General features: G+C 63.7%; 43 protein-coding genes (1 of these 43 running past the window's edge). 25 read left to right on the top strand and 18 right to left on the bottom strand.

The annotated features are described in order from the left end of the window. The 3 genes in view from AAF358_19515 to rpoE are tightly spaced (at most 12 nt apart) and all read right to left on the bottom strand, a layout consistent with a single transcriptional unit that may run on beyond the window. Positions 1–41: the start of a MucB/RseB C-terminal domain-containing protein gene (locus AAF358_19515; protein ID MEM7707750.1), read on the bottom strand. Its footprint begins 967 nt before the window's first position; only the first 41 of its 1,008 coding nucleotides appear in the window; the start codon lies at positions 39–41; its stop codon lies beyond the left edge, outside the window. A gap of 12 nt (positions 42–53) precedes the next feature. Further along, a complete protein-coding gene (locus tag AAF358_19510; GenBank protein ID MEM7707749.1) occupies positions 54–734 on the bottom strand; it encodes a sigma-E factor negative regulatory protein in 681 nt (226 codons plus the stop codon). Continuing rightward, positions 734–1,327: an RNA polymerase sigma factor RpoE gene (rpoE, locus tag AAF358_19505; protein ID MEM7707748.1), complete on the bottom strand. Its 594-nt coding sequence runs from the start codon at positions 1,325–1,327 to the stop codon at positions 734–736. Before rpoE ends, AAF358_19510 begins: the two co-directional genes overlap by 1 nt. 291 nt (positions 1,328–1,618) lie before the next feature. On the opposite strand from rpoE, the gene AAF358_19500 reads away from it, so the two are divergent. The 6 genes from AAF358_19500 to AAF358_19475 are packed head-to-tail and all read left to right on the top strand — an operon-like array spanning position 1,619 to position 7,252. Next, entirely contained in the window at positions 1,619–2,767 is a 1,149-nt protein-coding gene (locus AAF358_19500; GenBank protein MEM7707747.1) for an aminotransferase class V-fold PLP-dependent enzyme, read from the top strand. Continuing rightward, positions 2,764–4,143 carry a hypothetical protein gene (locus AAF358_19495; GenBank protein ID MEM7707746.1) on the top strand — a complete coding sequence of 460 codons (1,380 nt, stop codon included), beginning with the start codon at positions 2,764–2,766 and terminating at the stop codon, positions 4,141–4,143. The genes AAF358_19500 and AAF358_19495 overlap by 4 nt, the downstream gene beginning before the upstream one ends. A 45-nt stretch (positions 4,144–4,188) precedes the next feature. Beyond that, positions 4,189–4,905, top strand: a complete 717-nt coding sequence (locus AAF358_19490) for a response regulator transcription factor (GenBank protein ID MEM7707745.1) — start codon at positions 4,189–4,191, stop codon at positions 4,903–4,905. A gap of 29 nt (positions 4,906–4,934) precedes the next feature. Beyond that, a complete protein-coding gene (locus AAF358_19485) occupies positions 4,935–5,444 on the top strand; it encodes a hypothetical protein (GenBank protein ID MEM7707744.1) in 510 nt (169 codons plus the stop codon). After that, positions 5,437–6,942, top strand: a complete 1,506-nt coding sequence (locus AAF358_19480) for an ATP-binding protein (protein ID MEM7707743.1) — start codon at positions 5,437–5,439, stop codon at positions 6,940–6,942. Before AAF358_19485 ends, AAF358_19480 begins: the two co-directional genes overlap by 8 nt. After that, positions 6,935–7,252: an Hpt domain-containing protein gene (locus AAF358_19475; GenBank protein ID MEM7707742.1), complete on the top strand. Its 318-nt coding sequence runs from the start codon at positions 6,935–6,937 to the stop codon at positions 7,250–7,252. The genes AAF358_19480 and AAF358_19475 overlap by 8 nt, the downstream gene beginning before the upstream one ends. A 52-nt stretch (positions 7,253–7,304) precedes the next feature. On the opposite strand, the gene AAF358_19470 is transcribed toward AAF358_19475, so the two are convergent. The 7 genes from AAF358_19470 to AAF358_19440 all read right to left on the bottom strand — a co-directional run bounded on the left by AAF358_19470 (position 7,305) and on the right by AAF358_19440 (position 27,878). Continuing rightward, positions 7,305–8,513, bottom strand: coding sequence for an EAL domain-containing response regulator (locus AAF358_19470; GenBank protein MEM7707741.1), 1,209 nt, complete (start codon positions 8,511–8,513; stop codon positions 7,305–7,307). A gap of 650 nt (positions 8,514–9,163) precedes the next feature. Further along, on the bottom strand, positions 9,164–9,991 hold the full coding sequence (locus tag AAF358_19465) for a hypothetical protein (protein MEM7707740.1): 828 nt from the start codon (positions 9,989–9,991) through the stop codon (positions 9,164–9,166). After that, positions 9,988–11,799: an adenylate/guanylate cyclase domain-containing protein gene (locus AAF358_19460; protein ID MEM7707739.1), complete on the bottom strand. Its 1,812-nt coding sequence runs from the start codon at positions 11,797–11,799 to the stop codon at positions 9,988–9,990. Before AAF358_19460 ends, AAF358_19465 begins: the two co-directional genes overlap by 4 nt. Beyond that, on the bottom strand, positions 11,799–13,514 hold the full coding sequence (locus AAF358_19455; GenBank protein ID MEM7707738.1) for a ShlB/FhaC/HecB family hemolysin secretion/activation protein: 1,716 nt from the start codon (positions 13,512–13,514) through the stop codon (positions 11,799–11,801). Before AAF358_19455 ends, AAF358_19460 begins: the two co-directional genes overlap by 1 nt. Continuing rightward, the gene (locus AAF358_19450; GenBank protein MEM7707737.1) at positions 13,511–15,238 is read right to left on the bottom strand and encodes a caspase family protein; all 1,728 of its coding nucleotides are present in this window, start codon (positions 15,236–15,238) and stop codon (positions 13,511–13,513) included. The genes AAF358_19455 and AAF358_19450 overlap by 4 nt, the downstream gene beginning before the upstream one ends. Continuing rightward, positions 15,231–22,583 carry a C13 family peptidase gene (locus tag AAF358_19445; GenBank protein ID MEM7707736.1) on the bottom strand — a complete coding sequence of 2,451 codons (7,353 nt, stop codon included), beginning with the start codon at positions 22,581–22,583 and terminating at the stop codon, positions 15,231–15,233. The genes AAF358_19450 and AAF358_19445 overlap by 8 nt, the downstream gene beginning before the upstream one ends. Before the next feature lie 36 nt (positions 22,584–22,619). After that, positions 22,620–27,878, bottom strand: coding sequence for a filamentous hemagglutinin N-terminal domain-containing protein (locus tag AAF358_19440; protein MEM7707735.1), 5,259 nt, complete (start codon positions 27,876–27,878; stop codon positions 22,620–22,622). A 226-nt stretch (positions 27,879–28,104) separates the two neighbouring features. Here AAF358_19440 and AAF358_19435 point away from each other — a divergent pair, with 226 nt between their 5' ends. The 11 genes from AAF358_19435 to AAF358_19385 all read left to right on the top strand — a co-directional run bounded on the left by AAF358_19435 (position 28,105) and on the right by AAF358_19385 (position 40,926). Continuing rightward, complete coding sequence (locus AAF358_19435) at positions 28,105–30,285, top strand: CHAT domain-containing protein (protein MEM7707734.1); 2,181 nt, start codon at positions 28,105–28,107, stop codon at positions 30,283–30,285. Then, positions 30,282–30,959 (top strand): DUF928 domain-containing protein, encoded by a 678-nt coding sequence (locus AAF358_19430; protein MEM7707733.1) that lies wholly within the window; start codon positions 30,282–30,284, stop codon positions 30,957–30,959. Before AAF358_19435 ends, AAF358_19430 begins: the two co-directional genes overlap by 4 nt. Before the next feature lie 108 nt (positions 30,960–31,067). After that, the gene (locus AAF358_19425) at positions 31,068–31,613 is read left to right on the top strand and encodes an OmpA family protein (GenBank protein ID MEM7707732.1); all 546 of its coding nucleotides are present in this window, start codon (positions 31,068–31,070) and stop codon (positions 31,611–31,613) included. Positions 31,614–31,971: 358 nt separating this feature from the next. Then, a complete protein-coding gene (locus AAF358_19420; GenBank protein MEM7707731.1) occupies positions 31,972–32,142 on the top strand; it encodes a hypothetical protein in 171 nt (56 codons plus the stop codon). Positions 32,143–32,221: 79 nt separating this feature from the next. Then, the gene (locus AAF358_19415; protein MEM7707730.1) at positions 32,222–32,803 is read left to right on the top strand and encodes a flavin reductase family protein; all 582 of its coding nucleotides are present in this window, start codon (positions 32,222–32,224) and stop codon (positions 32,801–32,803) included. A 163-nt stretch (positions 32,804–32,966) separates the two neighbouring features. After that, positions 32,967–34,070 carry a Glu/Leu/Phe/Val dehydrogenase dimerization domain-containing protein gene (locus AAF358_19410; protein MEM7707729.1) on the top strand — a complete coding sequence of 368 codons (1,104 nt, stop codon included), beginning with the start codon at positions 32,967–32,969 and terminating at the stop codon, positions 34,068–34,070. After that, the gene (locus AAF358_19405; GenBank protein MEM7707728.1) at positions 34,070–35,221 is read left to right on the top strand and encodes an acyl-CoA dehydrogenase family protein; all 1,152 of its coding nucleotides are present in this window, start codon (positions 34,070–34,072) and stop codon (positions 35,219–35,221) included. The genes AAF358_19410 and AAF358_19405 overlap by 1 nt, the downstream gene beginning before the upstream one ends. A 62-nt stretch (positions 35,222–35,283) precedes the next feature. Further along, positions 35,284–36,459 (top strand): thiolase family protein, encoded by a 1,176-nt coding sequence (locus tag AAF358_19400; GenBank protein MEM7707727.1) that lies wholly within the window; start codon positions 35,284–35,286, stop codon positions 36,457–36,459. 43 nt (positions 36,460–36,502) lie between these two features. Beyond that, positions 36,503–38,110 (top strand): carboxyl transferase domain-containing protein, encoded by a 1,608-nt coding sequence (locus AAF358_19395; protein ID MEM7707726.1) that lies wholly within the window; start codon positions 36,503–36,505, stop codon positions 38,108–38,110. Positions 38,111–38,113: 3 nt separating this feature from the next. Beyond that, a complete protein-coding gene (locus AAF358_19390) occupies positions 38,114–38,923 on the top strand; it encodes an enoyl-CoA hydratase-related protein (GenBank protein MEM7707725.1) in 810 nt (269 codons plus the stop codon). Further along, positions 38,920–40,926, top strand: a complete 2,007-nt coding sequence (locus AAF358_19385) for a biotin carboxylase N-terminal domain-containing protein (GenBank protein MEM7707724.1) — start codon at positions 38,920–38,922, stop codon at positions 40,924–40,926. The genes AAF358_19390 and AAF358_19385 overlap by 4 nt, the downstream gene beginning before the upstream one ends. A 3-nt stretch (positions 40,927–40,929) precedes the next feature. Here AAF358_19385 and AAF358_19380 read toward each other — a convergent pair whose 3' ends face one another. Then, positions 40,930–41,421, bottom strand: coding sequence for a hypothetical protein (locus tag AAF358_19380; GenBank protein ID MEM7707723.1), 492 nt, complete (start codon positions 41,419–41,421; stop codon positions 40,930–40,932). A 172-nt stretch (positions 41,422–41,593) separates the two neighbouring features. On the opposite strand from AAF358_19380, the gene AAF358_19375 reads away from it, so the two are divergent. After that, positions 41,594–44,821, top strand: coding sequence for an SUMF1/EgtB/PvdO family nonheme iron enzyme (locus AAF358_19375; GenBank protein MEM7707722.1), 3,228 nt, complete (start codon positions 41,594–41,596; stop codon positions 44,819–44,821). Between the two features lie 19 nt (positions 44,822–44,840). Here AAF358_19375 and AAF358_19370 read toward each other — a convergent pair whose 3' ends face one another. The 5 genes from AAF358_19370 to AAF358_19350 form a co-directional block, all read right to left on the bottom strand. Further along, positions 44,841–45,449 (bottom strand): hypothetical protein, encoded by a 609-nt coding sequence (locus tag AAF358_19370; protein ID MEM7707721.1) that lies wholly within the window; start codon positions 45,447–45,449, stop codon positions 44,841–44,843. 185 nt (positions 45,450–45,634) lie between these two features. Continuing rightward, positions 45,635–46,213, bottom strand: a complete 579-nt coding sequence (locus AAF358_19365; GenBank protein MEM7707720.1) for a lytic transglycosylase domain-containing protein — start codon at positions 46,211–46,213, stop codon at positions 45,635–45,637. Positions 46,214–46,337: 124 nt separating this feature from the next. After that, positions 46,338–46,676, bottom strand: a complete 339-nt coding sequence (locus tag AAF358_19360) for a hypothetical protein (protein ID MEM7707719.1) — start codon at positions 46,674–46,676, stop codon at positions 46,338–46,340. Between the two features lie 77 nt (positions 46,677–46,753). Then, positions 46,754–48,859 (bottom strand): bifunctional 23S rRNA (guanine(2069)-N(7))-methyltransferase RlmK/23S rRNA (guanine(2445)-N(2))-methyltransferase RlmL, encoded by a 2,106-nt coding sequence (gene rlmKL, locus AAF358_19355; GenBank protein MEM7707718.1) that lies wholly within the window; start codon positions 48,857–48,859, stop codon positions 46,754–46,756. A gap of 108 nt (positions 48,860–48,967) precedes the next feature. Further along, the gene (locus tag AAF358_19350) at positions 48,968–49,210 is read right to left on the bottom strand and encodes a hypothetical protein (GenBank protein ID MEM7707717.1); all 243 of its coding nucleotides are present in this window, start codon (positions 49,208–49,210) and stop codon (positions 48,968–48,970) included. Between the two features lie 55 nt (positions 49,211–49,265). Between AAF358_19350 and AAF358_19345 the strand changes: the two genes are divergently transcribed. The 3 genes from AAF358_19345 to AAF358_19335 all read left to right on the top strand — a co-directional run bounded on the left by AAF358_19345 (position 49,266) and on the right by AAF358_19335 (position 51,023). Further along, positions 49,266–49,709 (top strand): hypothetical protein, encoded by a 444-nt coding sequence (locus tag AAF358_19345; GenBank protein MEM7707716.1) that lies wholly within the window; start codon positions 49,266–49,268, stop codon positions 49,707–49,709. Between the two features lie 86 nt (positions 49,710–49,795). Beyond that, a complete protein-coding gene (locus AAF358_19340) occupies positions 49,796–50,314 on the top strand; it encodes an RNA polymerase sigma factor (protein MEM7707715.1) in 519 nt (172 codons plus the stop codon). After that, positions 50,301–51,023, top strand: coding sequence for a hypothetical protein (locus AAF358_19335; protein ID MEM7707714.1), 723 nt, complete (start codon positions 50,301–50,303; stop codon positions 51,021–51,023). The genes AAF358_19340 and AAF358_19335 overlap by 14 nt, the downstream gene beginning before the upstream one ends. 21 nt (positions 51,024–51,044) lie before the next feature. On the opposite strand, the gene AAF358_19330 is transcribed toward AAF358_19335, so the two are convergent. After that, positions 51,045–51,275: a hypothetical protein gene (locus tag AAF358_19330; GenBank protein ID MEM7707713.1), complete on the bottom strand. Its 231-nt coding sequence runs from the start codon at positions 51,273–51,275 to the stop codon at positions 51,045–51,047. Between the two features lie 1,204 nt (positions 51,276–52,479). Between AAF358_19330 and AAF358_19325 the strand changes: the two genes are divergently transcribed. Genes AAF358_19325 through cmoB form a run of 3 tightly spaced genes read left to right on the top strand, consistent with a single transcriptional unit; the run spans position 52,480 to position 55,689 of the window. Further along, positions 52,480–53,907: a CHAT domain-containing protein gene (locus AAF358_19325; protein MEM7707712.1), complete on the top strand. Its 1,428-nt coding sequence runs from the start codon at positions 52,480–52,482 to the stop codon at positions 53,905–53,907. 6 nt (positions 53,908–53,913) lie between these two features. Next, positions 53,914–54,648, top strand: coding sequence for a carboxy-S-adenosyl-L-methionine synthase CmoA (gene cmoA / locus AAF358_19320; GenBank protein MEM7707711.1), 735 nt, complete (start codon positions 53,914–53,916; stop codon positions 54,646–54,648). A 45-nt stretch (positions 54,649–54,693) separates the two neighbouring features. Beyond that, positions 54,694–55,689, top strand: coding sequence for a tRNA 5-methoxyuridine(34)/uridine 5-oxyacetic acid(34) synthase CmoB (gene cmoB / locus AAF358_19315; GenBank protein ID MEM7707710.1), 996 nt, complete (start codon positions 54,694–54,696; stop codon positions 55,687–55,689). Here cmoB and AAF358_19310 read toward each other — a convergent pair. Further along, the gene (locus AAF358_19310; GenBank protein ID MEM7707709.1) at positions 55,584–56,405 is read right to left on the bottom strand and encodes a nitrilase family protein; all 822 of its coding nucleotides are present in this window, start codon (positions 56,403–56,405) and stop codon (positions 55,584–55,586) included. The genes cmoB and AAF358_19310 overlap by 106 nt on opposite strands. A 180-nt stretch (positions 56,406–56,585) precedes the next feature. Between AAF358_19310 and AAF358_19305 the strand changes: the two genes are divergently transcribed. Further along, on the top strand, positions 56,586–57,671 hold a 1,086-nt coding region (locus AAF358_19305; GenBank protein MEM7707708.1), incomplete at its 3' end, for a PHP domain-containing protein.

Raw genomic sequence — 57,671 nt, 5'->3', positions numbered from 1 at the left:
CCGCTGCGCACGAGGGCCGAGAATCGGTCCGGACCGGGCATGACTCCCTGCCGTCAGGGCTCGCTCGATGCCTGCGGGTCGGGTGGCGGAGCCTCGGCAGGCTCGGCCGAAAGACTGACGTCGGCGGTCTCGGTTTCGCTGACCATGTAGATCAGCGGCAGCCGGTGTCCGGTCGCCGACACCTGCGTATGGCGAATCAGGTACTTCTGAAGCTGCTCGTTGGTGGATCCAACGGCAGCCGGTACCGCCAGCGACGAGGCGGCTGGGCCAACCCGACCCTCAACGTCAGCCGTCGGATCGTCGATGCCCTGAGACAAAAGCGACTGGGGCGCCGTGTTTCCACCCGGCGCAACCACGTCAGGCTGCCACGCGTTGAAGGCCAGCACCGCTACGCTAGCCGCCACAGCTGCACCGGCTGCCGGCTGGAGCCAGCGACGCAGGCCCGTGCCTGTGGCCTCACCGTGCGCTGGCGATGCGGGATTTTGCTGCGCATCCGGCTCCGGCGTTGGCTCCTGGGCGACGCCAGCGGACACCCGCGCAGCAAATCCGTCCAGCGACGCGCAACGGTGGTCGCGCAGGACGCTGCGCACGAGGTGGTATCGTTCCCACCGCTGCGACAGCTCTTCATCATGACCCAGTCGTCGCAGCATGAACTGCGCTTCGCTGGCTTCTGCTTCGCCGTCCATCAGGCGGCAAAGCGATTCGCACAATTCCCCTGTGTGCTGCTTCTCCATCAACCTCGATCCTCTTTCTGATCCAGCAGCGGCGCAAGCCGCTGATCTATCGCCTCTCTCGCTCGAAAAATCCGTGATCGCACGGTGCCGATCGGGCAGTCCATGGTCACCGCAATTTCCTCGTAGCTCATGCCTTCCATCTCCCGCAGCGTAATCGCCGTTCGCAGGTCTTCCGGCAGGTCCTCAATGGCAGCAAAAACCGTCTGCTCAATTTCGTCTTTCAGCAACTCCCGCTCGGGGGTGTCGCGGTCTTTCAGCCGAGTGTCCAAATCGAACAATTCGGCGTCGCCGGGCTCGATATCGGTCGCCGGCGGTCGGCGCCCCTGCGCGACCAGGTAGTTCTTGGCCGTGTTGATGGCGATGCGATACATCCAGGTGTAGAACGCGCTGTCTCCGCGAAACCGGCCGATGGCCCGGTAGGCTTTGATAAACGCCTCCTGCGCCACATCCTGGTTCTCGCTCGGGTCTTTGACGTACCGAGATATCAGATTCACGATCTTGTGCTGATATTTCAGTACCAGCAGGTCGAACGCTCTCTTGTCGCCCTGCTGTACCCGTTCAACCAGTAGCTGGTCTACCTGTTTCTCGCCCATCCGGGCCAAGCTCCTTCCCCGGAGCCCAGAGGTTCCAGGCGGCGGTCCCACGCCGCTCTTACTCTCTAGACACCAATGTCGATCGATAGTTCGTAACCCGCCAAACGGGTCAGCATGCGGCCTGCGCCGGCGGCGCAACCATAGCATGGCACTCCCACCGGTCAAGGCGCCGCGCCCCTTGTCAGCCGGCCCTTTCAGCATCGCCAAAGCGCCCCGCTACGAACCTCGATTGGATCCGATTCGATCCTGACCTTGGGTTAGAATCGCAGCGACCTCACCGTGCGGGAAATCATGACCAGCCAAGCTCAGACCCAGCTGATCGACCAGGAGTTCCAACAGCAGCCCGGAATCTGGTATCTCAATCACGCGGCGATCGGCCCCTGGCCGCTCCGAACCGTCCAGCGGGTCACCGAGCTGGCCCAGGGGAGCAATACGCGCATCATGGCCAACTGGCTGGACTGGTACGGGGCCGAACAGCGGCTGCGCCAGCGACTGGGTGATCTCATCGGGGCTTCCGACGGCAGCCAGGTCAGCCTGACCAAAAACACCAGCGAGGGGCTTTCGCGGATCGCCGCCGGACTTGACTGGCGAGACGGGGATCGCGTGCTGGTCCTCAGCGAGGAGTTTTCGTCCAATCAATGGTGCTGGGATCACTGCACGCCAGCCTCGGTCACCGTCGATTCGGTGAAGCGACAGCCAGGCCAGCCGGTGCACGAGGCATTGATCGAAGCGACCACGCCACAGACCCGCTTGATTTCGGTCAGCACCGTTCAGTACGCGAACGGTACGGCGCTGCTGCTGAAGGAACTCAGCCAGCATTGCCGAGAACGAGGCATCCTGCTGGTGGTTGACGCCATACAGAGTCTCGGTGCGTTTCCGCTGGACGTGACGGACTGTCCGGTCGACGCGGTGGCGTGCGGGTCCCACAAGTGGCTTCTCTCAGCCGAGGGCGTCGGGTTTCTCTACCTGAGCGACTCGCTGCGCCAGGCCCTCAAGCCGACCCAGGTCGGCTGGCGCATGGTGAGCGAGCCGTTCAAGTTTGCCGGCGCGCTCAGCGAAACGGCGAGCGACGGCCGAGGACTGGAGGCCGGCACCCTCAATACGGTGGGCATTGTGGCGCTGGAGGCCAGCCTGTCGCTTTATCAGGAACTCGGCGCCGACAGCGTGGAACACATCATCCGCGGCCACACCAAGCGCTTGCTGGGCGGCCTGGCCGACCTGGGCGTAGACGTCCGGACACCCGCAGATTCGGCGCAGCACGCCGGTATCGTCGCCTTCAGCCTCGGCGATGAAAACGCAACCCGCGATGCCTACAACGCGCTCAGCGAAAAAGGCGTGTTTTGCGCCGTCCGCGGCGGGCTGCTGCGCCTTTCACCCCATTACTCAACGCCCCCACAGCATATTGACGACGTGCTGAATATGGTGGCTTCGGTCCTGTGAGTCGCGCGGGCCACACGCTGGTCATCGTGCTCGCGGCGCTGCTGCTGGCCAGCTGCGGCACGCGCGCCAGCCGACCGGATCTTGCCCGTCTCTACGGCTCCGCCACCGCCGGCGGTGATCAGCCGCCGGTGGTGCTGATCCACGGCATTCTTGGCTCTCGGCTGCGCACCGCCGATGGACTTCAGGAAATCTGGGTCGGGCAACTGCGCAAGCTGCTGTTCAGCAACTACAGCGATCTGGCGCTCCCGATTGATCCCGCCACGCTCGAGCCGGTCAGCGACGGACTGGAGCCCTATGCCATCTTCGACCGCGCCGCCGGCACCGATTTTTACGGCCGGGTGATCGAGGTGCTGACCGAGGCCGGCAAGTTTGAGCGCGGCGAGCCGGGGCGGCCGGTCGCCATGGGCGCGAGGCGGTTCTACGTCTTCCGCTATGACTGGCGCCGCGACAACGTGGAAAACGCCGCGCGGCTGGACGCGTTTATCAACCAGATTCGCGAGGACTATTGCCAGCCAGAACTCAAGGTCGATATCGTGGCGCACAGCATGGGCGGGCTGCTGACGCGCTATTACCTTCGCTACGGCCCGACCGACGTGCTGGACGACAACGAGTTTCCGGTCAATCTCTGGGGCGCCAGCCGGGTTCGGCGGGTCATCCTGCTCGGCACGCCCAACATGGGGTCGGTGAACTCCGTACGCGGCTTCATCGAGGGGGTAAAGCTCGGCTTTGGCCGCATTCCCACCGAAGTGCTGGCCACCATGCCCAGCGTCTACCAGCTGTTTCCCCATCCGCTAGCCGGCGCCTGGCTGATTTCTGCGAGCGGGGAACAGCTGGAGCGGGACCTGTTCTCCGTGAGGATCTGGCGGCGCTTTGGCTGGTCGATTTTCGATCCGGCGGTGCGGGAGAGGATTCTCGCCGCATTCGACGATCCGGCCGCAGGCGAGGCCCATCTCGAGACGCTGGAGCGCTATTTTGAGAAGCATCTGGAGCGGGCTCGCCGCTTCGTCTGGTCGCTGACCGTGCCGCTGGAGGAAACGCCATGGCGGCTCATCCTGTTCGGCGGGGACTGCGAGCTGACGCCGGCACGGATGCTGGTTGAGGAGGTGGAAGGCCGATCCGTGCTGCGCCTCGAACCGGATCGGATTGCCAGTCCCCGACCGGGCGTGGACTATGAGCGACTGATGCTCGAACCCGGCGACGGCACGGTGACCAAATCGTCGCTGCTGGCCAGGAATTCCCTTGACCCGACGGTCCCGCGCCATCGCTACATCTTCTTTCCGCTCGACTACTCGATGTTTATCTGCGAATCACACGATCAGCTGACCGGCAACATTACCTTTCAGGACAATCTTTTACATGTGTTGCTCAGTCGTTAGCACTGGTAAACTAGTGTCCACGCGACGGCAATGGGGAAAGCCACTTTGAAGATCGCCTTTTTAGAAGACGACCATGACCAGGCTGAAGTTGTCAAAATCTGGATGGAGGACGCCGGCCACGAGGTCGACTGGCACGCGCGGGGCTCGGACCTGATCAACGCGGTGCGCTCGGACCGCTTCGACATGGTGCTGCTCGACTGGCAGGTGCCGGAGCTCGACGGCTATTCGGTGCTGCGCTGGATTCGGCAAAACATCGACAGCAAGCTGCCGGTGATTTTCCTGACCGCCAGAGACGCTGACGAGGATATCGTCAAGGCGCTGGAAAGCGGCGCGGACGACTACTTGACCAAACCGCTGAGCCAGCCGGTCACGCTGGCGAGGATCGACGCGGTGGCCCGGCGCAGCGGCATCGATTCCCCCGACAACGATGCGCGCAAGGAAGTCGGCCCGATCGCCTACGACACCGACCGGGAAGTGATGACCCTGAACGGCGAGCCTGTCTCGCTGACCCGGCGCGAGTTTGCACTGGCCGTCTATCTGATTCGCAATCTCGGGCGCATTATTCCGCGCGAGGTGTTGCTCAAAGAGATCTGGGGCCTTAACGCTCAGGTGGTGACCCGCACGCTGGATACCCACATCAGCCGTCTGCGGAAGAAGCTTAGCTTGACCGAAGATTCGGGCTGGAGCCTCAAGAGCATTTACCATCACGGCTATCGGCTGGAGCGCCTCGAAGACGCCGGCGCTGCACAGGGTGCACAGTAAGCGGCGTTTGAGCCTGTCGCCAGAAGGCCATGTCCGCTCCAAACCCCATCAAAATCTGCGTCCTCGGTGAGGCGGCTGTCGGCAAGAGCGACTTCATTGGTGCCTTTTCCGGCCGCGACGCCGAGAACGTACGGCGCATTCGCTCCGGTGCTCAGGTTGAGGTGGGGCAGATCGAAGCTGACGGCGTGACACGCGAACTGGTGGTGTGGGACATCCTCTGCGCTGATGGGGGCTTTGTACTTGAGACCCCGTATCTCACTGGCGTGCATGGGTGCATCGTGGTCTGCGACCGGACGCGCCGGCCGACCGTCACCGCATCCCGAGCCCTCATATCGCGTCTCGAAGACAGCTTTCCCGGCGTCAGCTGCCTGCTGGCGGTGAACAAGTCCGACCTGACCGACCGTGCTGAAGTCTCGGCCGCAGACCTGGAACGCATTCGCGCGAGCGGGCTGCGGGTGATCGAAACCAGCTCGCACACGGGTAACAACGTGAAGCGCTGCTTCGAAGAAATCACAACGATGGTGACCGGCCATGGATGAGACCGGCCAGCCGTCCACCATCTCCAGCTCCCTGCCCGCCTCGCTGGAACTCAACGACCTGGCGGAGCCGCTGCTCGTTCGCACCGACGCCGCGTTCCGGGTGCTCGACTGGGCGGGTGACCCGGCCGTCTACGATTTCTCGCTGGAGGCGGGCCAGGACATCCGTCAAACCATGAAGTTTCTGGCGGGTCTGGACGGCTTCAAGTCGGTCACCTTTCCGATGATGTGGTTTGACGGCAACCGACCCATCCATGTCTCGATCATGGCGCAGCCCCAGCACGCGCAGGCCTATGTTCTGCTGACCGACGCCAACGCTTCTGACATGGCGGACCTGCATCTGAGACGCCAGGCGGAAAAGACCGATATCGTTGAGTACCGCGCCTCGCAGCTGGAGGTTGAGCTCGAGGAAGCGAAGCGGGAAGCAGCCCGGGCGAGCGAGCTTAAGAGCCGCTTCATCGCCGGCATGTCGCACGAATTTCGCACGCCCGTGACCTCCGTTCTCGGCTACTGCGACCTGCTGGAAAAAGACTACGGCCGCGACGATCGTCGCCTGCAGGGGATTCGTCGTTCCGCTACGCACCTGCTGTCGCTCGTCGAAAACCTGCTCGAACATGGCCGGGTGGTTTCCGACCGGATCGAACCCGTCGAAGAAGAGGTCAATCTTCGGCGTCTGTTTGAGTCGATGAATCTCATGTTCGAACCGCTGGCACAGCAAAAGGAGCTGGCGTTCGAAATTGTCGAGCAGGGCTGCGCCTGCGAGGAGATTCGCACCGATCCCGTCAGGCTGCGGCAGATCATCGTCAATCTCATCTCAAACGCTTTGCGCTACACCGAGTCCGGCTCGGTCAAGGTCACCTGGAGCCAGGCCAACGATCGCCTTAAGGTGGCGGTCATCGACACCGGCCCGGGTATTCCGGAGGGCAAGCGCAAGCAGATCTTTCAGGCGTTTTCGAGCCTGGAAGACGAGAAGACCCGCGCCAAGGGTCTCGGTCTCGGCCTTTCGATCAGCCAACACCTGGCGGACGTGCTCGGAGGTGACATCGAGCTCGAGTCAACCGTGGGCCAGGGGTCCACTTTCTCGTTCGAAGTTCGCGGCGCCGGAGTGCTGTCCGCAAACCTCGCGCCCAGCGACGCGCACGAAGGCCAGCGCCGGGTGCTGATCGTCGAGGACGACATGGACGTTCGCGAGTTTCTGGCCGTGATCCTGGCCGACCTGGGCTACTCCCCGACCCTGGCCATCAACGGTCAGCAGGCGTTGGACAAGCTGGCCAGCGCGCGACCGGACGTTGTCTTGAGCGATTTTCACCTGAACGACATCTCCGGCGAGAAGCTGATTCACGACCTGCACGCGAGCCAGATTCCGGTGATTGCGATGAGCGCGTCCAACGCTGAAGAGGACCGCAACGCCGCGTTTGGCGCGGGCGCAAGCGCTTATCTGGTCAAACCGTTCGACCTGGACATCCTGGGCAAAGAACTGGAAAAGGCGGTCAATGGCTGAGCTTTCTGACCGCGCACGTGAGCTGCTGGCCAAACAGCGCGAACGCTACCTGGCTTCGCTAACCGGCAAGCACACGGAGCTGGCCACGCTGTGGGAACAGCGGACGCATCAGGAGCTGGATCTTATCGATGCGGTGCACCGAATCGCCGGATCAGCGGGGCTGCACGGCCTGACCGAGCTGCAGTCGGACGCGGTGCATGCCGAACAGACGCTGCGCGACGAAAACGCGAGTGAAGCCGACCGAGAGGCGGCGGTCAGCAAGCTGATGAGCGAGCTGCAAGCCAACGCCAGTCCTGCCGCTGACGACTGAACGCCAGCGAGACCTCCCGCCGCGACCGGCGACGCAAGCCAAAAAAAAACGATTAGGGACGGATGGACGACGCGCGTGACGGCGGGCCCGCAAGCCCCAGTTCCGCCAGCTGCTCTGGCGCACGGTGCAGGTAGTAAAGCGCGCCTTCAAACTGTTTGTCTTCGCAGAAGAAATGCCCCTGAAAACGTGTCAGACCAAGATCCAGCAGCAGACCCAGCTCCTCGGGTGACTCAACGCCGATAGCGGTGACCGGAATGTCCAGCACGTCCGCATGATTGACGACCGAAATCAGCAGATTTCGGCGGGAGTCGTCTTTGATGCAGTCGCGCACCAGGCTTGGGGTCAGCTTGACCTCGGCCAGGGGCAGGTTTTCCAGCTGCATCTTGGAAAACACTTCGCCGCCATACTCCAACGAGACCGAGCATCCGCGCAGCGCTAGACGCGTCAGGTTGCTCTGGACGGGAATCAGGTTGCGGTGCAGATCGTTTTCGCTGATCTCGATGGTCAACTGGCTGAGCAGAAAGCGCTGCTGCCGACAGAGCTTTTCCATGCGGTCGGCAAAGTCCGGCTGCTCCAGCGTCTCGGTGCTCAGGTTGACCGACATCGGCAGCCGGAAACCTTTTTCTTCAATCCGCTTAGCGTCGTCGAGGGCCTGTTTGGTCAACCGTCGCTCGAGCGCCGCGGTGATGCGCAGCCGCCGAGACCAGCGCAGAAACTCCATCGGGGCAATGATGCCGCTCTTGGGGTGGTGGAAGCGGGACAGCGCTTCGAGCCGGATCACCCGGCCGCGCTGGACGTCGACGACCGGCTGGTAGTGATTCACGATCCGCCCCGAATTCACCAGGCGCCGCAGCTCGGCGGTGCCCTGCTCTTCCCGGCGCAGCGAACTGGTCAGGCGGAGCACGTCCTCTTTGTAGAACGGCTTGCGGAGAAAGCCCAGAACCTCGAAGTTGAGCATCTGGGCCACGGCTCGGGCCGAGCGCAAGACCTCCTCGCTACACATGCTCACCACCAGCACCGGGCATTTAACGTCTGCCTTGGCCATGTTGTGAAGCACCTGGATCCCGTCTTCGCTGGGCATCAGGAGGTCGACCACAATCAGATCGGGGAGCTGGTTGAGCTTGGCGACCAGGTCTTCGCCGGGCCGGCGAATCATGAGATCAAAGCCACAGTCTGAAAAGACAACAGAGGCGTACTCCAGTACGTCCGGATCGTCGTCAATAATCAGTACCTTGCGCTTTCTGGCGGATGCGTCAGTCATGGCTGCGCAGCTTGACCCCTACCTTATCTTCTGTCCCCCGCGTCTCAACTTTACCCTAAATGCAGGTGCGGAACCGGCCGGGTAGAGGGGGAGGCAGAACCCAGGCCGGTTACCGCGGGTGCGGCATACGCCGCGCAAACGCCCGTAGTCATCCGTGATCGCGTTTCCGTGTCACCTCGCGGCGACCTTCCAGCAGACTAGTGCCTTGGGGTTTTGAGCACTACTGCCGCCCTCTAGCTTTAAAGATTGTTGACAAATAATTCCCGATAAACGCCCCTGCGCCGGCGGTGCATTAGGGTAATTATTGTCTTTGAAACAGAACGTTACAGACAGGCAAACAAACGTTAACACCGGCCCGCAAGGGCCTGAAAGCCGGTTATGCTGGCCGCCTGGCCGTCAATCACGGAGCGAGACGACCGGCCAGTTGGGAAGGAAGGAGTTCAACGTGTTTTTTGAAGGGTATGTAATGACCGGCGTTTGCGCGCTCGGCGTATTGGCCTACGGGTCGCTGGTTTGGCTGGTGACCAAGCGCGAAAACTAAGGTATCGACGGGGTCAACCCCACAAAACGCAAAACGCCGGTTGGGCTACCCCAACCGGCGTTTTTTTGTGTCTCGCCGCTAGCGAACCAGACGCGCGCTGCCCGTAAATTCAGCCACCGGCGCGCTGGCGCAGAGCGAGGTCTTCGGGCCGCTGGCGGCTGGCCATCTGCCAGTAGCGTCTCGCCTCTTCCACGAGCTCGTTCTGCTCCAGCCACAGCGCAAACACGATAATCCGGGAGACGTTGGCCTCGTCGGCGGGCCTGAAGCTCTCTACCCGGCTGATCAGCGCATCGTCAGCGATGCTGAAGCCCGCGTAGCTGGAGAACTTTTTGCCATCGGGCAGGCGGCTTTCGAGCGACCAGGAATAGTAATCCCCCGCGGCGAGCGTAATGTGGCTCGGCACCTTAAGCTCGTTGCCCGTGACCGTGGTCTCAAGCAGGCTGCGCCCCTCACCGTCGGTCAGCTCAAAGGTGTACCCCACCCCTTCAGCGAGTTCGCGCCAACGAAACGTGTCCGGGCTGCCGAGCAGCACGGTGTCGACGGGAAACACCTGATCCAGGCGTTTTTCAGACCCGCCGGCACGCATCACCATGGCGGCCTGAGCCAGACCCACGGTTGAGATCGAGCCTTCACCCTCCGGCACGGCTGACCCATTGCTGGGATCGTTGCCGGAGAGTGTTTTGGGTGCGTTCTCCCCAACCTCAAAGGCTGCCGGGCCCATGTACACGAACTCCGCGCCATCCTGGTAGTAAACGAGACTGATGCTGCCGGCGTCGGCAACCATGATCTGATCACCGGTGCTGACCTCAGACAGGATCTCCAGCGCTTCGCCGTTGAGGCTGTGGTCACCGAGCGCATCGGTGACAATGGCCACCGGATCCGCCGATACCGTCAGCGCCACGCCCCACAAAATCATCCCTGCAAACATCTTCTTCATGATGCTACCTCGCTCCTGACAGCCTCAGCTGCCTCCTTCCCTGGCCGGAGCTCTCCCCAGCCGAAAACCTTGATCGCCGAGTGGCCTTTGATCTGCTGTGGCCCGAAAGGCTCCAGCTCCTGCTGGTCCTCGACCCTTAGCTGATTGGCGACGTTCTCGCTCAGCGCAATGCGGCAGTTCAGGTGCCGCGTCAGGCCCTCGATACGCGCCGACACGTTCACCGCGTCGCCGATCGCCGAATATTCGAAGCGAGACTGGGCGCCGACGTGGCCGACAATCGCCTTTCCCAGACCCAGCCCGATTCCGGCCTGGATCGGCGGAATCCCCTCTGCGGCGAGCTCGACGTTGAACTTGTCCAGCTCGTTCAGCATCATCCGCGCCGCATCGAAGCCCGCCTGGGCCGCGTTTTTGTGGGGTTTTGGCGCGCCGAAGAACGCCATGATCCCATCTCCCATGTACTTATCGAGCGTACCATCAAAGGTGTGAATGGCGGGTGTAACGCGATCAAAGTACCGATTCAACAGGGTTAGAACATATTCCGCGTCATTGGTTTCGCTGAGGGTCGTAAAGCCAATCAAATCGCAGAATAACAGGCAAATTTCCCGGCTCTCGCCGCCTAACTCCGGCGACAGGTTGCCCTCCAGGATTTCATTCAGAATCTGTGGACTGACGTAACCACCGAACGCCGAACGCATCCGCTGCTTGTCCCGCAGGTTTGACCAGGCGTCTCGGACCGCCCCTGCCAGCCAGGCTGCAAGAGCGGTGACCACCATCGGCACCGCGCTAAGGCGCCAGCCCTCCAGATAGGCAACCGTCGACCCCGCCGCCGCCGCAAGCACGGCAACCCCGAGCACAATCAGCGCCGTCAGCGGCCGGTCGCGTAGCAGCACCAGCAGGGCCATCACGAGAAGCGAACTGGCGTACCAAACACCGCCCACCCCGCTGAGAATCCGGTCGCTTGCCAGCGACCGGTAGGCCTGCATGTGGATGAGCACACCGGGGGCGTAACGGTTGGCTTCCCAGTCCGCCAGGACCAGTGGCTGGGTGTGGCGATCTTCAAACGGCAGGACGCCGCCGACAAACACCGCTTTGCCTTCAAACGCCTGTTGCAGAGCGTCGACGTCTCCCGCTGCCTGCCACTGGATCACCTGAGACATCGGGACGTAGCCGATCGGGTCGCCGACCGCGTAGTCGATCCAGCCGTTGCGCACCGTGACGTCGGTCTGGCGGGCCATCTGCCCGACGAGCGTGCGCAGCTCAAGCGCATCTTCGTAGCGGTCGTCGTAGTAGCGCCGCACCACCGCGTCCATCTCCTGCACCTGCAGTACCATGCCGAAACCGTCTTTGCCCAGAACCGCCTTAAATTTCGGCAGGACGTCATATAGCCGGCCGCTGGCGCTCAGCGTTCGGCCAAACACCACCGGCACGCCGGCGCGGCGGGCGCCGAGGATGGCCTGCATCAGCGGCTGATCGTTGGCCCGGCCAAGAAACTCGTCAAAACTGCGTTCCGGCAGGACAAGGTCAAAGCCCAGGACCGCGGCCTTGGCCGACGCCATGGCGGTAATGACCTGCGCCAGCTGCTGGTGCCAGAGGGCCATGGGGGCGTCGATGGCCTGTACCGTGCCCTCGTCAATGCCGATCAGCGCCACCTCGGGGCTGGCGCCAGGCTGCGGCACGTACTGGCGCACGAATCGCTGCTGGATATCAAAAACCTGAAGCTCGAGGCGCTTCACAAAGGGGGTCACCGACACCAGCGCCCCAAACGCGCTGACGGCCAGCACCAGCAGGCTGCGCCCAAGCCAGCTCATTAGAAGATGTCGTAACGAACCAGGAGGTGGATCCCGTCGTCCTGCGGATCGCTGTCGCTGAACTCGATGTCTTCAAAGCCGTGGGCGAGGTAGAGCTCGGTGTGCAGGCCGGGCAGTGGATCCCACAAGAATCCGGCCCCGACGCTGGCGATCGACTTAGGCTCCGGCGTATCGAAATCCTCGTTCCACCCGCGCCCGATGTCAGCAAAGACCGACCACTGGAATTTGCTGCGGCCGTTGCTGTCACGGAACGCCGGCATGCGAAACTCCGCTGAGGCAACCCAGCCGTTGTCGCGCACCATCAGATTCTGACGATAGCCGCGCACGCTCGTACGCCCGCCGATCGACAGCTTCTCCAGCGGCAGCAGGCCGTCGAAGGTTTTCTGCAAATCGCCGCGCAAAATCAGCTGGTTGTCGTTTTCACCGAAACGGCGTGACCACTGGGCCTGACCGAGGAAGGTCACAAACTCGCTGTCGGGCAGATTGCCGTCGTTGATCGTCGAGTCGAGGGCATCGAGCCCTACGCTAATTCGTCCCCGCAGCGCAAAAACCTGGTTGGCGCGTCGGTCGGTCCAGTCCGCGGTCAGCCGCGCGGCGGTAACCTCAGCCCGACCGTTGTTCACGCCCGGAGAAAAGGAAAACGGAATGCCCAGCAGGCTTGTATTGCTTTCCCGATGATCTACACCGGCGATAAAGGTCAAACGACGGGCACCGAAGCGTTTCCAGGGGACAACCACGTCCAGGGCCCACTCCTCGCTGTCGCTGCGGATATCGATGCGGCTGAACGGTTCTTCGACAATTTGTGCGTCGCTCTGCGCGTAGCTGACGCCCACCGTGATCCCGCTTCGGGTGACCGGCACCGCGTAGCCCAGCTGGTAGTCATCCAGGCCGTCACCGGTCCCGTACCGCAGCTCTGCGCGATCGCCAAAACCGAGCAGGTTGCGATGGACAAAACCGAGCTCCACCCATTCGCTGCCGACGCTCGGGGCCCGATTGTTGTGGGCCGTCAAAAACAGGCTGTACGGGCGGGCCTCCTCGACGTCGACCACCAGCCTGGCTGAACCCCGCTGCTGCGTCGGCAGCAGCCGGCTATCGACCCGTTCGATCAACGGATCAGCGTGCAGGATGCGGAGCTGCTCACGCAGATCCACCACGTTCAACGGCTCGTCGCCCCCACCCTGAAGCCGTGACTCCACGTAAGAGGGGCGGAGTCGTCCGCTGGTGGAGACCTCCAGCGCCTCGAGCCGACCCTCAACCGCCTGATAGCGGACCGTGCCGTCACTGATCCGCTGATCGGGCAGCAGCACGCCGGACGTGATGTAGCCCCGGTCGACATAGAGCTGAGTCAGCTCCGCCCTCAGCTGCTGCAGCTCCTCGGCGCTGACGTTTCGGTCCAGGTAGGCGGCGCTCACCTCGCCCACGTCGGTGGCGGTCAACTCCGTGGCGTCCGTGAGCTGCACCTTCTGGAGATAAACCAGCGGGGCGCCCGAGAGCGTGTCTTTGGGGATCGCCAGCGATTCGATTGCCGGCAGATCCAGCGGCACGTCCTCGCGCTCGTCGAATTCCGGCAGCTCGGGGCGCTCGTTCTCCAGCCCGGGACGACGCTGAAGGCCGCGCTCCACGTCGTCACTTTGGGCGAGCGCTGAGGGCAGCGGCAGCAACAGCCCCGGCAGCGCTGCCAGCAAAACCCAACGACCGATTGTTGTCTGTTTCATTCCTTATCCCCCCTGTCGGCTCCGCCGCGGGCCGCCCGGTTCACGCTGTCGGTGGTGATCAGCGACAGTTGCGCGACGGCCCTCAGGTCGTCGCGGCCGGCCAGGAGCTGCTGAAACCGGGCGAGCGCATCGCTGCCGGGATCCAGCGTCTGGCCGAGAAACGACCCAAGACCTTCGGTTGAAGCTTGCCCCGCCGCCTCCAGCGGGCGCCCTAACCCCACCGCCACAATCTTGTCCATGCCAAACGGTGGTACTACTACTATATCTTCGATCTTGGTCAGGCGCCCGGCCGGCTGCCGCGCCTTCTCCTGTCTGTTGATGGGATACAGCAGGCTGATGCCGCCGTTTGACTCCAGGTCGAACACCAGCAAATGAAGCGGCAGCGACGGGCGCATGACAAAACCCAGGTCGTCGCCGCGTACGGCGGTCACCCCCATCGCGGGATCTGTGTACTGCAGCACCAGGTTCTGATTCGCCCCTTTGGCTACTCCCCGTGAGGCCAAGCCGCGCACGAACAGCTCCCCGCGAATCCGGTGCCACGGGTCAGCGCTGGCCGGGTCAAACACCTCAGAAATGAGATCACCCGACGCGTTGAGCAGGACGCTACGGTCGGACTCACGCAGCAAAATGAGATCGGCATCACCGTCGGTGATCTCCAGACCGCTCAGACTCTTGACGAGACGGCGATCCGCTTCACTGGGGTTGATCCATTTGAGCCGCAGCGGCTGATCCGGTTCGGGTGCGGGCTGCACAAACTGGGGCTCGCCGGGCAGGTCAAAAATGATGGCGGTGCTGGGGTCCACCTGCGCCTCATCGATCGTCGGCAAAAACTGCGGGCTCTGCGGATAGCCACGTTTTTCCATAAAGCCGCGCACGGATTCATACAGCTCAAGGTAAGACACGCGGCCGTCACCGTTCGCATCCGTGCCGGGGGTGAGGCCCTGCATGGCGCGCAGCAGAGCGTCAGTAAACGCCCCATGAGGCTGCCCGTCGAAGGTGGGATACCAGCGCAGCAGCTTGTCGGTGATCTCGCCGGCGGGCTCGTGTTCACCGGCGGCCGAAAGATAGAACACCTGCGAGTAAGGGTATGCCTCTTCGCTGGGCGGCGCGGGCGTGGCCTGCACATCCGGCGGCAGAATGTCGGCGGCGCGCACCGGCAGGGGCGGACGCCCGGTGTGCTCCTGGCCGGCGCCACGGACCGTGTTGCCAGAATAGCAGGCGTCCACCACAAAAAAGACTTCGCGGCCCGCGGCATCGAGCTGCGCCAAGATCGGGCGAATATCGCGCCGCCCGATGATCAGCGATTCGGCGATCTCCTCCGGCGTGCCGTGCCGATTGAAATCGGCGGGGATCAGCGCGCCCGAGGTATGGGGCAGCGCCGCGGCGACGCTTAAGTCCAGCGCGCTGGTGCCGTGGCCCGCGTAGTACACAAACACAAAGTCGCCGGGTTCGGTGGTGAGCTGAAGATTGCGCAGGGCGCGCAGGATCCCCTCGCGGGTCGCGTCACCGTCGAGCAGGCGGGTCACGTTGGTGGGCTCAAAGGCCCACTTTTCCAGCAGGGTATTTTCGACGGCCGTTACGTCAAACCGCGGCGCCAGCAGCGCCGACACCGGGTCATCGTAGCTGCCGACGCCGATGAGCAGCGCGTGTCGCGTCGCCGCGCCGGCGCTCCCGCAGAGCACCACCGCCAGGAGCAGTAGACCTTTCAGGCGCAAGCTATTCATCTTCAAACCCATCGGCATAAATCTGATCGGCCCCGCGACAAAAGTCCAGCATAGCGCTGAGTACGGCGGCCTGCTCGGTGGCACCCGGAACCGCGGCCAGCGGGAAACCCAGGTAGAGCGTTCGGTAAACCGGAGTCAGTTTTTGTAGACCTGCCGTCCGGCCCTCACCGCTGAAAGACGCTGCGGCGGTGCTGTCTTCGGCCAGCTCGTCAGCCCTGTCCTGCAGAGCAGCACTCGCGTAGTCCAGCACGTAGCTACCGCTCGCTGGCAGTCCTGCAAACTCAACAGAGACGCCGGCCACCTCAGCGGGCCCCGCGTCGCTGGTGCCGCCGCTGACGCCCAGGTAGTCGGCCATCAGCGGAGTCGGAACGCTGCCGTTAGCGCGCACAGTGAAATAATCTTGAGCCGAGACCGCCAGGCATCCACCGCCGTTCAGGTACGCTCCCAGCGCCTCCTCACTGGTGGAAGAAGGGCCGGTGCCAACTTCGGCGTTATTGCCGGTAAACCAGATGACGGTGGAATAGCTCTCCAGCTCAGCCTGGCCGGGCTCCGCGTCCGCCCCGTTGGTGTTCCACACGTCGAAAGCAAAACCCAACGTGTCGAGCGCGCCGCTGTAGGTGGGCAACACGTCGGGCACGTTGTCGTCGTCGTCCACCAGGAGGATCCGATCACAGGGGTTGGTCGTGAACGTCAGCGCCGCACCGAAGGCGGTACCCGCCGCGTTGGTTGCCTGGACCCGGAACTGGTACTCGCTGTTACAGACCAGGCCTGTCAGCACCACGCTCACCGGCTGGGTGTCGCTGCCGTCGAGCGTCACGTCCAGCGCCGCCGAATCGGTGAACACGCCGCCCCGGCCAAAGTCGAAGCTCACCTGGGTCTCGGACCCGTTCGGGTTGACGGTTGCGTTGAGCGTGGCGGACGTCTGACTCACCGCGTTTGCCGCAACGCTGGTGGTCTCGGGGAAGTCAGCGGGACACTCGGTGGTCATAAAACTGAGCTCAGCCCCTTCGGTTTGACCACCGGCGTTGCTGGCCCGGAACCGATACCGATAGCTTCGGCCACAGTCCAGGCCACTGACCGGCGCGACCACCGTGGTCGACTCGGTGATCGTGGTTGCGGTCAGCCAGGGACCGTCCGCTTCGCCGACCGCCGCAAAAACATATTCCACCAGCGTACTCGCACCGTTGGGGTCGACAGCCGCCCGCAGGTCAGCGCTGGTTTCGGTGACGCTCTGGGCGGCGAGCGTGGTCACCACCGGCGGCGGCTGCGGACAGGCTGCCGTAGCAAAGCTTGCGAAGGCGCTTTCGACCATGCCGCCGCTGTTGCTCGCCCGGGCGTGCAGGTCATAGTTCGTACCGCAGGTCAGATCGGCGACGTCCAGCGTCGCCGTTTGTAAGCCGTTGCCGGTCAGGACCGGGGATGAATCGGTGTAGACGTTGAACACACCGCCGACCGGCCGCCAGCGGAACGCCGTGGTGGTATCGCTACCCATCGGATCAACCTGCACGGTCAGGGTGGCGCTGCTATCGGTGATCGACTGCGCCTGCGGCGTCCCGACGGTGGGCGGCGTGACGCAGTCCGCGGTGGTAAACGCGACCAGGTTGCCGTCGCTGGTGCCGCTGGCGTTGGTAGCGCTCACTCGAAATTGATACCCGGTTTCACACGTCAGACCCGACACCTGGGCGGTAACGTCCGACAGCGGCGCTGCCGCCGCCAGATCACCGGGCTGAACAATCCCGCCGGCCGCTGGCTGAACCGAAAACAGCACGCTGGTTGTCTCGCCGTTGGGTGAGACCTGGCCATCGAGGGTGACGCTCGTTTGACCAATATTGTCAGCCGTTCCGGTAAACACGGTCGGCGCCACCCCGCTGGGGTCTAGCTGCAGCAGGCGCCAGGTCGTCAGGCTTTCCACCACTGGCACCGCCGCTTCCACCAGGCCGTCATAGCCGGCCGGCGGAATCACGGTCAGATCGTAGCTGCCCGGGTTTTCCACTAGCTGAAACTCCCCGAGCGGATTGCTGGCGGCAGCCACCGTGCCCCCGGTGCTGATCAGCGCGCCAACCACGGGCAGCCCGGTCTGCGCGTCCACCACTGAACCGCGGACCAGGCCCGTCAGCAGCACGTCGGGTCGGAAGACCCGAACCTCGTACTTTCCGCGCTGTGTCGATGACAGCGCGCTGACTCGGACAAAATACTCCCCTTCCCCTTCGTCATAAGCGGCGTTAGCCGGTGGCCAGGTCAGTGACAGGCTTCCGCTCAACCCCCCGCTGGTGGTCGCGAGCGGCGTTCCCAGCGGCGTGGTGGGGCCGAACAGTTCGATCCGAAGATTGAACGCAGCGCCGGAAAAATCGTCGATCTCGGAGACCTCAATCTGATAAGTCTGCGCGGGATTGCCGGGCCCGGCCGGCGAGTTCACCGCGGTGAAACTCATCACGTCGGCGTCGCTATCGACATGAAACGTGTGCGGCTGCGCGTCGAGATCGTCCACAAAAATCACCGAGGCCGCAGCGCGCGTGGCGTCGGGCTCATAGCCGTCCGGCCCCGCGGTTTGTTCCACCCGCAGGTTCTCCTGGAACGACACGTTGCCGCGGGCGTCGCGTGCATAGACAGAAATGCTGTAGTCGCCCGCGGCGAAGCCGCCGCCCGGCAGAGGTCCGAAGCCGCCGTAGGTGCCGGTGTATTCGCCGTTGCCGTCAGCATCGACGTTGGTTGGTGCAAACGCGAAGCTGTCGGTAAGCTGCTGCGGCGGTGGCGTTGTGACGACACCAAAAACTTGATCCACCGATCCGGTGCTCAACACATCATTGACGGTGATGTCTGCGGTCGTCACGCCCCCGGACAGCACCACGTCCGGCCCCGTCTCGCCAACCGTTGGTCCGTTGGCATCCTGCAGGATCCCGGTGCCGATCGAGTACGCGCTCGCCAGCAGCCCGTCCTCAGCGTCGTTGCCCTCACCGTTGCTGTTATCGTCGAGCTGAGGCGTCTGCCCGCCGGCGGAAAAGCTGATGGCGTCGCGCGCCGCTTCAAACGCCTCCAGCACCGAGTCGCCATTCAGCACCCGATTCCAGAAGAACTGCGAAAAGCTCAAGGTCCCGTCCAGCAGGAAACTGGCGTCCTGCGACGCGGCGGCGCTCGTGATCAAGAGTCGACGATCGTCGCTGGCCGAGGCGAGACGGGGAAGAAACGCACCCGATCGGTTGCCGTCATAGAGCACCACAAGCCGGCCGCTGATGGCGGCCTCCAGGTTATCCAGATAGTCGGCGAGCTCGCTGACGGTGAGCCGATCGCCGCTCGCCAGCCGCAGCGCGCCGCTGCGTACACCGCCCACGAGATACACCACGACGTCCTGCGCCTGCGTCCCGGCCCAGGCGAACCCGTCAGCCACGTTGGCGCTGCCGGCGGCGCCGTCGACGCCCTCGCCACCGCCGTTGGACAGATACCGCACCGTCTCGAGGCCAAGATCGCTGTAGCCCTGCGCGCTCAACGCCGTAAACGCAAACGATCCGTTGGCACTGTAAGCCGACCAGCGCGGATCAGTGGTCTCGCCGCCGACAATCAGCAGCGCTTTGCGCAGCTCCGGATTGCCGACGGTAACCGTTGTGGTAGATGGCGAGGAAACGTTGCCGAACCGGTCCTGGGCGTAGACGTTGATCACATAGACGCCTTCGATGGAGAACTCGTCATAGATCAGCGTGTAGTCCACGCTGCCGCGGCTGTCCGGCTGCAGCTCAAAGCCGGGAAACTCTCGGACCGGCTGGTCGATGTCCACGTCTTCGAAGTCAGGAGGAATGATCTCCGCATAAACCCGACTCACGCCGTCCGCATCGCTGACGCCGAACGCGCTGATCTGCGCCGTGTTCCCGCTGGCCAGCGTCTGCGGTGCCGTAACGCTGGTGATGATCGGCGAACCCGGGTCAAAGTCGGTGCCCGCCCCGACAAAAACGCCGGCTAGCGCAGCCAGATCTTCGATCGGCTCATTGCTGCTCCCGTCTCCATCGGCGTCGGCTTCAGGCTGCTGGTCGGTAAACGATGCCGTCATCACCTGAGACGCTGTGCTGTATGCATCAGCGAGGTCCGAACCCGAGAAGATCTGCGTCCAGAACTGGTTCGAGAAGCTGAGGATACCGTCAGAGACAAATTTGGCGCTCTGCGCTTCGCCGGTGCTGGCCAGCACGATCCGGTTGACGGAGCTGTTCGCGAGATCGTCGACAAAGCTGCCGGCCCGGCAGGCCTCGTAGATCACCACGGCCTGGCTCACGCCGTCCGGACCGGCCTGGACGGTATCCAGCGCTGACGCGAGCTGGCTTGCGCTCAGCGTGTTGCGAGGGTTCAGCCGAAAGACGTCCTCCGAACCGTGATCGGCCAAATAAACCACCAGCTGATCAGCGTCCGCGCCCCAGCCGGTAATCGCGTTGTTGAGCGCGCCGGGCGTGGCGGGTGCGTCGACGTCCGACACGCCGTTGCCGTCCAGATCCTCGTTTTGGTTGGACGACAGATACATGATCTCATCGCCGCTGAGCCCCTGATAAGCCAAAGCAAGGTACGCGCTGTTGGTGAGCGCCTGGGTCGTTTCCCAAAGATTGTTGCCGACATAGGGTCCACCGCCGGCCACCACAATCACCTTGGTCACCTGACTCGGTGGAACCGGGTCAAGCACCTGTACGTTGTTGTTCGCGCGATCGGTGATGTAGAGCAGGCCGTTGGGGGCAAAGTCGAGTCCTGACGGGGCGGCGAACGAGCCAGGGAAATACCCGTACTCCCCGACCGACTGCAGAAGAACGCCATCCTGGCGAAAGATTTTGATCCTGGGCACGTCCGGCGCCACGTCCGGGATCTCGCCAAGCACAATCTTGCCGTCGGTGGCGATGGTCAGGGACGCCGGCGCGTTGAACGCGGCCGGCAGGAACGCGACGAAGTTGCCGAAGCGATCGAAGATCTCAAAGCCGTCCTGCGACGGGCTTTGCACCGTGAAATAGATCAGCCCGTTGGGTGCGATCGCTACCTGCCGGAACTCACCGCCCGACCCTTCCGACTGCCAGCCTGCGAGCACGGTGCCGTCCGGCGCCACCTTAAGCGCGCTGCCCTGTTCTGTCACCAGAAACGCGTTCCCGCCGCTGCCGATGACCATGTCCACGTAGTCCGCTCCGCTGGGCAACGTAATCTGGTCGACAAAATTCAGCTGGTTTTCGAAACGCTGGATCCGGTACTCGGTGCCCGTGTCGTCGAGCACGCTGACGCGAAATTGTCCGAAAGCGGTGCCGGCATCGAGCGCAATCATGCGGCTGAACTCACCGGGCCCCGTGCCTTCGCTGCCGAATCCGTTCTGCAGATCACCCTGCGGACTGAACTTCTGGACCCGGAAGTTGCCGGCGTCAGCGATATACATGTTGCTGTTCGGCCCGGCGGCGAGATCAACCGGCTGTCGGAAGAAGCCGGGGGCGTCGTCAGCACTCGAATAAGGGGTGGAGAGATTTAATGTCGAAGCGCCCGCTTCGACGTCTCCAACCCGGCGGAAACGGACCACCTGGGCCAGATCGTTGGAGGCAAACCCAAGGTTACCAGGCCCAAACTCCAGCCGGCGGATGGTCCTGGCGGGATCGTTGGCCTGGTATTCATCCAGCACCGCGCCGAGCTCGTCGAAGACCTGCACCCGGTTGGCGTCGGCGACATAAACCCGCCCCTGACGATCCAGGGTCAGGTCGCTCGGCTGCTGAAACTGACCCGGATCGGTGCCGCTGCTGCCGACCTCAGTCAACAACGTTGGCGGCGTGCTGATCGCATCACCCGGCTGCGCCCGAAGCACGATCAGCTGGTCCTCAGCGGCGTCGGCCAGATAAACAAAGCCGTCTTCCGACGCGCCCAGGCCACCCAAGGTCTGCACGGTGCCGCCGCCGCAGGGTGCGCTGCTGCAAGCCCCGAAGCTGGTCAGGAACTGGCCCTGCTCGCTGAATTTCAAAACGCGATCGGGCAGACCCACGAACACACACCCGCCGAGTCGCCGGCAGCCGCGCTCCGTCACCGCCAGAAACTGTGGCACCTGGCCGCCCAGCTCCGAAGCGCCGAACTTGCGGATCAGCCTGCCTTCCGGATCGAGCATATGTATCTGAGGGTCCAGATCACCGACCGTGTAAACCGCCTTGCGGCTGGCCGCGATCACGCGCGGTTTGCCAACGGTACCGGCGCCACCCGGGCCTTCAATAAACAAATTGCTGATCAGCAGTCCCAGCTGCGTAAATCGCTGGATGCGGGAAAAATCGGCGTTGGCGACAAACAGCGCTTCGCCGGCGAACGCCACGTCAGGCGCCCCTGACCCGAAGTACCAGGGCTGCTGCAGCACCGGCCACAGCCGCCGGAACCGAAACTCGGACACCTCGTTGTCTGCGACCACCAGGCTGAAGGTGTCCAGGGCGGTTTCACCGTCCTGGTCAGTCACCGAAACGTCCACCGTGTAGGGGCTGCCCGGGATGTCGGTCTGCTGCAGGGTCCCGCTGATGCGTCCGCTCACCGGGTCCAGCGCCAGGCTGTCGGGCAAGCCGTTGGCCTGGAAATTGAGCACGTCACCGTCCGGGTCGGCGAAGGCGCTGCCGACGTCCATCAGAAAGCTGGTGCCGGCGCTGGTGAACTGATCCGCCAGCGAGTCGCGCAGCGTCACGTTGGTGTTACCCGACAGTCCGAAACACAGCGAGTTTTCCTGAGTCACCGACGAGCACTGATCGCGCGGCAGCCAGTCCGGACAGCTGATGCCGGTGCCGTCCAGATCGGCGGAGGCGCGCATCCGCCAGCTCACCATGCTCGCATCCGTCGATTGATCCCAGTACCAATAACGACCCTGCGATGGATTGCCGCCGATCGAACCGTTAAAGACCACGGATAGCCAGTAGCGGCCCGCCGGCAGCTCGCAGGCGGAGGCCGGCTCCTGGGGCAGGTTGATTTCGAAGTTGCCGCTGCTCGCCTGCGGCCCCAGCTGCGACAGCGCCACGTTGAAGCTGCAAACCTGGGCGTCCGGAGCGTTTTGGGTTTCGCTGTTTTGATAGACGCGAACGTCCACGCCTTCCGGCGACAGCTCAGAACCGTTAAAGCTGCCGCGAACGCGCAGCTGGTCCAGGCGCCAGGCCGGACCGTCGGGTACCCGAAAGCCGTCAGCGCTTTGCACGACAAACGCGGTACCGGGCGGGTCCGCGTTGTGGCTCAAGCCCAGCAGCGGAGACGACAGGCACGCGCTCGTGCGGTCGATTAGATTGAGCGTCTGAGCGGCTGCTCCCGTGGCGCTAAGCAGCGCTAAAGCCCCCGTCGCCAACAGGCGCGCGAGCGTTGCGCGGCCAGGCCAAGAACCGGCGCGCGGCATCAGGCCGGCCGAATCACCCCGGTGCACCGGCGGGTCTCAGCCATCCTGGCGACAGAGGGTGATGTTGGCCGCAAGCCTGGTGGGGCTGTCATCCTGTGCGGCGTTGGTGGAATCGCGGGCCACCCAGTTGTCCTGGGGCGCCAGCGGTACGGCGGAACCGTCTTCGATCACAAAGCGGCTCTGCGGGCCACCCGGGCGCCGCTGACACTCGCGCGTTGACAGCACCTCACCCTGGGCAAAGCCACCGGGCAGCGTCTGCAGGCTGGCACTGAGGTCGGTCTCCGGCGCCACGATCCGGATTTCCCCGTCGTTGGAGAGCACCGAGCTTGCGGTCACCTGGCTGTCGGCCGACGGCACAAACTGATCCGGGTCCAGCGTGATGTTGCCGCCGGGTCCGCCAAACGCGTTGGCGCTGATGATGGTGCCGTTCAGAATCATAAATTCCGGCTGCGCGATGGTAATGTTGCCGCCGGCGCCTAAACCGGTGCCTACCGCCGTGGTGATCGACGTGTCCTGCAGGAAGAAATCGCCACCCATCTGAATCTCGATATTGCCGCCGTCCGCGGACACCGCCTGGGTGCTGATAGTCGCGCCTTCGGTGTCGATACCACCGACCACCTGCAGGCGAATGTTGCCCGCGTTGCCGGTGCCGGTGCTGCTGGCGGCAATCCGCGTTCCGTCCGCCAGCGTCAGGCTGGAAACGTCGACCAACACGCTGCCACCTGTGCCTGCACCACCGGTAGCGGCGCTGATCAGCGTTCCCCGGATCTCGCTGCGCTGGCCGCGCAGCACCACGCTGCCGCCCGGGCTTGCGCCGGCAAACACCTGAGCCGAGATGCTGCTGTTCGTTAGCACCAGGTCGCCGCTGGCTGAGAGCGTCACGCTGCCCCCGGCGCCGCGGTTCGCAGTGCTGGCCAAAGAGGCGTCCGTAACCGTCAGCACGCCCGCGGCGTCGACCAGCACGCTGCCGGCGTCCCCGTCCGCGGTGCCGGCAGCCGAAACGATGGCCCCATCCGTCACCTGTACATCATCACCGGCGAGGGCAATGTTTCCGCCGCGCCCGCTGCCTGATGTTGTCGCATCGATACGTGCGTTGCCGGCCAGCAGAAGGTTTTCAAACGCCAGCACAATGACGGAACCACCTTCACCCGCGCCGCCGGTCGCTGCCTGTATGATGCCGCCATTGATCGTAACGTTATTCGCCTGCAGGTCGACATCGCCGCCGGTGCCTGAGCCGGCCGCCACGGTCGCCGTAACGTCGGCATCGGATAGCATCATGTCGCCGCCGGCAGCAAGCGAAACTGAACCGCCGCTCCCCGTGTTGGCGGCGCTCGATACGATGGCGTCCGAAGCGATCAGGTCACCCGCTGCATTCAAACTTACGCTGCCCGCGTCACCGCTCGCCGTACCTTGTGTCGTGACGGATGCACCATTGCCGAGACTGATCTGTTCGGCGGTTAATTGAATACTTCCCCCCGAGCCTTGCCCACCGGTTGCCGCAGTAACCGCACCACCGGTCATGGAGAAATCACCCGTTGCAACCGTGATGTCACCACCGGTTCGCCGGCCACCTAGAACTGCCGCAGTAATCGACGCGTTGTCGAGCGTGATGGCCTGCGGAGCGATAAGGGAGACCGTGCCGCCACGTCCGGCGAATGCCTGTGATGACACCTCTGAGGCGGACAGGGCCAACGTGGATTCGCTCAACAGCTCTACGCTGCCTGCGTCACCCAACCCGCTGGTGGCGGCGCTGATGGAACTATCGTTGATCGCCAGAGCGCTTCCCGCGACGCTTACCGCGCCGCCGCTGCCGTCCTGCGCTTGGGCCGTCAGACTGGCGCCAGCCAGGCTGGCACTGCCGCCTGCAGTCAAAGACACATCGCCGCCGGTCCCGGCGCCACCAACCGTTGCGGTGAGGCTGCTATTGCTCACGGTCACATCACCAGGGGCCGACACCAGCACGGAGCCACCGCTGCCGGTGTTCGACGTTGCGGCTAGGTTGCTGTCGGTAATCGCCAGCGCCCCGCCACTCATCACGCTGACCGAACCTCCGTTGCCGGAGTCGGTTGCCGCACTGATTTGGGCGTTCGTGAGTGTCGTGTCTGCGGTCGCACCCAGCGTCACCGATCCGCCCTGCCCACTCTCGGCGGACGAACTGATGACCGCGTTACTGACCGTGAGCTGCCCGGCAGCCGCGACCGATACGGAGCCGGCGTTCGCGCTACCGGTGCCGGTTGCAGTGAGCTGAGCGCCATCGCTGACGGTCAGATTAGCGGCACTGACAATGACGTCACCACCCTGACCCGAACCGACCGCGTTGGTACTAAAGCCCGCGCCCGTCCCGGCGATCACCAGGTCGTTGCGGGTGGTGACGTTGATCGTACCGCCCTGCCCCCCGCCGCCGGCGCTGCTGTCTACACGCGCGCCTTCCATAAGCATCAGATCGTCGGTGTCAAAGCTGATTACGCCGCCGGTGCCCGTGCCGAAGGTGGCTGCCTCGATCGAACCGCCCATGACGCTCAGCTTGCCGGTGGTAAATGTCAGGTCGCCGCCGTCACCGGTGCCGCCCAGCACCGTCGCTGAAACGAGCGTATCGTCGAGCGTGATCATGGTCGGGGCCGTCAGCTCAATCGCCCCACCCTGGCCGAGATTGGCCTCGGTGGTGATCGCGCTGTCCGCGGAGGTAATGCTCGTATCCGACCGGAGCACCACGGAGCCCGCGTCACCCAAACCGCCAGCGGTCGCTGAAGTCTCACTGCCGCTCAGGCTAATGCTGCCGGCGGTCAGGCTGACCCCGCCAGCGTCACCGTCACCCGAAGCAACGCTCGAGATCAGCGATTGATCGATTGTCAGGTCGCCACCGCTATCGGTGTCCTGGCCTTCCAGTCGGCGTTCGTTGGGCTGGGCGCCACCGCCGACCGTGATGGTTACGGTGCCCGCGTCGCCGGTGCCGCCGGTGGCAGCCGTGATGCTGCTGTTGGCGATGCTCAGTGCATCCACCGCGGCAATGCTGACCGACCCGCCGTCACCGGCACCGCCGTCCACCGAGGCCGAGATCAGCGAGCCGTTGATGTCGACCCGATCCGCCGCCAGGTTGACGTCCCCGCCGTCACCGCGCACGGCAGACGATGCAATTTCGCTGTCGCTGACGGAGAGCTGCGAGGAGCCGCTCAGCGCCACCGAACCGGCTGATCCGTTGCCGCTGCTGCGTGATGTGACCTCCGAGCCGTTGCTCACCAGCAGCGTGTCTCCGCTGATTTCAACATTGCCGCCGCTGCCGTTGCCACCGGTGGTCGCGCTGACGGTACTGCCGTCGACCAGCATCTGCGGTGCCGCCAGGGTCACCGTCCCGCCCTGCGGCCCAGTCGACACCGCAGCCGTAACGTTGGCGTTGGTCAGCGCCATGGACTGGCCGGCGGCCAGCGCCACGCCGCCTCCCCGCGAACCGTTGGCTGACGCGGTGACCGTGGCGCCGTCGATCGACAGCTGCTCGTCGCTTCGGATATCCACATCGCCGCCGTTACCGGTCGACACCGCACGGGCGGTCACGCGGGCGCCATCGCTGATCGCGACATTGCGCGCGTTGATGCTGACGTTGCCGCCGCGGCCGGCGCCGGCGGTGGCTGCGGTAATCTCGGTAGCGCTCCCGCTGATAGCGAGATCATCAGCGTTGATGTCCACGGATCCACCGCGCCCAGCGCCGCTGGTCGCGCTGTTGATCAGCGCCCCGTTGCTGGCCACAAACGAGTCGGTGTTGATGCGGATGCCACCGGCATCGCCGGTGGAGCTGCTCTCCGCCGAGATTTCCGCCCGGTTGTCCACCACCACAGAATCGGCGTCGATCGAAATGGAACCGCCGTCGCCGCTGCCGCCCGTCTGCGTGGTAATCAGGACGCCAAAGTCGCGGGCCACCAGCTCGCCGGTGTTGATGTCGATGGAACCGCCGTTGCCCGAACTGCCGCCGAACGTTGAGGCGTCGATGGTGCCTTCGTCAAACAGGACCAGCTCGGCGGAGTCGACAACGATGTCGCCAGCGTTGCCCGACCCAAGCGCAACCGAGCGCACCGACGACTGCCCGTCCATCACAATAGTGCCGGTCGCGGTCATCGTGATGTTGCCGCCTCGACCCGAGTCGAAGGTGTTGGAAAACACCTTGCCCCGCTCGTCCATAAATATGTTGTCTGCCACCAGCGTGACGTCGCCGGCGTCGCCGGCGCCCTGCGACTCGGTGCTGATGCTGGCGTTGTCGACCACCACCAGCTCACCGGCGCGGATTATTACATCGCCGGCGTCGCCGGCACCGAAGAAGCTGGATGACAGCACCTGGGTGTTGCCGGTCAGGTTAGCTTCACCGGTCACCTCGATAACGGTGCGACCCGAGTTCTGGTCGCTGAACGATACGGAGTTGAAGAAGCCGCTGTCGCTGTCCAGCGAACCGCCTCGAACCGTAATATCGCCCGCCTGCGTGCCGGTGAACAAGCCACCGCTGACGTCCAGATTGCCCGTGACCGGCAGCCGTGAGGTGTTTCGAAAAATGTCGATATCCCCGAGCGCTGAAAACCCGCTGACGTCAATCCCGTCGGCCGTCAGCGGCGCCTCACCCTGGGAGGCTACCGAGATCACCTGTGCGTGCCCGGCGGGCGCCTGGAGCCTCGCGTCGTTGATCGAAATGTCGCCGCCGACGAGAGCAAACGTATTGCCTTCCGGAATCGAGAGCACCGCTTCGTTCATGGTGATGCCGGCCGGCGCCCCCATGAAGCCAAAGCTGGCGACAGGCGCGGCGGAAAGTGTCGACGGCCCTCCGGCTCCCCCGGCGGAAAAGGTAGTGCCGTCGGTAAACCGGAGGTAGTCCGCGGTGCTGAGATAGAGCGAACCCTGCACATCCAGCGAGGCATTGGCGCCAAAAACCACCCCAGCCGGGTTGATCAGCCACAGGCTGACCGGCCCTGGTGCGGCCGTGCCAAGCTGCCCGTCAATGCGCGACAGGCCGCCGCCGGTCACCCGAGCGATAATGTTGTCGAGCATCGAAGTCGAGGAGAACGTTGCCGACTCGCCGGTACTGATGCTGAAATCGGAAAAGCTGTGAAAAAGGTTGCCCCCCTCCAGCCGACCACGCGCCTGATCGATGAGATAGGCGGGGCCGTTCAGGGCGCCCGGGGCGCCGAGTGAACCATCAAAGACCACCTGGGCCTGGCTCCCCGCGCTCGCCGCCAGCATGATCGCTAGCGCGAGCCGGCGGTGCCGCATGCCGGACACGAGCGTCCGAGCAAGCGAAGAAGACTGTGCTTTTTTCATCGTGTTGCCGCTTCCCTGTTCACTGCCAGCCGAAACCGCTAAGCGGACCGGCGGCGCTTCCCCACCCCTACAGCATCGCCGAGATTGAACCGCGCACCCCGCAGAAACAATCGCGGCGCGTTGTAAGAAAAACCCTCGACCTGCTTGAGACTAGCACATTCATCTGGCCCCGGCGGCCCGCGGGAACTAGTATGATGTGAGAGGGATTTACGGGGAAAACTGTCGATTGAATGATCTGACACCAACGACCAGGCAGGGCACGCTCTGGGCCAAGGCTTTTGCACTGGGCACCGCGCTTTCCGCCGCGCTGACGGGTTCTATTTGTCTGGCGGCGGCCGATGCGGGTTACCGGCTCCTCGAAGACGGACAGTTTGCGGCAGCACGGGCCGCGTTCCAGGCGTGCGTGAATGAGGCCAACCAGACGCAGCAGCGCTCGGACGCAATTGACTGTCTCCTGGGTCAAGGCGCAAGCACCATCATGCTCGGCGACCTAAGCAGCGCGCGCAGTGAGCTGGAGCAGGCGTTGACGCTGGCCGCGGACGCCCCCGTCAGAGCGCGCCAGGCTCAGCTGTCGCTGGGCAGGCTCGCCACCTACCAGGCCCGATTTAATGAAGCTGAGCAGTTTTTTGATGACGTGCTGGCCAGCGCCGGTGCGGTCGATGACTCCAGCGACGCGGCCCGCGCCTGGCTGGGCAAAGCGGAGAACGCCCTCGCCCAGCTCAACCGTCCGGCCCTGCGCGACGCGCTGGAAAAAGCACTGGAACAGACGCTGCTGACCGCCGACCCGGCGCTGCGGGCTCGTCTGGAGGTAGCGGCCGCCGACACGCTGCTCCGGTCCGACGAAACCCTCAAGCTGCAAAACTGGGACCTTAACCTGGGTGCGCGCACGGCCGCCGGCGCGCTGGAGCTGGCGAGGCAAATGTCCAGCCCGCGCCTCAGCTCGCAGGCCGCTGGCTTACTGGGCGAATTCTATCTGCGGGCGGGTCGCGCGCAGGAAGCGTTGGAGCTGGCTCGCCTGGCCACGTTCGAAGCTCAGAGCGTTGGCGCCACCGACCTCACCTATCGCTGGCAGTGGCTCAGCGGCCGGGCGCTTCGCGCGTCGGGCGATCTGCCGGGCGCCCAGGCCGCCATGGAGCGCGCGCTCACCGACCTCAGCGAAGTCCGATCCAGCCTGCTGACCGGCATCCGCGGTCGTCGGGAGCCGTTTCGCCAGCGGGTCGGCCCGCTGTTCCAGGACCACGCAGACATTCTTTTGACCCAGGCGGCGAGCGCCGCGCCGGACCGTCAGCAGCAGCTGCGGCGGCGTGCAAGGCAGGTAATCGAGGCGTTCAAGAGTGCAGAACTCCAGGACTACTTCCTGGATGAGTGTGTCGTCGACCTCGATATCGCGGATACCGCGCTCGACAGTCTGGACCGCCGCACCGCCGTCCTTTACCCGGTGCTGCTGAACGACCGCAGCGAGATGCTGGTGAGTATCGGCGGTACGATCCATCAGTACTCCGTGCCCGCCGGCGCCGACCAGATCGGTCGGGTGGCGCAGCAGTTTCGTCGCTCGCTCGAACGGCGCAGCTCGCACCAGTACCGCGTCCAGGCCAAGCGCCTTTACAACTGGCTTGTCCGCGATGCCGAACCGCTGCTCAAAGATGCTGGGGTCGATACCCTGGTGTTTGTGCCCGACGGCAGCCTGCGCAACGTGCCGCTCGCTGCTTTTCACGACGGGAAACAGTTTCTGGTCGAGCGGTTTGCGATCGCCACCACCCCAGGCCTCAGCCTCACCGATCCGCAGCCCATCGCCCGGCAGCAGCCCAGCTTTCTGCTGAACGGGCTGACCGACGCGGTGCAGGGGTTTCCCGCGCTGCCCTCGGTTGAGGCCGAGCTGGCGTCACTTGGCGAGCTGTTCCCGGACCGGGTCACGATGCTGAAGAATCAGAGTTTTGTCGCCGGCAACGTTGAACAGGAAATGACTCAGCGGCCCTACAACATCGTGCACTTTGCGTCGCACGGTGAGTTCCAGGCGGACGTCAGCCAGTCTTTTCTGCTCACCTACGACGACAAGCTGAATATGGACCAGCTCGACGACTTCATGCAGCTCCGTCGCTTCAGCGACGAGCCCGTCGAGCTGCTGACGCTTTCCGCCTGCCGCACCGCGGCCGGTGACGACCGCGCGGCCCTCGGCCTCGCGGGTATCGCCATCCGGGCTGGCGCCCGCAGCGCGCTCGGGACGCTGTGGTACATCAACGACCGCGCCACCTCGGAGCTGATCACCGAGTTTTACGGCGAGCTGGCACAGGGCGACAGCTCAAAAGCCGTGGCGCTCGCCAAAGCGCAGCGCAGCCTGATCGCGGATCGCCGCTATCAGCATCCAGGCTACTGGGCACCGTTTCTGCTGATTGGTAACTGGCTTTGAGCTCGGCAAAGAAAATCTCACGGCGTCCGGGTCGCTGGCTGGGTCCAGCGCTGCTGGTACTGGCCGCACTGCCGCTTGCCGCCTGGGCTCAGGCAGGCTCCGGCGGCGGGACTATTCGCTACCAGCCGCCCGACCCCAATGCACCTGCTGCAACCGTCGGCGGCAGTATCCGGGGCAGCGAAAACGACCTGTCGCTGACCGTCATCGCGCCGCCGGGACTGGCGGCGACGATCAGCCCGCGGCCGGTGATCTACTGGCACGCATCCAACCGCATCAACGTGCCGGTGGAGCTGGTGTTGATCGAAGAAGGGGGCGAGGAAGCGCTCGCAGAGGTCCGTCTCGACCCACCGCTGGATGCGGGAATGCAGGCTTTCGAGCTGCCCGACAAAGTCAGCCTGGAGCTGGGTAAGGTTTATCAGTTTTCCGTCGCCGCCGTCGCGGACGAAAACGTCAGGTCAAACGACGTGTTTGCCAGCACGCTGCTCCAGCACGCTATGGCGCTGACGGCGGATCCATCGGGCGGGCCGCTGGTCCAAGCAAAAGAATTGGCCGCAGCCGGCGTCTGGTATGACGCGCTGGCACTCCTTGAGCAGGAGGCTGAGAATTCAGCGGCGGCACGAGCGCTACGGGACGAACTGCTGCGGCAGGCCGATCTCGAGCAGGTGCTCAACTAGCGGTCTGATCGATCGGTATGACAATCAGGCCAGGACGAAAGCCAGGACAGCAACAAACAGACAGGGATGCGGCCGCTAGCAGGGCCGCGGGAAGTTAAGGAGAAACACATGAACATCAAAACTGGGATTTATACGCTGGCGCTGTGGGCGCTGCTCGCGGGCAGCAGCCTGGCTCAGGAGACCGACTATGAGGTGATGGAGCTCGACGCCGACAACGCCAGCGAGCAGGACATCATCGACGCGCTGACGCCGCCACCCCCACTGGTGACCCGAAGCCTCGACGGCGAGGCGCCGGAAATGAAGCTGCGGGCGATCCCGCTGCGAATCCGGTTCGAGCTCGACTCCTACGAGCTGACAGAATCTGCGCAGCAGACGCTTAATCGCCTAGGTTCTGCCCTCACCTCCGACTCACTGTCCGAATTTCGTTTTCGGGTGGAAGGCCATACGGATGCGCTGGGAGACGAGGACTACAACCTCGACCTGTCGCGGCGGCGAGCGGACGGTGTACGAAACTACCTGATCAACCTATTCGAGATGGAGGCGAACCGGCTGGAGACGGTGGCGCGCGGCGAGAGCTCGCTGCTCAACCCGGACAATCCCAACGGCCCCGAAAACCGGGTTGTGCTGATCGTCAATCTCGGCCCACAGAACTAACTCAGCGGAACCGCGCTACGCGGCCGAATCGTTCGCCTGGCGATTTCAAGGCAGACGATAGGCACATGGCCTCACCGCAGGCGTCGCGTAGCATTCAGGTTGACTGGTGTCGCCGGCAACGTCCCAATGCCTGAGGCCAGTTTGAAGCCAACGCCAGCCGGTTGTCCCAAGTCAACCGCCGGCGATGGCCCCGTGACCGGTTCCGTCCCCTGCGGAACCTCAAACCGGCCCCGTCCCAGGGCCGGTTTTTTTTCGCGCGTACTTCCTACATGCATGTAGGAAATCCCCCATAAGGCTCGCTGCGCCGCTGGGCTATCCTGGTTCGGCTGCTGAGACACTGACGCACGGGAGGCGACGGATGGAGCAACGCAAAGAGCAACTGATTAGCGATATCCGGAGTCTCTACCGGAAGCTGCCCCTGTCACGTGCTGGACAAAGCCGTGAGTTCAAACATGCGCAGTTTGTGCTGGAAAGTGTCCTTGCCATCAAAACCGCAGAGCTCAAGTCTTTAGGCGGCTGCTGGCACTAGTCTCCCGTTACGCGCTCTCGCTGTTGCAGCGCGGGGGCATTGGTTACAATGGCGGATTGCCTGACTTCCGGACAAGTCAATGGACGACCCAACGCCGGGCTCCGATAAATCCGCTGACAACACCGCTGCGACTTCCGCTCGAACCGACGTCGATCCAGGCCGCGACCTAAGCGAGGCTGCGGACGGTGATCGCACCTTCGATCAGAAGACCTTTCGCCAGGCCGTCGGTCAATTCGCTACTGGCGTCACCGTTGTCACCACACTGTTTGAGGGCTCACCCAAGGGCCTGACGGTGAACAGCTTCACGAGCGTTTCGCTGGCCCCGCCCCTCGTGCTATGGAACCTGGGCGAAGGCTCCGATTCGCACCGTGCATTTATGGATAGCGATGCGTTTGCGCTGCATATCCTGCACGCGGGCCAGGAGGCCCTGGCCAAGCGCTTTGCGACCCGCGGTGCCGACAAGTTTGGTGAAACGCCCTGGCGAAGCGGCCCCGCCGGCCTGCCGCTGCTCGACGACTGCCTGATCAGCCTCGAATGCCAGGTTGAGCACCGTTATCCGGGCGGCGACCACGCAATTATTGTCGGCCGTGTCGGCGCCATTCACCACGGCGAAACCGGCTCACCGCTGATTTTTCACGGCGGCAGCTTCCTGACGCCCTGACCTCGGCCTTGCCGCCTTGCGGCGGTGTGCCGGCGATCGAAAGCCCCAACGCCGCTTCCGACGCCAATTGATTCCCAGCGTTTTCGGGCCTACCGTAGCTGGATCACACCCACATTGGCGTCCTCCGGGAACCGCGCGGAGCGCCGGGAAGGGGAACCGCGCCATGCTGTTTGAAACGCTTGCCCACTCAGGCCACGAAGAGGTGGTCTACTGCCACAACCCCGACGCGGGGCTACGGGCCATCATCGCCATTCACAACACCACCCTGGGTCCGGCCCTCGGCGGCCTGCGTATGTGGCCCTACCCCACTGAGCAGGAGGCCCTGGACGACGTGCTGCGGCTGTCGCGCACCATGACCTTCAAAGCCGCCGTCGCCGGGCTGAACCTTGGGGGCGGCAAGTGTGTCATCCTCGGCGACCCGGCCAGCGACAAGTCCGAGGCCCTGTTTCGCAGCCTCGGGCGATTTATCGAATCGCTGAACGGTCGGTACATCACCGCTGAAGATGTCGGCATCGACGTCAGCGACATGGAGTACGTCTTTCAGGAGACCGACAACGTCGTTGGCGTCCATCAGGTCCACGGCGGGTCGGGTGACCCGTCACCGTTCACCGCTTACGGCACCATCCAAGGTATTCGAGCGAGCCTGCAGCATCAATTCGGCAATGAAAACCTCGCTGACTACAGTTTCGCCGTGCAGGGGGCCGGTCACGTGGGATTTGAGCTGGTCCGTCAGCTGAGGGCTCAGGAGGCCAAGGTGTTTGTTACCGATATCCAGGCGTCGTCGGTCGCCCGCTGCGTTGAGGAGCTGGGTGCTGAGGCCGTAGCGCTGGACGACATCTACGACGTGGACGCGGACGTGTTCTGTCCATCAGCACTCGGTGGCGTGGTGAACGCGGAGACGATCCCCCGGTTCCGCTTCAAAATTATCTGCGGCAGCGCCAACAATCAGCTGGCGGACGATGAGTCCGGTAACGAATTGAATCGTCGAGGAATTCTTTTTGCACCGGACTACGCGGTAAACGCCGGTGGGTTAATGAACGTGTCGATCGAATTTGAAGGCTATAACCGCGAGCGCGCCAAGCGTATGATGCGCACGATTTATGACAACGTCGGGACCATCTTCGAGATCGCCCGGCGCGACGGCATCCCCACCTGGCTGGCGGCCAACCGGCTGGCCGAACAACGGATTGACGCCATTGGTAAAATCAAATTGCCCTACCTGGGCCATCACCCCCATCGGTTTCCCGGAAGGAAGCGCGCCAACTGATGCTTGAACTCAACCAGGAACTTGAGCTGCTCCGCGAGACGGTGCAGCGCTTCGCCGCGGAAGTGATTGCGCCGCGGGCTGCGGAAATCGATGTAACCAACGATTTTCCCCGCGACCTTTGGCCCCAGCTCGGCGAGCTGGGCCTGCTGGCGCCGACTATCGACGAAGCCTACGGCGGCAGCGGGCTGGGTTTTTTGGCCCACCTGATCGCGATGGAGGAGATTTCCCGGGCCTCCGCATCGGTTGGCCTGTCGTACGGCGCCCATTCGAACCTGTGCGTGATGAACCTCTACCGGCACGCCAGCGAGGAGCAGCGGGCCCGTTACCTGCCTCGCCTGGCCAGCGGAGAACATGTCGGCGCGCTGGCGATGAGCGAACCTGGGGCCGGTTCCGACGTGGTTGGCTCGATGCGGTGCCGCGCGGTTCGGCAGGGGGACCACTGGGTCGCCAACGGCTCGAAAATGTGGATCACCAATGGCCCCGATGCTGACGTCCTGCTGGTTTACATGCGGACGGCCGATCAGCCCGACGCGGGCTCCCGCTGCATGACCGCGTTTATCGTCGAAAAGGGCATGCCAGGTTTCTCCACGGCTCAGAAGCTGGACAAGCTGGGGATGCGAGGCTCCAACACCTGCGAGCTGGTGTTTGAGGACTGCGAGATCCCCGACAGCCAGCGGCTAGGCGAGGTCAACCAGGGCGTCAAGATCCTGATGAGCGGGCTGGACACGGAGCGGCTGGTGCTGTCCGGTGGACCGATCGGCATCATGCAGGCGGCCCTGGATGCGTCGGTGCCTTACGTGAATGAACGAGAGCAGTTTGGCCGACCCATCGGCACGTTTGGCGTAATGCAGGCCAAGATTGCTGATATGTACACCGCGCTGCAGTCGTCGCGGGCCTTCAGCTACCGGGTGGCTGAGGACTATGATCGCGGCGTCAGCTCGCGGATCGACCCCGCTGCCTGCCTGCTGCTGGCATCAGAAAATTCGGTTCAGGTGTGCCTGCAGGCGATTCAAGCCCTGGGCGGCAATGGTTATATCAACGAATACCCGGTAGGCAGGCTGCTGCGTGATGCAAAGCTGTACGATATTGGTGCCGGCACCAATGAGATTCGACGAATGCTGATCGGTCGCGAGCTGCTGGGCGCAGGCTGAATCCAACCCGCCCTGGTCGCCCATGACCAAAGATATCTATCTACATTAAGAAAGGATTCAAAGTGACTGAAATTGTTATTGTTTCTGGCAAGAGAACCCCCATTGGTTCGTTTCAGGGACAGTTTGCGAACGTGTCCGCAGCCCAGCTAGCCAGCGCCGCCATTCGCGCCGTGCTGGAACAAACCGCCCTGCCCCCGGCAGACGTCAGCGAAGTGATCATGGGCAACGTCCTGCCGGCCGGCCTCGGCCAGGCTCCGGCTCGCCAGGCGGCGCTGGACGCCGGCCTGCCGACTTCGGTGGGCTGCCTGAGCGTCAACAAGGTCTGCGGCTCAGCCATGAAAACGCTGATGCTCGGCCACGACATGCTGCGCGCGGGATCTGCCTCGGTCATTCTCGCCGGCGGCATGGAGTCGATGACCAACGCACCCTACGTGCTGCCCAAAGCGCGAAAAGGCCTGAGGATGGGTCACGGCGAGGTGATCGACCACATGTTCTTTGACGGCTTGCAGAGCCCCTTTGACGGCAAAATGATGGGTGCCTTTGGAGAGGCGACCGCAGCCCGCTATGAGTTCAGCCGCGAAGATCAGGACGCTTTTGCCGTCGCCTCGATCGAGCGGGCGCTCAGCGCCGCTGACGCCGGCTACTTCGACGCTGAGATCGCGCCGGTCACGGTCAAAACTCGGGCCGGTGAGCAGGTGATCCTGCTGGACGAGGAGCCCCCGGGCTGCCGCATCGACAAAATCCCCGGCCTTCGTCCCGCCTTCGCCAAAGACGGCACGGTCACCGCCGCAACGTCCTCGAAGATCTCAGACGGCGCGGCGGCGGTCCTGATGATGACCGACGCGGAAGCCGAAAAACGCGGGCTAGCGCCGCTGGCTGCAGTTGTCGGGCACGCAACCTACGCCCACGAGCCGGAGTGGTTCACCACCGCGCCGCCCAAAGCCTGCGAGCGGCTGCTCGATCAGCTTGGCTGGCAGGTCAGCGATGTCGACCTTTGGGAAATCAACGAGGCTTTTGCCGCAGTCACGATGGCCGCAATGAAAGATCTCGGTCTGGATCACGCCAAGGTGAACGTCAACGGCGGCGCCTGCGCGCTTGGCCACCCGATCGGGGCCACCGGGAGCCGCATTGTCGTGACCCTGATGCACGCGCTGCGTCAGCGCGGGCTGAAGCGCGGTGTCGCCGCGCTGTGTCTGGGTGGCGGCGAAGCGACGGCGGTTGCGCTGGAGGTCCGCTGATCGTGGACCCCACAGCGGAGCTGGCGGCACGAGGTTTGACGCGTTGAGCCGCATCGAAAACACGATCGACCCGGCCAGCGAAGGTTTTCAAGCCAACGCCGCCCACCTCGAGGGTCTGGTGGCGGATCTAAGAGCCGAGCTGGCCAAGGCCCAGGAGGGTGGCGGGGAAAAGTCGCGGCAGAGACATCTGGACCGCGGCAAGCTGCTGCCTCGCGAACGCATCAACCGGCTCCTGGATCACGGTAGCCCATTCCTGGAAATCTCGCCGCTGGCAGCACACGGACTCTACAACGGCGCCGCGCCCTGCGCGGGCGTCATCGCCGGCATCGGCCGCGTCCAGGGTATGGAAGTGATGGTGGTTGCCAATGACGCCACCGTCAAAGGCGGCACCTACTACCCGCTCACGGTCAAAAAGCATCTCCGGGCGCAGGAAATTGCCCTGGAAAACGAACTGCCCTGCTTCTACCTCGTCGACTCAGGCGGAGCTTATCTGCCGCTCCAGGATGAGGTATTTCCCGACCGGGATCACTTTGGCCGGATCTTCTACAACCAGGCCCGCCTGTCGGCGCGAAATATTCCGCAGATTGCTGTGGTAATGGGCTCCTGCACCGCCGGTGGCGCATACGTGCCGGCGATGTGCGATGAGTCGGTGATCGTGGCGGACCAGGGGACCATCTTTCTCGGCGGCCCTCCGCTGGTGAAAGCCGCCACCGGCGAGGAGGTCGACGCGGAAAGCCTCGGCGGCGCGCTCGTCCACTGCAGTCAGTCTGGCGTGACCGACCACTTCGCTCGGGACGACAGCCACGCGCTGGAACTGGCCCGGCAAATCGCCGGCACCCTGAACCGGCGCAAGGCCATGCCGCTTGCGGTGCGGGCGCCGGTCGAACCCGCCTACCCCGCGGAAGAGATTTATGGCGTGGTACCGAGGGACACCCGCTACCCGTACGACGTGCGACAGCTGATCGCCAGGTTGGTCGACGGCTCAGAGTTTCAGGAATTTAAGGCGATGTATGGGAAGACCCTGGTGTGCGGCTTTGCGCACCTGATGGGCTACCCGGTGGGCATTGTGGCCAACAACGGCATTCTGTTTTCAGAGTCCGCGCTCAAAGGCGCGCACTTTGTCCAGCTCTGCAACCAGCGCAACATTCCGCTCATCTTTCTGCAGAACATCACCGGCTTTATGGTCGGCAAAAAATATGAAAACGCCGGTATCGCCAAAGATGGGGCAAAGATGGTGACCGCCGTTGCCTGCAGCCACGTGCCCAAATTTACCGTGGTGATCGGCGGCAGCTTCGGCGCCGGCAATTACGCCATGTGCGGCCGAGCTTACCAGCCGCGGATGTTGTTCATGTGGCCAAACGCCCGGATCTCGGTGATGGGCGGCGAGCAGGCCGGGGCCGTGCTGGCGACCGTCAAGCGGGACGGCCTGGCGCTGCGCGGCGAAGACTGGCCGGAGGATGATGAGGCGGCTTTCCGTCAGACCATCGAGGACCAGTACGAGACCCAGGGCCATCCCTACTACGCCAGCGCAAGGCTCTGGGACGATGGCGTTATCGACCCCGCAGACACCCGCCAGGTGCTCGGTCTGGCGCTCTCGGCCGCCACCAACGCGCCGATTGAGCCCGACCGCTTCGGCGTTTTCCGGATGTAAATGATGACCGATACCCCACCACTCACCCAGCTTTCTCAGGACGATCGTGGCGTTGCAACCATCACTCTGAATCGCCCTCAAGTACACAACGCGTTCAACGCCGCGCTGATCACCCAGCTGCATCAGGACATCGTCCGGCTCGACGAAGACGCATCGGTTCGCGTGCTGGTCCTGACCGGCGAGGGCCGTTCGTTCTCCGCGGGCGCGGATCTGAACGGCATGAAAGAGATTGCTCAGGTCGACGAGCAGTCGAACATGGCTGACGCACTCGCGCTGGCCGACATGCTCCGGCGGCTGGCCTACACCAAGACCCCCACCGTGGCGCGGGTGAACGGGGCCGCCTACGGTGGCGGCGTGGGACTCATCGCCTGCTGCGACGTGGCCATCGGATCGGACGACGCGCGGTTTGGCCTGACCGAAACCCGTCTGGGGCTGGTTCCTGCGGTCATCTCGCCGTACGTCATCAACGCCCTTGGCGCACGCCAGGCTAACCGGCTGTTCCTGACCGCCAGAATCTTTTCGGCCCACGACGCTGAGCGGCTCGGCCTGCTGCACCGCAGCGTTCCGGCGGCGGAGCTGGACGCGGCCGTCAACGAAGAAATCGACCTGCTCATGAAAGCGGGCCCCCAGGCACTCTTCGCCGCAAAGTCGCTGGTCGGCGCCGTCTCGGGACGCACCGAAGATTCCCAGAAGGCGCTGGATCAGGCGACCGCAAAGCTGATTGCAAGCCTGCGGGTATCCCCCGAAGGCCGAGAAGGCATCACGGCGTTTCTGGAGAAGCGGGCCGCCAGCTGGGTGCCGCCCAAGTCATGATTCGGCGCCTGCTGATCGCCAATCGCGGCGAGATTGCCTGCCGCATCATCCGCACCTGTCGACGCCTCGGCATCGAGACGGTTGCGGTGTATTCCGAGGCAGACGCCGGCGCACTGCACACGAAGAGCGCCGACCAGGCGGTGCTGCTGGGGCCGGCCGCCGCCGCTGAATCCTATCTCAACATTCCCAAGCTGCTGGCTGCGGTGGCATCCACCGGTGCGGACGCTGTCCACCCCGGCTACGGATTTTTGAGCGAGAACGCAGACTTTGTCGCGGCTCTGGAGCGCGCGGACTGCACCTTTGTCGGACCCGACGCGCGAACGATTGCCCTCATGGGGTCAAAGGCAGACGCCAAGGCCACCATGGAAAAAGCCGGCGTGCCGGTGGTTCCCGGCTACCACGGCGAAGAGCAGTCTACCGAGACCCTGCGGGAAGAGGCTGAGCGGGTGGGTTATCCGCTGATGCTGAAAGCCGCCGCCGGCGGCGGCGGCAAGGGCATGCGAATTGTCAGGAGCGGTGGCGAACTGCCACAGGCGCTCGACTCGGCACGTCGCGAGGCGCTGGGAGCCTTTGGCGACGATCGGATGATCCTGGAACGCTATCTCGAAACCCCACGCCATCTGGAGGTGCAGATCTTTGGTGACGGCCGGGGTAACGTGGTGCATCTGTTTGAACGCGACTGTTCAGCCCAGCGCCGCTACCAGAAAGTGCTGGAGGAATCCCCTGCCCCCGGTCTGAGCGACGAGCAGCGGCTTGCCCTTTGCAGCGCGGGCGTCGAGGCAGCTCGCGCAGTCGACTATCGCGGCGCCGGCACCGTGGAGTTTATTGCCGACTCGCAGGGCGAGTTCTTTTTCATGGAGATGAATACCCGACTGCAGGTTGAGCACCCGGTCACCGAAGCGGTTACCGGCATCGATCTGGTGGAGTGGCAGCTTCGGGTGGCTGCCGGCGAAACCCTGCCCCTGCCGCAAGACCAGATCCGCTGCCAGGGCCACGCGCTCGAAGCCCGGATCTACGCCGAAGACCCCGACGCCGGCTTTCTCCCCGCCAGCGGCACGCTAAGCTGGCTCCACTTTCCTAGCGGCGCGCGGGCCGACGCCGGCTTTCAGGAGGGTGACGAGGTGACGGTCCACTACGACCCCATGCTCGCCAAGATGATTACTCACGGGTCTTCCCGGCGAGAGGCGCTGACCCAGATGGAGCAGGCTCTCACTGAAACACGTCTCGCCGGTCCGCGGACCAATCTGGCGTTTCTTGCCCGGCTGATCCGGCTGCCCGCTTTTGTCGAAGGCGCTATGCATACCGCGCTTCTCGACAGCGAACTGCCGGCCGGGGCACCAGCTGAGGTGTTGACCCAGCACCTCATCGCTGCAGCCGTGACGCTGGACCTGGATCGATGGAGCGGCAGTGCCGAGCGAAACGGCACGGCGGATTGCTTCAGCCCATGGTCCGCTCTTAGCGGCTGGCGCGTGGGACAGGCCGCGTGGCGGGAATACCACCTCGGCGATCGCGACGCGCGGCACGTGGTTCGACTTCGGGGTACCCCAGCCGCGGGTTACGACGCCAGGCTGGACGACGAGCCCGAGCAGCAGCTCAGCGCAGTCCAACGAGATGCCAACCTCTTGTCCTGGCAAACAGATGGGCGACGCCAACGCCTCGTTGCCGAGGCTTCGGGCGCGCAGGTTCATGTGGCCGGCAGCGGTTTCATTCATCTGTTTGAACACGTTGAGCACCAGGCCGGCGGCGAGCTCGACACCGCTGCTGACAGCCGTGTGCTGGCGCCGATGCCCGGCAAGGTGGTGACCATCCGGGTGAACGAGGGTGACCTTGTCGAGCCCGGTCAGGAGCTGATGGTGATGGAAGCCATGAAGATGGAGCTGAGCCTGAAGGCGCCGGCGGGCGGCAGCGTAAGCGCCATCAACTGCTCGACGGGAAGCTTCGTCGAAGCCGATACCCTGCTCCTAGAGCTGGAACTGGCCGAAGCTGAGGACGAAACCGACTGAGCGTTAACCGAGCTGCGCTTTGGGCTGGCCTTTGCAATATTCGAGAGACAGGCTGAGAAACTGCTGGAGCTTGGCGTCCACGTTCTCAGCGCTCAGGGAATCGAGGCCGCGGAAGTCGTACTGATTGCTCACCCGCGGGTTGCTGCGATTCTGGAAATTCATCATGTGAGCCACGCGCCGCGCGCCCATCTGCAGCACAATCTTGTAGCAGCAGGTCTCAAGCGCCAGGGGCGTCGCCTCCGCGCCCGAAATCCCCAGCAGATAGATGCGAACGGCCCGCAGGCGGCCCTGAGCGTCCTCCTCCCGGGCGACCGTGGCCGGGAAATCGTGCTCGGTGGCTTCAACGACAAATCCCTCGAAGGCCGGCCAGACAACCTTGTCTACCTGGACCTCAAAATCCCTCCGAAACGCGTCACGAGCGTTCTCTAACGCCTCACCGTCGTCTCCCTGCTGCTCCCGCTGATGGTTTTCTACCTGGTGATCAAACCAAGACATCTCTCAACCTCGTCGTGCCCCATTAAGCTAGCTTACCCCCGGCAGGCCCATCTGTCCCGTTGCGCCGGTGCGTTGGCGGGTTAAACTTAAGCACTTGCAGGGAAAGGCAGCCGAAGCAGCCGCCTCAAATCCAGGTTCTTCAGCTTCGGCGCAACAACAAACGGGGTCAGACATGGCGTTGATCGAGCCGGGCCAGATGCTCGGCAAATACGAGATTGTTCAGCAGATCGGCGTCGGCGGCATGTCCGAAATCTTCGAGGCCATCGACACGACGCTACAGCGGTCCGTAGCGCTCAAAGTTCTGCCGCCAGAATTTTCCGCCGACAGTGAGCACGTGCAGCGCTTCCGCAAAGAGGTGCTGGCCGTGGCGGCGCTGGATCATCCCGGCATCGTCACCATCTTCGACGTCGGCAGCGCCGACGACCTGCAGTTTTACGCGATGACGCTGCTGCCCGCCGGCAACCTCAAAACACGGCTGGCGGGCGATGCGCTGGCGCCGACAGAAGCTCTCTCGATCACGCGAGCGCTGGCAGGAGCGCTGCAGCATGCGCACGACCAGGCCATCATCCATCGAGACATCAAGCCGGAGAACGTGCTGTTTGGCAAAGACGGCGCGCCGGTGCTCGTTGACTTTGGCATTGTCAAAGTCCTCGACTCCGCGTCGAAGCTGACCCAGATCGGAACATCGGTCGGCACGCCCTACTACATGAGCCCGGAGCAGGCGCAGTCGTCCTCCAACGTCGACGCCCGCAGCGATCTGTACAGCCTCGGGGTGATGCTCCACGAAATGCTCACGGGCGCCGTCCCGTTTGACGCTGCCACCTCGGTGGGTATTGCGCTGCAGCACGTCAATCAACCTGTCCCATCTTTGCCGCCCTCACTAGGCGCGCTCCAGCCACTGCTCGATACGCTGATGGCCAAACAGCAGGACGCGCGTCCCGCATCCGGTCGGGCGTTGCAGGAGCTGATCGACGCCGTCGCGCCAGAGGTGCACGGCCTGCCGCCGCTCTCTGCGGACGCCGCGCCAACCGAGGACGAAGGCGCTGGCGAAGACAGCGAGGAGTCGGCGGCCGAAGAAAGCCCGAAAGCTGAGCCGCAAGACAGTCCGCAAGGAGCGGTTGCGGACGATCAGGCGGACACCCAGTCTGCTGAGCAGCTTGATCCGTCAACGGTTGTGGGCGCCCAGCCACGGCCAGCCGATCCCGCGACCGAGTTTGAGCTGATGTCCGTGACGCCAGCTCGAAATCCGGCTCAGGCCTCCGAAGAGGTCACCAGCTCGGAGGCGCCACCTGCAGCCAAACGTGAGGCAGAGCCTGACCAGGCCACACCGGAAGCCGAGTCGGCAAGTGCGGATCCGGCGGGCACAGGCCCTGAAGCCGAACTCCAGATCATGGTGCCCACGGAAAAAGGCCGCGCGACCGAGCAGGCCGAAGAGACTGTCGAGGAGCCCCAAGATGCTGACAGTACGGGAGAGCCAGCCGGGCAGGACGAGGCCGTAGCGCCGGAGACTCCGCCGATCCCGGCCAGCGAACCGCCGCCCGCTGCCGCAGGTCCGAAGGAAGAACTCGCACAGACGACCCTGGCCAAGGAACAACGCCCGCCGGCTGCCGCCGCGCCGCCTGTGGCGGAGGCCAAGGCCTCGCACCTTCGCGAAACCACGCTGATCCCGGCGGTCAAAGCACCGGGCAACGCCAAGGCTGATCCGCAGGCGCCACCCGAAGTGGACAGCGGCCCCGAAGCGGAGCGCTGGAAGGTGGACGACCTCTACCAGAAGCCTCCGCCACAGTGGCACCGCAAGCCGGCCGTTTGGGGCGGCGGAGCCGCAGGTCTACTGGTCATAGTCCTGGCCGTTGTCCTGTCAGGCCGCGGCAATGATGAGGCGTCACCGCTCGAGCTGGTGACCGGCGAAGGTAGCGGTGCCGGTATCGGCCTGGGCAACCAGGCGCGCGAACGCGATCCCGAGGAGCCGGTACCTGAGCGAGTTCCCCAGCCCCAGGGCCAGCCGGAAAGCACCGAGGCACCTCCAGTTGAGGCGGAGCCCGAAGAAAACCTCGACGCGCTGCTGGCTGAAATGCTGTCCGAACAAGCGGCAGAGAGTGATCCTCCCGAGGAAGCAGCAAGCACTAAGCCTCCCCCCGTATCCGAGGCCGCCGTGGCGGTTCAAGAGGCCCCGCCAGTCGAGCGGGAACGCCCGGTCGAAGAGCCCCAGCGCGAAGAGTCGCAAGCACCGAGCGCAGCGCCCGCGACAGCATCTTCTTCTGAGACCGCTGGCGATCCCAAGGTGGCACAGCTGCTGCTGGACGCTGAGCTGTTGATTGCGGCGGACCAGCTGACCCTCCCAGAGGGGGAAAACGCCTGGGAGGCCTACCAACAGGTTCTGGATCTCGATCCGAGCAACCGCGAGGCGCTGCGCGGCCTGGCGCGGCTCCAGCGCACCTACGTCAATCGCATCAACGCCGCGCTCGATGACGGCGATCGATCAGCCGCCCGCCAGCTCACGGAGCGTCTGCGCTTTATTGATCCTCTCCACCCGGACCTGAATCAGTTTGATGAGCGGCTCGGCGAAAGCTCGGGCGCAACCCCGTTTCAGGACCCGCTTGCTACGGGCGGCACCGGGCCACTGCTGATTCCGGTGCCCGCGGCGACGGTGACGCTCGGCGATGCGGCTGACGACAGCTCGGGCACAACGGTCACGGCCTCGTTACCCGCCTTTGCGCTCGCGGCCTACGAGGTTACGGTCGGGGAGTATCGGCAGTTCGCCGAAGCAACGGGTCTGGCAGCGCCGAGCAGCGCTGACGAAGGCTGCAACTACTGGTTGTTTAACTGGCGCCAGCGGGCAGACAAATCCTGGGACTCGCCGGGTTTTACGCAGTCGGAGTCACACCCGGCGGTCTGCGTCAGCTACAACGATGCGCTGGCCTACACCCGGTGGCTGAGCGATCAGACCGGTTTCAGCTACTCGCTGCCGACCGAATATCAGTGGGAATACGCTGCGGCGCTGGATGCGACGACGGGCGTGTACTGGACCAGCAGTCGGGATGCCTGCGATCTGGCCAACGTTTCCGATCTCGACCGAGCAGAACGTCACAACCTCGAGGTATCCACGGAGAACATTTTTGGCTGCCGGGATCGTCGCGTAAACACGGCGCCGGTGGGGAGCTACACCCCGACGGCCGCCGGGATTTATGATCTGCTGGGCAACGCGGGGGAATGGACGCTGGACTGCTGGCGCCAGGACTACGGCGCAGCCAGTACGATAAGCGGCTGCGAGGCCGGCGCGGTGCGCGGCGGGTCGTGGTTTGAACGACCTCGGGAGGTCTCGGTGCGGCACCGACTGAGGCTCGAGCGCAGCGCCCGGTTCAGTCACGTCGGGTTTCGGGTGGTTCGAGACCTCGAGTAGGTCGAACGTTCTTGGGGGGTCAGTCGATGGCCCAGTAGTACTGGGAGTCGAGGACCGGGACCTCAACAATCTTGGCGTCAGCCATACCGCCAGCGCGGCGCTCACAAAACACCTCTTTGCGGCCGCTGTCTTTGAGTCGCTGCCGCTTACAGCTGATGCCTGTCGCTTTGGCGCCGTAGAGCGGCTTCCATTCCTCCGCCAGCTCCTCCGCAGCCTTGACGGCCTCTTCCGGCAGCTGCGCCTTGGCCTGCTTCAACACGTCCAGATCAGACTTCCGGCGCGTTTTAGCCGCCAGCTGAATCCACGCCATACCCTCAACCAGGTCCACCTCCGTGCCTTCGCCAGACAGCAGCATGATGCCGAGCTGCCGCTGGCAGTCGGGTTCACCCCAGCGGGCCGTGAGGTTGTAGAGCGCCAGCGCCTCTTCCATGCGCCCGGACCGATAAGCCTTGTGAGCCTTGTTGATCGTCTGGCGGTACTGGGCGAGCCCCATGCGCTCGAACTCCAACGCCCTGGCAGGCAACCCGAGACTCAGCCCCAGCAGAATGACGGTGACCATGGCTGCCGGCGTGAGTTCGGACCTGAGGGCCCGTAAGGATGGCTGGGACGGTCGCGACTTACTGCTCATAGCTCTGAAATCCTGGTCGAGGTCAGCGGGCATAGAGACCTAAAAATAGAACTCGGGGACCATTCGCGCAAGTGTTGCGTAAATTGCTCCGACGCAGCAACGACAGCCCGCCGTCGCCACCCTCGACTCTGAAGGGCAACAGGATCGGGGTAAGACCGCAGCGTTGTGTCGCCGGAAAACAGGGTTCAGGACGAGGCTCGGCGATACCGCTCCCGCAGGATGCCGACCCGCTTCACAAAATTCTCGGTTTCGTTGTACGGCGGGATCCCGCCAAAGCGTTTGACCGCGTTTTCGCCAGCGTTGAAGGCCGCGCTGGCGAGCCGGTAATCGTCTTCAAACATGTCGAGGAGCTCGCGCAGGTACCGCACGCCAGCGTCGATGTTCTGCGAGGGATCGAACGGGCTTGTGACCCCAAACCGCCGCTGCGTTTCAGGCATCAGCTGCATCAGGCCCTGGGCGCCCACGTCGGAGACCGCGTCCACCACAAACCAGGACTCGGCGTGTATCACCGCCCTCACCAGCGCCGCGTCGACCGCATGCCGCTGACTTGCGGCAGCAATCTCCTGGGCAAAGTCGCCGGTGTTGAGCGCCACCGTCCGCCAGTTCACGGCCTTGTGCCAGCCGCAGCCGCGACACTTCATCCGGATCACCGAATACTTTTTGCCTTCAGCAGGCTTACGATCGGTGTAGTGCAAAATGCCGTCGTCGTCGACGTACTTGTAAACCTGGGCCAGCGCACCGCTCAGCGGACACAGCAAAATCATGAAGCAAATCCATCGCATGGCGCTGATTATTAACCAGAAACCTCACCCGGGCCAGCTTCGACTCGAGCGCCGTGATCCGTCTCACAAAAAAAGACGGCACATCCCTGTGCCGCCGGTGTTGTGATCAGCGATAGAAGCGGTCGCCCCGTGGAAAGTAGCCGCGACGTACCGGACAGTAGTAGTAGCGCGGTTCCACAAATACCGGTCGCGCGTTGGCGCGCGGGTAGTAGCCGTAGCGCTTGAAATGTCGCTGGCCGCGACGCCAATGCCGCCGATCAAAGGGTCGGGGCGCAAAGCGCGGGCCGCGAAAATCATTGCGAAAGCGGCGATCGACCGGATAAACCTGCACACCAAAATCGTCGTAGTAGCCGACGTTAACGCCGCGGTCCGCTACGGCGGGGGCAGCCAGCAGCACGCCGGTGCTGAAAATCGCCAACATCAAAGCCCGGTTAAGCCGTTTCATCAGGGACCTCCTTTCGTTTCAGGTTGGCCTCTAAGATACGGCGGCGTGATGAACCCTCGCTGAACCGGATATCAGCCTTATTTTTTGATGAGTCTCCAGCAATGATGCGGCGGCCGGCGCGAGAAATCCGGTGGCACCGTGGACCGGGTGATTTCGGTGATCTGGTAGCTGTCGACAAGAGCCCCTTCGTCCAGCTTGAAGCGTCGAGCATTGGTGGAGAACAGGAGCGTCCCTTCCGGCGCCAGCCGCGATCGACAGAGTTCGAGGAGCTCAACGTGGTCGCGCTGGATGTCCAGCGATCCTTCAGCTCGTTCGGCGGTCGAGAAGGTCGGCGGATCGAGAATGATGAGGTCGAACACGTTTTGGCCGCCCCGGAGAAAGCGAACGCAGTCTTCGCGCAGCAGCCGGTGGGCCGTGCTGGCAAGCCCGTTTGCTTCCAGGTTCTGCCGAGCCCAATCGAGATAGGTGCGCGAGAGATCCACCGAGGTAGATTCCAGAGCCCCACCGCCGGCAGCGTAAACCGTGAAGCTACCCGTATAGCAATACAGGTTCAGTACCCGAGCCCCGGCGCTCATCTCACCGACCATTCGACGCGTTTCGCGGTGGTCCAGAAACAGCCCGGTGTCGAGATAGTCATCGAGGTTCACCGCAAAGCGATACCCTCCCTCGCGCACCCAGTCGATACGGCCGGTGGCTGCGCGACGCTGATACTGCTTCTCGCCACGCTGGCGCTGCCGACGGCGGACCACCAGATCCGCAGCGGTCAGGTCGAGCGCGAGCCGCACGCCCGCCACGGCATCGTTCAGGCGGGCCGACGCCACCGCTGGCTCGACCGACGCTGGTGGCGCGTATTCCTGAACGTTGGCGCGCGAGCCGTAGACGTCGACCGCCACCGCGTACTCCGGAATATCCCGGTCATAGACTCGGTACGCCTCCAGCTCATGCTGCTCGACGTAGCGCCGCAGCTTCTTGAGATTTTTCCGAATTCGATTAGCGACCATGTGGGCCAGCTCACTCGGCGCCGGGGGCGCCTCCGGGACCTGGAACAGCAGAAGCCGGCAGTCCAGCGCGCCGTTGTAGAGGCGGTACTTCTTAAACGGTGCAAAGCCGAAGCTGCGGCATCGGTCCGGATCTTCGGTGAAGACGCCGGCGCGCCAGCCCGCAAAGTCTGTCTGGAGTCGCTCGCCCAGGCGCCGGTAGAGATCGTCGAGGGCTGTCGAGTCCTCCTCGCCGCCACCGAGGCGGCGACCGTAGGGCGGATTGGTAAGCACCGTGCCCGCGCGCTCGAAAGGCTCAAAGGCCTCACCGAGTTCGCGGTTCTCCCAGGTCGTCTGGTACGCAACGCCGGCAGCGAGCGCGTGGCGGCGACAGGACTCGACAGCCCTTTCGTCACGGTCTCTCCCCACGACGGGACCAACCATGCGGTCCGGCGTGGCGGCGTCCCGCGCGGCTTCCAGCGCCTCAGCAAAAAGTTTTTGACTGTGGCCGGCCCAACCCAGCTGGACCAGCTCAGCCCACAGCAGCCCAGGGGCCTGGTTGAGCGCCATGCAGACCGCCTCGATGAGCAGCGTCCCGGAGCCACACAGCGGATCGACAAGCGGCCGCGTCGGGTCGTCGAGCCAACCGCTGCGCAGCACCAGCGCAGCGGCGAGGTTTTCCTTCAGCGGCGCCGCCCCACCCCGGCTTCGATAGCCGCGCTGGTGCAGCGGTCGGCCCAGCAGGTCGATGCCAACGGTCGCTCGCTGGTTGCGCGCGACAAAGAGATAGAGCTGAACATCCGGGTCGGATCGGCTCACGCTGGGACGGGACCCCGTACGCTCTCGAAACTGATCACAGACGGCATCTTTCACCCGCACCGCGGCGAAACGGGAGTCGCGAATCTCAGGATGGCGGGCCACGCTGGCGTGCACGGAAAGCGTCTGACGTGCGGTGAGATGGTCGCCCCACGCCACCGTTTTGCATCCTTCATAGAGCGCATCAGCGTCCGGCGCGTCGAACTCGGCCAGCGGCAGCAGCAGGCGCGTCGCGAGCCGACTGCTGATAGCTGCCCGATAAGCGTCCGCCAGCGAGCCTTCCGCATGCACGCCAGCGAGACCCTCGCGAACGTCGCGCAGGCCGAAGGTCTTCAGCTCGTCGACCAGGAGATACTCCAGGCCAAGAGGACAGCTCGCGAACCAACGCAAAGTCAGGATTCTCCGATCATGAAAGGTCAAGACACTCCAGGCGCGGCTCAGTGCCAGCGGCGGCACATTGCGCCGCTAAGTGCCTCAGCGTGTCAAGCGCCGCTCGCGCTATTTTTCCTGGAGCCGATGACTATCGGCGGCGGTCAGCTCTAGTCCATAGACCTGCTTGAGCTGCTGAATTTTCTCAAGGGTCTCCGGCGAAAACGGCGTTTTGCCCTCGAAGACGTGCAACACAACGCCCTCGAGAAGGTCTCCGAGCGACAGGTCGCAATATTCGGCGGTGGCCTTTAGGACTTTCAGCAATTTCTTTTCCAGCCGGACGCCGGTCTGGGTGCGTTCTATGGTTTTCATCTGCTCCACTACCATGTTATCTTGTTACCATTGTACCACCAATTGGAGGTGGCAAGTGACGGAACCCATTCTTCCTCGACTCTACGACGGACAAATCCGTCCGGACGCGTTTGATCACAGCGCCCACCTGCAGGCCGGCTGGGAGTGCATTCAGAAAGAAAATCCCGAAGGACCTAGGAAGCTCGCCTCCAGCCTTTACGCCCTCGCCGACTCGGCCGGGGCACCGGAGCGCTACCACGCCACCATCACTGGGGCCTTTCTGACCCTGATCGCGGCGTCAGCCAGGCCAGGGGAATCGTTTGATGATTTCTTGGCAAAGAATCCCGATCTGAGCCGGCGAGATTGCCTGGAGCGCTACTACAGTCGTGCGCGGCTGACGTTACCCGAAGCCCGCCGGCGTTTTCTGATGCCTGACCGCCGGCCATTGCCGGCTTGCCGGATGTCGCTGTGCAGCGTGGAAATCCCGGCGGCAGCCGCAGCAGACAACGTCACGAACTGAGCCAACTTCCGCACAATAACGGCACATTTCACCGATAACTCGTTATCATATTCCGCTGACGACGTGCTCGTGGGGAGACAGAGCCTTTGTTATCTGGCGACGACCTGGAACGGATTCAGAGCGTTTTGCGGCGCGCTGTCGATCGACTGTGCTACCGCTGGGGGGAGGACGAACGAGAGGACCTCGTACAAACCGCCCTCCTGAAACTCCATCAACGAGCATCCGGTGAGGAGAACTCCGCCCTCCTGGCGTCTTACCTGTATCGAGTCGCCCACAGCATCGTGGTCGACGAGGTCAGAAAGAGGTCTAGACGTCCCGTGACGACACAAGCCGTATCACCCGAGCAGTTCGGCTCGGAACGAAAGGATTCGCCTGAGGATGCACTGGCGGCGGATGACGCGCGCGAGGCGCTTTGGGATTGCCTTAGCCAGCTCGCCGAGAGCCGGCGCCAGGCGCTGGTCCTGTATCTCCAGGGTCACACCGTCCCAGAGGCAGCTAAGCTGCTCGACTGGCCCAACAAGCGCACGGAAAACTGCGTCTATCGGGGGCTGGCCAATCTGCGGGAGTGCCTGAGTCGAAAAGGAGTGAATCATGTCCTGGGGTGAGGAGGAGCTGCGCGAAGCGTTTCTCAGTTCGCTGACCGCGGCTGACAGCAGCGACGCCGAGGTCGAATGCCCGTCGCCGGAAGAGATCTGGGACGCGGTCAATATGAAGCTGCCCGCAGCACGGCGCCGCGAAATCATCAGCCTGACGGCGAGCTGCCCCGAATGTGCACTGGCGTGGCAGGCGGCGATCAGCGTCCAGCAGGAGGCTGCCGCGATCGAGCCTGCAGCCGTGACGAACCCGCCGCAACCGGACCGGCCGTCGTTTTGGCAGCAGCTGCTGCGCCCGGCGGTCTTTGGTCCAGCGATGGCCGGAGCGGCCGCCTTGCTGGTCGCGGTGGTCTGGCTCGACGGCCCTGCCCCGCTGGATCCGCTGGCAGCACCTGCACCGAGCGGCGTACTTCGTGGAGCAGATGACGCATCAGGCCCAATTTCTTTGGGTCATGCAGAGAGTCTTGGACGAGGGGCCGGACTCGGTTGGACACAGGTATCGGGCGCTGATGGGTACGAATTGACGCTTATGGGAGTATCCGGCCTGAGTGTCCGAAGAGTAGTTACAGATTCCGCTTTTGTGCTTGATGACGAGACACTTGCGAATTTTTCGCCAGGCGAAAAGATCCTTTGGTCAGTAAAAGTGATTGGCGGCAGCGACAGCGGCCGAGTCTCGGCAGAGCAGTCTTTTGTATTCGATCCCAAACTCGACAAGCAATAACAAAGAGGAGAAACAGGCATGTCAAATGGCAACCCAACAAAGCCACCACCATGGCAAACGCTGCTTGCGGCGGCTGTGGGCGCGGCCGCAGGCGCAGCCATAACGGTCGCGGTTCTGGATGATGGTGATCAGGAGCCCAACAATTCTGGCTTCCAGCTTTCGCCGCCGCATATCGTCGTGGTTGAAGAAAACAAACGCACGGTTTAACCACGGCACGCTGAGCAGCGGCGCGCCAACGCTGGCGCTTTCCAAACTGGCAAGCGCGGCGTTGGCGTGTCTGCTGCTTTTAGGTGAGTTGAAGCAAAGCCACGCTTACCCATGCCTAGATGTAGAATCCGCCCAGCAGTGCTGGACCGACTACAAAGAATCGAACCAGGATCCCGAGTTTTCCGTCGCTTGGGAAGACTTGGTTCATCGACTGTCTGAAGGAAAAGATCCCTCCCACAAAGTGGCTTTAGCGCTCGCACAGTTGGGCTATATGCGGGAAGATTTTGATTCCGTTGTTGAATATGCCCGTCGTGCGACCTTTCTTTGCTTAAAAAATCGGCAGGCCAAGTGCGAGTTGCAGGCTCGTCGCTTCTTGAGCTTCGGGCTTGACGCGAATGAGCAATTCGAACTTGCAATTTGGGAGGCGGAAAAGGCTTTTGAACTGAGCCGAATCCTCTCGCTTCCCACTGATCAGGTAAAAGCAGCCACAAGCCTCGCCAGGCATCGACTGTTTGGTCTCAACAATATCCCTCGAGCGCTCCAAGTTCTTGAGGCTTCAGCAAACCTCACTGAGGCTGTGGACCCCGTAACTCAACTTTACTTCGATCACTGGCGGGCTCGTGTCGCAATTCGTCTTGGACACCGTGAGCAGGCTCTCATCACGTTGCAACGAGTTGCGGACCGCGCTCCGGGGACTTCAGGATCGAGTCTCGGGCTTGCAAGCAAAGTTGACCTCCTAACGTTGCAGTTTGATCGATCGTCCAGCAATTCCCGCAAAGCGACAATTCTTGCGAAGTTGGAAGAAATACGAGACAGCATGGAAATACCTCTCTCTGTGCGAATTCACGCTGGCTTGGCTCGTCAGACACTAATGCCTGATGAGAACAGGGTCACGGATCTGAAATGGTGTGCAGAGAGCGCAAAAGAAATCGGCTACGACGACCTCCGCACGCTTTGTGAGACACGTTTAGCGATTGCGCTAGCGTCGGAGGATTATGAATCAGCCGCCAATTGGATCAAAACCGCGAGAGAGGGTTTTGGCGGTAATGCCACACCGGAAATGAAGTTGCTTTTGGCGCAAGCTGAGCTTCGGCTTGTTTGGGCTGAACCAGTTGACGTCAGGTCTGTTGAGCGAAGCCTTGAACTGCTGTCGCAAATAGAGTTTGGACGAAACCTGCAGCGGGTTGGTGAGAGAGCGAGCGAGTTCCTAGGATATCTAAATAACGACCACTATTGGCTCACCGACCAGGTGATTAACGCCGTTCATGACGGCGCGTTGCCCGTGCGCAATCTTTGGACGGCACTGGCGATCCTGGAGGCTGCTCGATCCGGCCGGCGAGCTTCCGAGCTCGACGCAGCGGCTGACATGGTGGCCCTTGATGGTTGGGTTCGCTGGCGGGAGCAACTGGCTCAACAACCCACACCGCGATTGATATCGGACGACGAGTTTTCGAGAGCAGAAAAGGCCCCGATGCTGCCCGCAACCTCAGCCACGGTTGATTCTCAGCTCGCGCTGATGGACCAGATTCCGCCCGAGAGTACCGCAGTGTTTTTTCAATGGCATCATGACCGGGATTTTTCGCGCCGCGCGTTCGTACTGAGCGGCGGAGAGATTCGTACAGTCGAGCTGGACACGGAGCGCCGAGCTGACGCGCAGCTTGCCCTGCTGGGCAGCGGAGTACGGAGCGGAGATCACCGCCGCATCAGCGCCGCACTTGAGGAACTTCGACAGATGCTCGTCGATCCGCTGGCAGGTGCGCTGAGTCAATCCGAAGGACCGCTCGTGTTCCTGCCGGATGGTGAGCTTCACGCGGTTCCGCTAGGCGCGATCGGAGGCGATAACCCCAGGCTCCTGCACGCTTCGAGCTACGGGTCACTCAAGGCTTGGTCCAACGCTTCACGCGCTTCAACGGCAGTGGCACCGGATTTCAGCATTGGACCGACGATCTTCGCCAACCCGATGCCCCCGATAACGCCAATGCCTGGAACTGGAAAGCCGGCAAACCACGATCGCCTGCCGGCGACACTAACGGAGGCCGCGGCGATTGCCGATAGTTGGGCCGGCAGCCGTATTCTGTCGGGCGCCGCCGCGTCAGAGAGCGAAGCCCTAGCAGCGCTGACCGGGGGGACTGCATGGCTGCATTTTGCCACCCACGTCAAGATTCAGCCCGACGACCCGCTGAACTCCAGCCTTCAGCTCGCGCCAGACGATCGAAGTGACGGCTGGCTTACCGTACGGGAACTGTCGAAGCTCAGACTCCCGCCGAAGGTGGTGTTGCTCTCCGCGTGCGAGAGTGCAGCAGGCAGGCGTTTGACCGGAGAAGGCTTGATAGGACTCACCAGCACCCTGCTCGACGCCGGGGCCGTATCGGTGGCCGCCAACCTGTGGCCGATCGACGACGCGCTGGCGAGCCGTTTTGTCAGCCGCTGGTACGCTCGGTTGCGCAGCGGTTTGCCGCTGGGTGCTGCTCTCGCCGAGACACGCCAAGAGTTTGCCGCCGCCGGCTACCCCGCCAGCGCTTGGGCCGGCTGGATCATCGCCGGCGATAGCGCGGTTGCCCTGAGCGAGGGCGAGCGAACCCCCCAGCGCATGCTGTGGGCGATAGGGGGCGGCATAATGCTCGTTGGAGCATTGCTGCTGGCGCTGAGCCGGAGCCGCCGAACACAAGCCAACTAGATAATCATGACCCGCACCAAAGACAAGCTGTTCGCCTCCCCTGCGGCGGCGGAGGAGCCACCGTTTGAGTTCAACGACGCCGTGGCTCGGGTGTTTCCCGACATGCTCGAGCGATCCATCCCGGGTTATGCGACCACGCTGTCGACGATCGCCGCGATGGCCGGGCGCTATGCGCAGCCCGGGAGCCGTTGCTACGACCTCGGGTGTTCGCTCGGCGCGGCCACCTTTGCCATGCGTGACGCAGTAGACGACGCAACCGTCACGATCGTTGGCGTCGACAACGCCCCCGCCATGATCGACCGGGCCCGAGCCAGCCTTGCGGACCACCAGAAAAACGGTCCGGTTGAGTTGGAGCTGGGGGACATCACCGCCTTTCCGCTTGAGAATTCGTCGGTGGTGGTGCTGAACTTCACGCTGCAGTTTGTGCCGCTGGGTGAACGCACTGCGCTGCTGAGTCGGATTGCAGACGCGCTGCGGCCCGGCGGGGTGCTGCTGCTGTCCGAGAAAATTGCTTTCGAGGACCCGGCCAGCGATACGCTGTTTCACGATCTGTATCACGCCTTCAAACGTAGCCAGGGCTACAGTCAGCTCGAGATTGCGCGCAAGCGCAGCGCGCTGGAAAACGTACTCGTGCGCGAAACGATTGCTGACCATCGGGCGCGGCTGCACGGCGCGGGCTTTCGCCAGGTTGAACAGTGGTTTCAGTGCTTCAACTTCGCCTCGCTGGTCGCCTTCAAGTAGTTGAACGCCGAGCGGTTCACACCTGGCGGCGCGTTCCGCGAAGCGCTGCAGAACTCTCGACTCGGCCCCTGGCTGGAGTGGTTTTGCGACGCAGAGCGTCTCGGCAGGCTGCAGCAACACGGTGACCTTCCGCGCTGGCAGCAGGCCCTGGATTCGCTGCCCCGGCCGCGGGTCGATCACGTCGATCTCAACGCGTCTGCCGTCACCGCATCCGGCGAGATCTCCAGCTCGGACCTGGCTGAACTCGAAGCAGCGCTAGCGGAACTGAACCCGTGGCGTAAAGGCCCGTTCTCCCTCTTTGGCCTCGAGCTCGACACCGAGTGGCGCTCCGACTGGAAATGGGACCGCGTGGCGCCGGCCCTGGACAGCCTGGAGGGCCGCATCGTTTTAGACATCGGCTGCGGCAGCGGCTATCACCTGTGGCGCATGATGGGCGCCGGCTCGCGCGCCGCGCTGGGGATCGACCCCACCGCCCTGTTCGGCCTACAGTTTGCCGCGCTGCGTCATTTCCTGCCGGACCTGCCCGCCGCCCTGCTGCCGATCGGCCTGGAAGAGCTCCCGCCGGACCTGACGGGCTTCGATACCGTCTTTTCCATGGGCATCCTTTACCACCGGCGCTCGCCGCTGGAACACCTGGAGCTGATTCGGTCCTTACTGAGGCCCGGCGGTCAGGCCATCATTGAAACGCTGGTGGTTGAGGGTGACGACAATCGGGTGCTGGTGCCGGAGGGGCGCTACGCAAAAATGCGCAACGTCTGGTTTATTCCCAGCCCGCCGCTGCTGGCGCGGTGGCTGCGGCGCTGCGGGTTTGTCGAAGTCGAGCTGCTCGACGTCACCGTGACGTCGATTGAGGAGCAGCGCACCACGCGCTGGATGACCTTTGATTCTCTGGAAACCTTTCTAGACCCGGCTAACCCGGACCTGACGGTGGAGGGTTACCCAGCGCCCCGCAGAGCTGTCTTCTCCTGTCGCTCACCGTCGAGCAAGACGAAGTCGTCGGCGTCGTCCAGGAAGCGGAACTTGTCTCGAAAGGCGTTCTGATCGGCGAGACTGAGCGTCACGGTGGCGCAGCGGGGCTCGGTTCCCAGATCGACAAGATCATGACCGAGGTAGTCCACCGCCGCTGACCCGCCGGCATATTCCCAGTTGTTGCCATCCAGGCCCGTACGGTTAACGCCAACCGTGTAGCAGAGGTTTTCGATCGCTCGGCCCCGCAGGAGCGTGCTCCAGGCATGGGCCCGCGGCATGGGCCAGTTGGCCACGTACAGCAGCAGGTCGTAGTCGTTCCGGCAGCGGGAAAACACCGGAAATCGCAGGTCGTAGCAGACCTGCAGACAGATGCGCCATCCCAGGTAGTCCACGACCACCCGCTCGCTGCCGGCGGCGTAGCGCTTGTGCTCGCCGGCGAGCGTAAACAGGTGTTTTTTGTCGTAGCTACCCAGCACCTCGCCGTCAGCGACGAACAGCATCCGATTGAAGTAGTGCCCGCGATCCGCAATCGCCAGCGAGCCGGTGATCGCTGCCCCGGTCAGGCGCGACTGCTCGCGCATAAAGTTGACCGCCGGCCCGTCCATCGCCTCAGCCGCCTTCGCGGGCTCCTGGGTAAAGCCGCTGGCGAAGGTCTCCGGCAGCATGATCAGATGGCCAGGGTTCTCCAAGCGGGCGATCTGCTCAGCAAAGCTGGCCAGATTGGCGGCGCTGTCGTGCCATTTCACTTCGCTCTGGATCAGGCTGATCTGCAGGTTTTCCTGAGTCACCGTATGGGTTCCTGTTGGCTTTGACCTCAAGCGCACCATAGCACCGCTCCCGAGCAACGGGAATCGTCGGCGGGTGCTCGACAGGCTTTGGATTGGCTCGCGACGGGGTTCGCTGATCAACACCCAAACTGTGAGCCAGTGCTTTCCAGCGATAGCCCAATTACTGTATAAATAAACAGTATGTCTGCCGTACCCCCGCCTTACGCTGAACTGCACTGCCTGAGCAATTTTTCTTTCCTGCGCGGCGCCTCACACGCCAAGGAACTTGTGCAGACCGCCAGCGAGCTCGGCTATCAGGCGCTGGCCATTACCGATGAATGCACCATGAGCGGCGTGGTGCGGGCCTTCGAGGCGGCCAACGGGCTGCCGCCGGAAAAGCGTCTCCAGCTCATCATCGGCACCGAAATAATCACCGAAGACGGCCTCAAGCTGGTCCTGCTGGCCACCACCCACCGAGGCTACACGCAGCTCTGTCAACTGATCACCCGCGGTCGCCGCGCGGCGCCCAAAGGCCAGTACCGGCTGAGCCGCCAGGACGTGCTGGAAGAGCTGCTGGACACACCGCCGGACGCCCCCGACGTGCTGCTCCTGTGGTGCCCTGACGATGAGCAGCGCGACGATAGAGACTCGGGACACTGGCTGCAGCAGCATTTTGCCGGCCGCTGCTGGATCGGGGTGGAGCTGCTGTTTGAGAGCTGCCATCAGCGCCTGCTGGAGGAGTTGCGCGCTTTAAGCCAGGACTGCGGGATGCCGCTGACCGCCTGCGGCGACGTGCACATGCACCGGCGGGGCCGCCGCGCCCTGGCCGACACCCTGACCGCCATCCGGATCGGCAAACCGCTGTGCGCCGCCGGCGCGGCGCTGTCGGTGAACGGCGAGCGGCATCTGCGCCATCGCGAGGTGCTGCGCCGGGTGTATCCAGCGGACCTGCTGGCAGCGTCGGTCCACATCGCCCGGCGCTGCCGCTTCACGCTGGACCAGCTCAACTACACCTACCCCCGGGAGCTGGTGCCCGATGGCCACACGCCCACCAGCTACCTGAGGCAGCTCACGATGGCCGGCATGGCCCGACGCTGGCCAGACGGGGCGAGCGAGAGCGTCCGCCAGCAGGTTGAGCACGAGCTGGCGCTGATCGCTGAGCTCCAATACGAAGCATTCTTTCTGACCGTGGAGGACGTGGTGGCGTTTGCGCGCCGCCAGCAGATCCTCTGTCAGGGCCGCGGCTCCGCAGCTAACTCCGCGGTCTGCTACTGCCTGGGCATCACC

It is taken from the genome of Pseudomonadota bacterium, from assembly GCA_039033415.1.
In the GTDB taxonomy this organism is placed as follows: domain Bacteria; phylum Pseudomonadota; class Gammaproteobacteria; order Xanthomonadales; family SZUA-38; genus JANQOZ01.
The sequence above is the reverse complement of the archived record's forward strand: the minus strand, read 5'-3'. Positions and strand labels throughout refer to the sequence as shown.

Excerpts from the sequence above, each read along its gene's own strand:
- AAF358_19510 (MEM7707749.1), bottom strand. The coding sequence starts at position 734 with ATGGAGAAGCAGCACACAGGGGAATTGTGCGAATCGCTTTGCCGCCTG.
- rpoE (MEM7707748.1), bottom strand. The coding sequence starts at position 1,327 with ATGGGCGAGAAACAGGTAGACCAGCTACTGGTTGAACGGGTACAGCAG.
- AAF358_19500 (MEM7707747.1), top strand. The coding sequence starts at position 1,619 with ATGACCAGCCAAGCTCAGACCCAGCTGATCGACCAGGAGTTCCAACAG.
- AAF358_19485 (MEM7707744.1), top strand. The coding sequence starts at position 4,935 with ATGTCCGCTCCAAACCCCATCAAAATCTGCGTCCTCGGTGAGGCGGCT.
- AAF358_19480 (MEM7707743.1), top strand. The coding sequence starts at position 5,437 with ATGGATGAGACCGGCCAGCCGTCCACCATCTCCAGCTCCCTGCCCGCC.
- AAF358_19475 (MEM7707742.1), top strand. The coding sequence starts at position 6,935 with ATGGCTGAGCTTTCTGACCGCGCACGTGAGCTGCTGGCCAAACAGCGC.
- AAF358_19470 (MEM7707741.1), bottom strand. The coding sequence starts at position 8,513 with ATGACTGACGCATCCGCCAGAAAGCGCAAGGTACTGATTATTGACGAC.
- AAF358_19465 (MEM7707740.1), bottom strand. The coding sequence starts at position 9,991 with ATGAAGAAGATGTTTGCAGGGATGATTTTGTGGGGCGTGGCGCTGACG.
- AAF358_19460 (MEM7707739.1), bottom strand. The coding sequence starts at position 11,799 with ATGAGCTGGCTTGGGCGCAGCCTGCTGGTGCTGGCCGTCAGCGCGTTT.
- AAF358_19455 (MEM7707738.1), bottom strand. The coding sequence starts at position 13,514 with ATGAAACAGACAACAATCGGTCGTTGGGTTTTGCTGGCAGCGCTGCCG.
- AAF358_19450 (MEM7707737.1), bottom strand. The coding sequence starts at position 15,238 with ATGAATAGCTTGCGCCTGAAAGGTCTACTGCTCCTGGCGGTGGTGCTC.
- AAF358_19445 (MEM7707736.1), bottom strand. The coding sequence starts at position 22,583 with ATGCCGCGCGCCGGTTCTTGGCCTGGCCGCGCAACGCTCGCGCGCCTG.
- AAF358_19440 (MEM7707735.1), bottom strand. The coding sequence starts at position 27,878 with ATGAAAAAAGCACAGTCTTCTTCGCTTGCTCGGACGCTCGTGTCCGGC.
- AAF358_19425 (MEM7707732.1), top strand. The coding sequence starts at position 31,068 with ATGAACATCAAAACTGGGATTTATACGCTGGCGCTGTGGGCGCTGCTC.
- AAF358_19420 (MEM7707731.1), top strand. The coding sequence starts at position 31,972 with ATGGAGCAACGCAAAGAGCAACTGATTAGCGATATCCGGAGTCTCTAC.
- AAF358_19415 (MEM7707730.1), top strand. The coding sequence starts at position 32,222 with ATGGACGACCCAACGCCGGGCTCCGATAAATCCGCTGACAACACCGCT.
- AAF358_19410 (MEM7707729.1), top strand. The coding sequence starts at position 32,967 with ATGCTGTTTGAAACGCTTGCCCACTCAGGCCACGAAGAGGTGGTCTAC.
- AAF358_19405 (MEM7707728.1), top strand. The coding sequence starts at position 34,070 with ATGCTTGAACTCAACCAGGAACTTGAGCTGCTCCGCGAGACGGTGCAG.
- AAF358_19390 (MEM7707725.1), top strand. The coding sequence starts at position 38,114 with ATGACCGATACCCCACCACTCACCCAGCTTTCTCAGGACGATCGTGGC.
- AAF358_19385 (MEM7707724.1), top strand. The coding sequence starts at position 38,920 with ATGATTCGGCGCCTGCTGATCGCCAATCGCGGCGAGATTGCCTGCCGC.
- AAF358_19380 (MEM7707723.1), bottom strand. The coding sequence starts at position 41,421 with ATGTCTTGGTTTGATCACCAGGTAGAAAACCATCAGCGGGAGCAGCAG.
- AAF358_19375 (MEM7707722.1), top strand. The coding sequence starts at position 41,594 with ATGGCGTTGATCGAGCCGGGCCAGATGCTCGGCAAATACGAGATTGTT.
- AAF358_19370 (MEM7707721.1), bottom strand. The coding sequence starts at position 45,449 with ATGAGCAGTAAGTCGCGACCGTCCCAGCCATCCTTACGGGCCCTCAGG.
- AAF358_19365 (MEM7707720.1), bottom strand. The coding sequence starts at position 46,213 with ATGATTTTGCTGTGTCCGCTGAGCGGTGCGCTGGCCCAGGTTTACAAG.
- AAF358_19360 (MEM7707719.1), bottom strand. The coding sequence starts at position 46,676 with ATGAAACGGCTTAACCGGGCTTTGATGTTGGCGATTTTCAGCACCGGC.
- AAF358_19350 (MEM7707717.1), bottom strand. The coding sequence starts at position 49,210 with ATGAAAACCATAGAACGCACCCAGACCGGCGTCCGGCTGGAAAAGAAA.
- AAF358_19335 (MEM7707714.1), top strand. The coding sequence starts at position 50,301 with ATGTCCTGGGGTGAGGAGGAGCTGCGCGAAGCGTTTCTCAGTTCGCTG.
- cmoA (MEM7707711.1), top strand. The coding sequence starts at position 53,914 with ATGACCCGCACCAAAGACAAGCTGTTCGCCTCCCCTGCGGCGGCGGAG.